This is a genomic window from Pluralibacter sp., from assembly GCF_019237635.1.
In the GTDB taxonomy this organism is placed as follows: domain Bacteria; phylum Pseudomonadota; class Gammaproteobacteria; order Enterobacterales; family Enterobacteriaceae; genus Enterobacter_B.
The window spans coordinates 1-56,969 of record NZ_JAFAGS010000020.1; the positions used below are offsets into that span (position 1 = coordinate 1).

Below are 56,969 nucleotides of genomic sequence, written 5' to 3' on the forward strand. Positions count from 1 at the left end.
GATGGTGGTAAAACAATGCGTTCGGTGACTTATGGTTCGAATACACAGGACCCAAATGGAGATACAAGGAACTACGACATGTTGGTCACAAATAATGGTTTCTATTTGATCGAATATTGGGATGGAAATAGAGTTTCTACCAATGGTTCTGTCGATAAATGGACATTCGATCCAGATGAAGAATCTACAAAATTAAATGGTTATCCAGGTGTTACTGGTCCTGAATACCAAAAGGAGTTTAACATGGATGTATCGCATGTAATGCAAGAAGAAATGCAGTGCAATCGTACATTGGGGCCAAGACAGTAATTGGAGATAATGATGAGTGAGGATAAAGTTTCACCAACTAGAAAGGTTGAGGTTTATTCAACCGATAATGGGCTTCCTTTTGCATACTCAACAACATCTCATAAAAATATAAAAATTAACGCTGAGGTTCAGCCACCTTTACAGTTACCAGGCCTTATTGTTTTTGTCCATGGAGTTAACTCTGAAGGTGAGTGGTATGATCATGCAGAAAATGCTTTGTGTGATGGGTTGAATAAAAGGCTGGGTTTAGAATTGATGAAGTTAGAGCCGAATAAATACTTTTCCCCGCACTGGAGTAAGGATAAAATCAAGGAATGGATAATACCTCCGAGGAAAATAAAAGACGAAGGTCGTTCCCCCGTGATCCGGTTCTATTGGGGGTACCGTGCACAAGATAACGAAACCGACAAATATGCCATCCCACTAAAAAATAAGCAGGGTGATAATTACTACGATCTTTCGCCAGATGAGCGCAAAAGCAAAGGGCCGTTCTTTTGGGGTGGTGGTCCCTTTCAAAATGGGTGTAATCAGTTAGTTAGCCTCTGGAGTGAAACAGGATTCGATAATTGGCCATCAATTCTCGGACTACCCATTCCCTTCAGCACACAGTTATTAAATGGGGAAAGAGACAGACTGTTAACTGCCGCCCCGCCAAGACATTATTACGCACATGCAGCAGGTCGTCTTGCAAAGTTGATAAAAAAAATTCGCGATAACCACCCTGAAGATACGGTGACTGTATTGTCACATAGCCAGGGAACGATGGTTGCATTGGCCGCTGCTGCGATAGAAGCGCCTGATGCTCTATTTGTGATGAATTCTCCCTATGCCTTAGAGAATGAATCAACGACGTATATTTCTTATCCCTTGAGTGAAATTATCAGTAAAGAGGCCAGAGAGGCGACATTTGTTGATATCGTAAAAAAAGTAGCAGAAAACAGAAAACGTCTTCAACAACAGGGATGTGATCGTTTGTTAGCTGGGGTCAGTAGCGACGGTGAAAGCTGGTCACCAGAAGGCAAGACACATAACGGATTACCAGAGCGAGATAATCACGGGACAACGTGGATCTACTGTAATCCACATGATCGAGTGATGGGGTCATCCCCGCTCCGAAGCATCGGTTGGCAGGGATTGCCAAATACTGAGACCAGCCACTTTACGGCATCACATCCCTTGTTTATGAAGGCAGGAGGTACGTTGTCTGTGCGCATGTTGGGGCGGAATACTCCATGTGGAGATGTTCCTGATACACAGACCCATTTCAGAGATCTTGGGGATGGAAAACCATTTTGGGATAGCACAACTACGGTTATGGAGAAGTTAACCTGGCCTAACCCCCCCGATGGACAAAAAATTACGATTAATGCTCCTGTTGTGCCAGAACCGCTGACTGCGGAGGAGTTAAAGGATTTCGATAAAGATTATCGTAGTAAAGAAATGCAGACGGGTAAGGTGGGATATGGTTATGGACAGGTTGATAAAGACACTATCCAAAATGGAGATATATATTCTGGTCGCCCAGTAGATTCCGACTATCGCTACTATATTTCTCTTTACGGGTATTTTGACAGGAAAATGGTACCCAAAAAACCGAGTGAGTATTACCAGCCTGGTCCAGGGGAAAAGCAAGACAGAATTGGTTATGAAAAACAATCTCGTGAAGAGATGCTAGAGGAAATAAGAACTTATGTTCAACGCCCAACAGACCATAGCACTTTGCCAATGGATCAACGTTTTATGAGTCGTGTCGTGGCCTATGATTTACCGATAGGTTATTGTTGGCATTCTTGGGACCGCGCCAGCCTTGCCGAGTTGAGGCGAGAGGCAGACTGGTTAGAAAGTGATGACTATTATTGGCATGGTAATCTTGATATTCCTGAGATGCCTTCAATTATAAAAGACGATGTTGAACCTGGTGCTGTAAAAAAACAGTCTGAAGCGCTAGCTCTCCTTAGCACTAAAAAGTAATAAAGTTTACTCCATGGGGGGGGTATAAATCATTGGGGGAGTGATATGTTAGGGCTTATCTACTAAGAAATATCCAAGTCTATTATTTAGTGAAATATATCTCATGAGTGATAGTGTATTCTCTATATACTCTGGTTTTCTTGTTGTTAGCTTGGATTTAAATAAGGATTTACTTTATCAGTATTGAACCTAAGGAGTGGTAAATGGGGAAATATGTGGTTGTTTTAGGGGACGCCACTTCACATGGAGGTAAAGTGTCATCCGCTTCATCCAGTCTTGAAATTGAAGGGAAAAAAGCGGCGCTGTTAAATGATACTGTCACTTGCCCTGAGCACGGAACAAATAAAATTGTCGAATGTGATGTATCCGCTTATGAAGAAAATGGGCGTGGCATCGTATTACATCTCAGCAAAACGCAGTGCGGCGCGGTTGTGCTTGCAAGTTTGCAGGATATGGAGATTGGCTGATGGGATGGTCATTACCGAATATACCGGTGAAAAATGAGACGCGAGCCTGGTCACCCTGGATTTGCTTATTGATAATTCTGACGGGTATTTTCTGTGGGTTGGTCCGGGTCGTTCTGCACTCGCCGGTCGGTGGATTACCCTCCTTGGCCAGCGGATATTGGCTTCCTTTGACCATGAAAACGCTGACGGGTATCGCGATCGCAATTACGGCCTATTCATTATGGTGGGAGACTCAGGCTGTAAGTGTCTGGAACTGGAATGAGTGGCGCCAGAATATGCATAATTTGTGGCGTGCAAGAGTTCATCAACACCTATTTGTCGTTCGACATGTCACTCTGTCATCCGATCCCCAACTGCTTCCCCGGCTTGTAGGGGTTGTACAGGAAAGCGATGATGATTCTCCTCCTTTGACGGTATTACCGGATGAGCAGCTAACACCGGGTATCTCCCGTTTTGAACAACTGTGTCGTGTCCTGAGTGATCGTACAAAGGGCGAGCTTCTTAAACGATATCCATCGGGTCATTTGACTGTACTGGTACAAACGTCCACCTCTGATAATGAACAGGAGCTACAGGTACTTCATCGGCTCTGGAACGATGAACAGTTTCCCTGGACCCCTGAGATACATATTTTGTCCAACGCATTGCCATATGGTGACTGGAATCAGACAGTATTATCTTCATGTGATCCCGTACTGGTTCTGGCATTGCATTATCGTCAACCGGGTGAGTCCTTGCCTGAGTTTGCCAGCGCGTTATTGTTTGTACCAGGTAGCTTGCTGGCGGCAGAGGAGCAAAAAACGGCGATCCGTTTATTTCGGGCAATGCCGCTCAACAGTAGCGCGCTGTTGCTTGAACTGAAAGCGCTACGCGACATGGGGCAGCAGAGCGCCAATAAAAAGCATCTGGTCTGGCACAGTGGGCTTCCCGACGCGCCCAGCCTGGGGGTTGGACGAATACTCAATGAGCTTTCATTACCCCTTTATAGTGATATCGGAACGGGTGGTGTCATTGATTTCGATGCACACTTTGGTGGGTATGGCGGGTTGTCCGGATGGTTAATGGTTGCTGTCGCGTCCGAAATGACTCGCTATGGTGTGAGTAGCCAGTGGTTACTTTGCGAGAATGAAAATGAATCCTGGGCGGTGACGCTGGGGAATTGTGCGCCGGTGATGGATATGGAGCCCGGTTCAGCCTCCCGCCCTCCTTTTCCTGCTGGTTCGGTGATGCTGGCTTTACTATTCAATGCTGCGGTGGTCGGCATTATACAACATATTCCGTCGCTGGCATTTTCATGGACAGGGATTGTTATCCTACTGTTTTCCTTGATTGTGACGTTACCAGGCATTGCGTTTTTGTTGCGCCACATTATTGCACGAGTACAACACTCACAATTTATTAAGGCTGCCCGACAGTCCGGAAAGGAATAACCGGCATGAAAAAATTATTACGATTTGGAGGGGCAGGGCTCCTTATTTTTGCTGTTTTGTTGCTTATTCTTTTTCTCTTTGCACAGACCCGCCAGTTACCACTGTTAGATAATGGTCAGTCATCCTGGTATTTTATCGTGGTCGCTGTTTTTCTGGCCTGTCTGCTATGCACACTTTTCTTTTTTGTTCTGGAAGTATACCGGGGAAATACGCCGGTTATCCCTGACGGTACTGATCAGAACAGGGAAACTTATGCGGCAAATACGGAGACGTATCTTCAACTTAAAAAGTATTTGCTCAGTCGTTATAACCTTTTCTGGCGTCACAAAGTTCGCCTTTTTCTGGTGACTGGAGAAATCACGGCTATTGAGCAGCTTGCGCCTGGTTTACAGTCGTTACACTGGCTCGAAGCCAACCGCACCGTCCTTCTCTACGGCGGCCCCCTTACCGCTGCCCCCGATAGCGACAAATTTACCGCGTTGCGCAAGCTGCGTTGGGGCCGCCCGCTGGATGGCATCATTCGTGTGATTGGTCAGAAGGAAACGCTGACGCCGCAGATGAGCGACAGCGACCTGCGCGGTCTGGAGAAAATCGGCGAACTGCTTCGCTACCAGCCGCCGGTATATCTGTGGCAGCTGTGCGGCAGCGACTGGCCGCAGGAGGGAAGAACGGAACAGGCGGTAGGGCTGATGCTTTCGGCGCGCGCCACGGCGCAAGAGGTACAGACGCAGTTTACCCGGTTGCTGCCACCCTTGCGGGAGCAAGGAATTGCCCAGATTGCGGAAAACCCGTCATACGATTTTCTCCTGCGCCTGGCGCAGCAGTTTGAACAAGGCGACGGCGAACGCTGGAAAAGGCATCTGGCGCCGTGGCTGTATACGGCACAGCAGCGGGTGCCTTTACGCGGTGTGACGTTCAGTCTCCCGCAACATCCGCAGGAACGGGAGGATAAATTCCCCGCCTTACACCATGCGCTAACCTTACCCGCCGTCTGGCAGGGGGTGATAGACGACTGTACCCGCATTCGTGGCCGTCGCGTCGGAATGGCCTGGGAACGCTCTCTGGCGCTGACGATCATGGCGTTAATGGGATTGTGGGGCGCAGGCATGCTGATCGCCTTTATGGTCAACCGCGCGCAAATGGTGTCGGTAGCGGAGAAAGTTCAGGCTCTGGTGCAGCAATCAGCCGTTTCAGATACCCAGCTAACCGCACTGCATGCGTTACGTAATGATGCCGGACGCTTGCAATACCGCATCCAGCAAGGCGCGCCCTGGTATCAGCGTTTTGGGCTCGATCATAACGCACAGCTCCTCAGCGCGATGCTGCCCTGGTACGGCGTGGCGAATAACCGCCTGATTCGCGACCCGGCAAACGTCGCGCTGATGCAAACGCTCAACGAGTTGGTCAACTCGCCGCCGAACAGCCCGCAGCGTACCGAACTGGCAAAATCGGGTTACGATCGTCTGAAAGCCTGGCTGATGATGGCTCACCCGGACAAAGTGGACGGGGCGTTCTATGCCAGCACAATGCAAACGGTACAACCGACGCGTCCAGGCGTCTCCACCGGGCTCTGGCAGAGCCTGTCTCCTGATCTCTGGTCTTTTTACATCAACGAGTTGCCGCATCAACCGCAGTGGAAAATCACTCCGGACGGTGCGCTGGTCGGCCAGAGCCGTCAGGTTTTACTCCAGCAAATTGGTCGTCGCAATGCGGAAAGCACCCTGTACGAAAATATGCTCAAATCGGTACGGCGTAATTTCGCGGATGTGACGCTGGAAGACATGACCAACGGTACCGATGCCCGCCGTCTGTTCACGACCAATGAAGTGGTGCCGGGGATGTTCACCCGTCAGGCGTGGGAAGGGGGAATTCAGCAGGCGATTGAGAAAGCCGTTAGCTCACGCCGCGATGAGATTGACTGGGTACTGAGCGACAGTCGCAAATCCGTCTCTGGCGATATTTCGCCACAAGCGCTGAAGGCGCGCCTCACCGAACGTTACTTTACCGATTTCGCCGGGAGCTGGCTCAGTTTCCTCAATAGCCTTCACTGGAATCCGGTGAACAACATCGCAGACGTCACCGACCAACTGACGCTGATGAGCGATGTGCGCCAGTCCCCGGTGATTGCGCTGATGAATACGCTGGCATGGCAGGGGCGGTCCGGTCAGCAAAGCGAAGGGATTTCGGATTCCATCCTCAAGTCCGCTAAAGATCTGATGGGCAACAAAGACAAACCGGCTATCGACCAGAGTGCCGCCGGGCCGCAGGGGCCGCTCGATGATACCTTCGGACCGCTGCTGACGCTGATGGGAAAGAACAAAGCCAACAACGTGATGTCTGCGGACAATTCCCTGAGCCTGCAAACATATCTGACCCGCATTACCCGTGTGCGCCTGCGTCTGCAACAGGTGGCAAGCAGTAACGATCCGCAGGAGATGATGCAAACGCTGGCGCAGACGGTGTTTCAGGGCAAAAGTGTCGATCTCACCGACACCCAGCAGTACGGCAGCCTGGTGGCGGCAAGCCTGGGCGAAGAGTGGAGCGGCTTTGGCCGCACGATGTTTGTCCAGCCGCTGACGCAGGCCTGGGAAACGGTGCTGCAGCCTTCCGCCGCCAGCCTGAACGACCGCTGGAGCCGGGCGGTGGTGGCCAACTGGCATACGGCGTTTGATAGTCGCTATCCGTTTGCGGCAAGCAAAAGCGATGCCTCGCTGCCGATGCTGGCGGAGTTTATCCGCAAAGACAGCGGGCGGATTGAGCGTTTCCTGACGACCGAGCTCAGTGGCGTGCTGCACAAAGAAGGTAGCCAGTGGGTGCCGGACAGCGCCCACAGCCAGGGGCTGACCTTTAATCCGGCGTTCCTGCGGGCAGTGAATCAACTGAGCCAGTTGTCGGATATTTTGTTCACCGATGGCAGTCAGGGGATCAGTTTTGAGCTTCAGGCGCGTGCGGTTCCTGAGGTTGTGGAGACCCAACTGACCATTGACGGACAAAAGCTGCATTACTTTAACCAGATGGCGGACTGGCAAACCTTCCGCTGGCCGGGAGAAACCTATAAACCCGGCACGACGCTGACCTGGACCTCCACCAGCGCTGGGGCGCGGCTGTTCGGCGATTACAGCGGCACATGGGGGTTCATCCGCTGGCTGGAGCAGAGCAAGCGTCAGCAGCTCGATCGCAGCCAGTGGATGATGACCTTTACCGCTTCTGACGGGCGCAAACTGCAATGGGTGTTGCGGTCGCAGTTGGGCAATGGTCCGCTGGCGCTGCTGGGTCTGCGCGGGTTTAGTCTGCCGGATAAAATCTTCAGCGTTGATGCGACGACAAGTGACGCACGGCTGAGTCATGACAGTGATATCACCGACACGGATGGAGCGGAATAATGGCAAGCCTGGAAAGTTTACTCCGTGCCTGCGCGGTGGATGAGAACGCGCTGCGACAACAGGCGCAAGGGCATGTCAGCGACTGGCGTCGGTGGCTTGAACCGCTAAGCGACGCGCTTCCCGCCGGGGACGATGCGGGATATGACGACGATTTTCAGCAGATCCGCGAAGAGGTTAACAAGCTCAGCGGCATTGATACCGATCTCATCTGTCAGCTTGCGGAAAAATTACTCACCACGGTGAGCAAGGATGTCAGAGTTATCACGTTCTATGCCTGGGCGAGATTACACCGTGACGGGGAAAGCGGGCTGGCGGAAGGGCTGGAGCTGCTGGCGGGGATGCTGCAACGTTTTGGCGCACAGCTCTGGCCGCAGCGCGACCGCAGCCGGAAATCGGCGCTGGAGTGGTTGTGCAGCAGTCGCGTTCTCGACAGTCTGTCGCTGTATCCTGAGGTTGACCTTGCGGTAATGCAGCGGATTGTCGGCGCGCTGATGCTGGCTGAGCGGGCGATAGCACCGCTCAATGATGAGGTTCGTCCACAGTTTTCCGCGCTGTATCAGGCGCTGGAAAACCGTCTGGTGCAAAGCGGCGGAGCAAACAGCCTGGTGCCGCAAACCAGCCGCGAAGAAAATCCCTCCACGACACCGTTAACACCGTCCGCGCCGATGATAAGCGCCGTCAGTTCCGGGCGGGATTTACTGGATCAGGCGAAGGTACTGGCGAAATATTTGCGCGATCGGGAGGGCGGCTGGCTCGCCGGGCACCATCTGATGAAAAGCGTGCGCTGGGATACGCTGACCGAACTGCCGCCGCTGGACGCCAGCGGACGAACCCGTCTCACACCGCCAAAGCCGGATCACCGGGCGCACCTTAAACGCTTGTATTTGCAGCAGAGCTGGTCTGAACTGCTTGAGCAGACGGATACATTGATGGCGCAAGGGGTGAATCATCTCTGGCTGGACGTGCAGTGGTACACCTGGCAGGCGTTGATGAAACTCGACAGTGACGGCGTGCGCGCAGAGATTATTTGTCGGGATCTCCAGGGGCTGCTGGCGCGTCTGCCTGGGCTTGAGGCGCTGGCGTTCAGCGACGGTACGCCGTTTGCCGATGAAGTGACCCAGAACTGGATTGCCGAGAAAGTGCAGGGAACGTTGGCAGGTTGGCAGCAGGAGCCCATTACGGCGCTGCCTGCGGCGGACGGTATCCTCACGCTTGAACCGGAAGTGCTGACGCTCGCCGACAGCGAGGGCTTTGAGGCGGCGCTGAACTGGTTACAGACGCGCCCAGGCCTGACGTCACCGCGCGACCAGTGGTTGATGCGGCTGCTGATGGCCCGTGTTGCCGAGCAATACGGCAGAAACGACATGGCGCTGCATCTGCTCGGCGAACTCGACAACCGCTCGCAAAACCTCACATTACAGCAGTGGACGCCGGAGCTGATGTTTGAGGTGAAGGCGCGTCGCCTGAAGCTGTTGCGTGCCAGAGCGGTGCGCAGCGAGGCGGACAAAACCCGTCTGCAGCCGGAGCTTGACGCGCTTCTTTCCGGCTTAATCTCCCTCGACCCGGCGCGCGCCGCGGTCCTGTGCAACTGACCCTTCAGAAGACTCAAACGAAAATACACGATTATGGATGACTTAACCCTGCGTTATTACGACGCTGAAATGCGCTACCTGCTTGAAGCCGGTGAAGAGTTTGCCCGCGCCCATCCGGACAGGGCGGCTATGCTGAACATCGATAAAGCCGGTGCGCGCGACCCGTACGTCGAACGCCTGTTTGAAGGCTTTGCTTTCCTGATGGGACGGCTGCGCCAAAAGCTTGACGATGACCTGCCGGAGCTCACCGAAGGGCTGGTCAGCCTGCTGTGGCCGCACTATTTGCGTACTATCCCTTCCATGTCGATTGTCGAGTTCACCCCGCAGTGGCGTGAACTGAAAGAACCGATGACTATTGCGAAGGGGTTTGAGGTGCTGTCGCGCCCGATGGGAGAGAAGGGGACGCGCTGCCGGTATACCACGACGCGCGATAGCCATCTGCAGCCGCTCGCGCTGGAGCAGGCGCGGCTCACCACGGACCCGGATGGCCGTTCGGTGGTGAATCTGCGCTTTAGCTGTAGCGATCTCGCCGACTGGCGCCGTCTGGATCTCAACCGCCTGCCATTTTATTTCAATGCCGATGCGCCGCTGGCCTGCGCCATGCACGAAGCCTTCACCTCTGACGTTGCCCGGATGTGGCTGCGCCTGCCCGGTGGAGGGGAGCGCCAGCCGCTGGAGGGCTGGTTTACCGCAGAAGGGTTTGGCGACGATGATGATCTGTGGCCGAAGGGGAGCAGCAGTTTTAGCGGCTATCAGCTCTTGCTCGAATACTTCACCTTTCGGGAAAAATTTATGTTCACCGCGCTGCGCGGCCTGGAAAACGTCAGTTTCCCGCCCGCGTTGCCGTGGTTTGAGATTGATGTGGTGTTGGCTAAGCGCTGGGAGCACGATTTCAGCTTCACGGAAAAGCACCTGCGCCTGAACTGCGTGCCGGTGATTAACTTGTTCCCACTGGAATCCGACCCACTGACCCTCGATTCGCTGCAAACGGAATATATGCTGCGGCCAATGCGTATTCAGGACGGTCACACCGAGATTTACGCTGTGGATTCGGTACTCTCTTCCAGCGGTCACACCTACATCCCATTTTCCAGCTTTCGCCATAAAGGCGGCATGCTGCGTCACGACGCTCCGGAATATTACTACCACACCCGCGTGCGCCGTGGGCCGTCCGGCTTGCATAACACGTGGCTCATTCTCGGCGGCGAGGCGTTTGATAACCATACCGTACCGGCAGATGAGAGCCTGTCGCTGACGCTGACCGGCACCAACGGGCAACTGCCGCGCCGGGCGCTGCAAAGTACGGTGCTCGACACGGTAATGAAAACGACATCGGTCAGCATCGGCGTGCGTAACCTCTGTGCGCCCACGTTGCCCTGTTACCCGCCGGACCGCGACCGCTTCCACTGGCGGGTGCTGAGCCATCTCGGCAGCGGCTTTTTATCGATGATGGATAACGCCGAAGTCCTGCGCGGCACTCTGGCGCTGTACGAGTGGACAAACGGTGAAATGAACCGTCGGCGGCTGGAGGCGATTATCGATGTGCGCCACAGCGAAATCGAACGTTTCGAACAGGGGTATCTGGTGCGCGGGGTGCAGATTGACGTCACGCTCGACAGCCATGGCTTCGCCGGGACCGGCGATATCAGCCTGTTTGGCGAAATGTTAAGTCGTTTCTTCGCCCTCTATACCGATATCTACCTGTTTAACCGTCTGATTATCACCCTGCAACCTACCGGAGAGCGCCTTGAATGGGAAGAGAAGCACAACCGCCGCATTCCCGGCTAAGTCCGCGTCTGGAATCAGAGCTGACGCGGATAAATTTCTACCGCTTTTGCCAGTTGCTTGAGAAGCGGCAGTCAGCTAAACCGCTGCTGGGGAGTACCAGCCATCCGGCTGACGAGCCGGTGCGTTTTTGTCCGCATCCCGGGATGGGTTTTCCCGCCAGCGAACTGAAAACCGTGGAGTACGACGAGGACGACGCCATCCCGCCAGTGGTTCGCACGACGTTTATGGGGATGTACGGCGTGGATTCGCCGCTACCGACGACCTATCTCGACGACATCGCCCAGCGCAGAGAGGGCCATGAGGCGCTACAGGGGTTCCTCGATATCTTCAGCCACCGCATCCTGACCCAGTTTTATCGCATCTGGCGGAAGTATTCGTACCCGGCCACGTTTGAAGCCGGGGGTGTTGATGCTATTTCCCAGTCGCTGCTCGGGCTGGTGGGGTTGGGGATCCCCGGTACGGCGAACCACATCGCCACCCCGGTATCACGTTTTCTGGCGCTGCTCGGCGTGCTGAGACAACCGGGGAAAACCCAGGAAGGGATGCGGGCGCTGGTACAGCTGCTGGCGCCACAGACGCAGGTTGCCGTAAGCCCGTACTGCCTGCGGCCGGTGGAGGTCAGTAAACCCGTGGGCTTTTATGGCAACGAAGATTTTCTGCTGGATGGTAATACGCCGCTTGGCGATGAGGCGATGGATGCCAACAGCCAGTTGCTGATTGCGCTGACGACCGATGATGCGCAGGAAGCGCAGGGCTGGAAGCCGGACGGTCAGCTGTATCAGGATTTTCTGGTCATGTTGCGGGTGTATCTCGGCTGGCGCTTTAAGGCAAAAATCACGCTGACCGTGGCAACGGAGATGCTCGGCGTTCCACCGCTTGGGGAGGCGCCGCTCTGGCTGGGAATGAACGGCGTGCTGGGCGTTGAGGGCGGCGCGATCTTGCCGGATATCCCACCGACGTTTACCACAGAACTGGGCTATTACCGCGGGCTGCCGCCTGCGAAACAGACAAAAGGAAATCGCCGTGTTACCTACCAATTTAGCTAAAACTGCAATCTGGACACTCCTGGCGCTCAGCCTGAGCGGTTGCGGCCTGACACAGAGCGTCAGCGATGGCACCAAATCGGCATTTAACGCGGTGTTTTATAAAAAAATAGAGGTGCTGCATCTCGATATTACCGCCCGTGAAGCGCTGAATACCGATGCACGGGAGAGCAACTCTCTCTCAGTGCCGATGGTGGTGCGGGTGTATCAACTTAAGGATCGCAAAGTGTTCGATAAAATCACCTATCAGCAGTTGTTAAATGAGGGCGATACCCTGCTGAAGGCGGATTTGCTCGCCAGCCGCGAGCGGGTCATCAAGCCCGGCGGCGATGTCTCTTTAGATATGCCAATGGAAGCGGAGGCTAAATTTGTCGCTGCCGTAGGGCTGTTCCGCTATCCCGACCTGACCCACGAGGGATGGAAACAGGTGCTCGAGCGAGAGGCGCTGGATCCTGACAAACCGCGCGTACTGGAAGCCGGGAGTAACCGGCTGGAGCTTATCCCGCTGGAGAGCAAATAATGTCGCGTCCTTCCCTGCATGAGATGCTGTACGACAATTTTACCGGGGGGCTGACACTCTCGCAGGTAAGTGAGGCAAATCAGCTTATTCTGTCAGTGCTGGACAATATGCAGCGTATTCTCAACAGCCGGGCGGGGAGCATCAAACATCTTCCCGATTACGGTTTGCCGGATATGACCCGCATTCTGCAAGGTATGCCGGGTACGGTGCACCAACTGATGACGACGTTTTCCTCAGTGCTGCTGAAATACGAACCGCGTCTTAAACGCGTCGGTGTTGTGATCCTCCCGCAAACGCAACCCGGAGAATTACGCTATGCCATCGACGCTGAGCTCTATGAAGCAGGCCTGGTGCGCTATGGCACGGAATTTATGCCTGAAGGGAAAATTTTGCTGCGCCACCTCAAACAGCAGCAGTTTATTGATACCCGCGCCCGGCTGTAACCCTCTTTTCTGACATTGATACTTTCCTATGACCTGGATAACTGAACGACACCTCCGTACCGGCGGCGATCCGCGCACGCTTGCCGATTACGCATTACTGCGTGATGAACTGAATAAACTGGCCCATCCGGCGCGTCCGGACGTTAACTGGCGACAGGCAGAAAAACTCTGCCTGTCGCTGTTTGAACAAAACGGCGTGGAGTTACAAACCGCCGCGTGGTACACGCTGGCGCGTACGCACCTGACGGGCCTGCACGGGATGAATGAAGGGTTGGCGCTGCTGGAGGCGCTGATATCCCGCCAGTGGGGTAATCTTTGGCCGCCGCAGACTCATGCGCGTATGGAGATCCTGAGCGCAGTAAGTAAGCGGTTGCAACAGGTGATGCGGACACTCACGCTGACATATGCCGATCTCAGCCAGCTGTATCAGGCGGAAAAAACGCTGACCCGGTTAGGGGACGTACTCCAGCGGCTGGAGTTGAAGCACCTGAGTCAGTTCGACACGTTGCGTACACAGATGCATACCTCGGCGGTCAGGCTGGAGAACAGCGAGGGCGCGCCGGAGAATACCCCGCAGCCGGTTGGCGCGCTCATCGCTGAGCCGGATGAAAGAGTAAAATGGGTATACATTGCTGAGCCTCAGCCGAATGTGGCGGTCATGACTGAACGGACGCAACCAGCAACGTCCTGGAAACCCTTCGTGGCTGGCGCGTTGTCAATGCTGGTGGTGGGCGGCGTGGCGCTATGGGGCTGGCAGGCGTTGAATCCGCCCGATCCGGCATTACGCCAGTTAGCCGCTTCGCTTGAGCCATTACCGACAACGTTGTCGACTGACCAGCTACAGCGCCTGCAACAGAAATCGCCGTCGCCGGAGGAGGGCATCAAAAAGACGCGACAGCAGTTGGAACGCCTGGCCCGTCTGTCGCCGGACTGGTCCATTCGTTACAGCAAACAGCTTATCCAGCAGGCGCTGACGCTGTGGCCTGAGCAGGCTTTACCTCTTGCCGCGCAATGGCGGCAGCAGCAAAATGCGGCCGTGCTGCCCGTTGAAAAACTCAACGGCTGGCATCAGGGAATGTCGCAGCTGCAACAGCTTACGCAGAGACTGAACGCGCTGGATGAAAAGCGCGGCAAATACATGACGGTGAGTGAGCTGAAATCTGAGGTGTTTACGATTATGCAGGCATTCAATAGCACGATTCCTGCGGAGGAGTATTTACGGCAACTGGCGCAGATGCCGCCAGAACAACCGCTGTCGACAGCGCAAATAACCCAGGCGGAGATGTCTCTGGAGACCTTGTTAAGTTTATATTCACAGATTGCTGACAGGAAATAAAAAGGAGGGGAATCAGTCGGATTAGGTGATTCCCCCCAAATAGAGGCGTTAAGCCTGACGGACTGCGTCGTTGCGCTAATCTCTAATTAATCGCTTAAACAATGCTTTATTGCTCCGGGCTTCCCTGGGGGGTGATATACAACCCGGTAATCGGTTCGATAAACACAAGGTGGTCCCGAATATCACGTGTTTCGGTTACCTCCTCGACCAGCGTAATAATCGCGGCGCGTAAATCTTCATCTAAAATCGTGCCGTAGATATCCACCACGCCATGGGTGACGGTAATACGAAGATTATTTTTGGGCGCCCAGCTCTCACGCTCCATGGCGTCGATTATTTTTTGCTTCATGGTTTCATCGTTAATTTTGTTTGCTACCGCATTTCCCGGGCTGCGGTTGTGAATCAATAGGGTGCGCAGCGCCTTCAGGATATCAACACGTGTAATAATGCCGACCAGCTGCGCATCATCCACAACCGGCATACGCTTAATCCCGTACGTTTCCATCAGGCTAATAACCTCATCCAGCGGCATTTCAGGCCCCACCGTCAGCGGAGAAGGGGTCATCACTTCCCCTGCGTAGCGGGCATGGCTCTGCACATAATCGCGGGCCAGTTTCCCCGGGCTTAAAAATAACTCCTTCCAGTGCGGGCGTTTGATCTCCGTCCCCAGTTCGCTACGGCGCAGCAGGTCGCCTTCCGTCACGATCCCCGTCATTTTTCCATTGCCGTCCAGCACAGGCAGGCCGCTTATCTGCAGGTTAAGGAGCAGGCTTACCACTTCGAGAATGGGGGTATCTTCATTTACCGTTACCGGCGCGGTGGTCATTACATCAGCAGCAATCATGATTATCTCCTGGCCTTAAGGCTTTTCAGTGCGGGACCGTTGGTGACGAATTCGGGGCTGGCAGGCAGCTGGCGCGCGCGTCCAGCCAGATAGCCCAGCCCTGCAAGGAGGATGGCAAGGGCGACGCAGCCGACAAGCGGTGGTGTCCAACTGCCCAGTCTGTCGTGGATCAGACCGACTGCCGTCGGGCCCGTGGCGGCCAGCAGGTAACCCACGCTTTGCGCCATCCCGGACAAGGCAGAGGCCTGGGCTGCATTGGATGAACGCAGGGTGATAAAGGCAAGCCCAAGAATGACGCCTGCGCCTGTGCTGATGCCGAGGAGGACGACCCAAAATGTCGCCAGTGAAGGCAGCATCATCAGCCCGACAAGGCCTACGGCTCCCGTGAGGGCGAACAGAACGCCCGGCGCGCGCTGGTCGCGAAGTCTGGCCAGTACGGGACCGATGAAAAAGCCAGGGATAGCCGTCGAGAGCTGAAGCACCCCATGAAGTGAACCGGCCTCAGAGATACTGAAACCAAGGCTCTGTAACATCGCCGGCAGCCAGGCGACGATGATGTAGTAAATAAACGAGTTCAGACCAAAGTAGAGAGAGACTTGCCAGGCAAGACCTGCGCCCCATACGCCTGCCGAAGGTTGAGCTTGCGGGCCGTCCTTACTTTGCGGCGCTCCGTGGCGCACCAGTTGCGGGAGCCATACCACAAGCGCGATCAGCGGAAATGCCAGCGTGATCATTAGCGCATTCTGCCATCCGGTGTGGAAATGGTTCGTCAGGGGAACGACCGTCGCAGACCCCAGTGCGGCCGCCAGCCCCATGGTCAGGGCATATAATCCTGTCAGGCTTGCTGCTTTGTGCGGGAGGTCTCGCTTTAATATTCCGGGGAGTAATACGTTACCGAGGGCAATCCCGAGCCCAATCAGCAGGGTTCCCGCGTATAATCCGACGAGGCCGGTAAAGGAGCGAAGGCATACCCCAGCGGCGATGATCGCCAGAGAACAGAAAAGCGTACGTTCCATACCCGCGCGGCGGGCGATGCCAGCGGCAAAGGGGGAGAAAACGGCAAACGCCAGCAGCGGTAAGGTTTGCAGTAAACCTGCCTGCGCAGCGGTCAGCGTAAACGTCTCTCTGACCAACTCCTGTAATGGTGCAAGGCTGGTGAACGGCGCCCGCAGGTTCGTGGCGATCAGCAGTATCCCAATGATTAATAATCCTGTTTTCTTTTGAACTATTGGTGTTTCACGCATTGTTTTGGCTCTGAATTAAATGTCGCAGGCACTATAGCGGTTTGCGTTTGTGTCTTAATATCGATATAAAGGCAATCAATCTCTAAATTTTGCCAAAATGCAGTCTGGCGGGACGTCTTGCGAGGGCGTTACGAAATGTCACTTTCTAAGTCATTGAAAAATTTTAATATTGACGATAACACCAATCCGGTGGTCGCCATGAAGGTGCAATCAGCGAAAAGCGATGAGGAACTGCCGTTCCACGTACACCGGAAAGGACAATTGATCCTGACGCTGCATGGAGGGGTCACTTGCCTGGCGCCTACGGCCTACTGGATGGTGCCGGCACACTGCGCCGCCTGGATACCCGCAGGCCAGCCGCACAGCAACAGAGTGACGCCGAACGCGCAAGTGCTGTTTTTGTATCTCGAACCGGATGCCACAGGTATGCCGCAGGAGTGCTGCACGTTGCAGATTAGCCCTCTGTTGCGCGAGATGATGAAGCACTTTGAGGAATTTGCGCAGGACTACGCGCCCGACAGCCATACGGCCAGATTTGCGCATGTGATGTTGCACGAGCTTTCACAGATGCCGGTTGAGCGACTGAGCCTGCCTGTCAGCGACAATATGCGGATCCGACAACTGGCCGATAGCCTGATGGAGAATCCTGGCGACAGAAGCTCACTGGACGTCTGGGCCAGCAGAATGGCCATGAGCAAACGCACGTTCGAGCGCTTTGTGCTGAAAGAGACCGGCATGACATTTGGGCGCTGGCGTCAGCAACTACAGGTACTGGTGGCGATACGACTGCTTGTGACCGGTGTGTCCGTGCAGAATACGGCGTATGAACTTGGCTATGACTCCGTTACGGCATTTATTACTATGTTCAAGAAGATGTTAGGAACAACGCCCGGTCGTTATCTCGACAATTAAGCGTACGTCCGAACCATGGTTATCCTGAATTGTCGTAATTTAGCGATAACCTGGCGCTGAAGAAAGATGATGTACCGCCATCCATATGTAAAATATATTCCGCTGAATAGCCGATTAATTTAAATGGTCCGTTTCAATTGCTATCCGGGGAATAATAAATGAACAGCGTCTTAAAGGAACAAAAACTTTTAACATTGTGGCGGTTACTGGAAAATGCCGTTAAGGAACCTTCACCTTATACCCTGATGCAACTGACAACCGTATCGCCTGCGCCCCCAACGGGCCCCAGAACCGTAGCGCTTTGCGGCGTAGACCGTAAGGCGGGCGTGCTGGCTTTTACCTCCAATTTTTGCCCGCAAAAAAACAGGGAAATCAATACTAATCCACAGGTTGCATTACTGGCGCTTGAGGGTGAAAAGGGAATGCGGCTGCGGATAGAGGGATGTGCAGAAATCATTACCGACCGCGCTATCTGTGACAACAGTTTTCCTCATCACCGAATGTCGATTGCGAACATGGAGCTGATTCATGTCAATATCGATAAAATAGACTGGATTGAGTCTGACGATATTCCGCAAATCCGCAATATTTATATTAACATTTCCGGTGAATGGGTTAGTTATTGCGTTATCCCATAATTAAAGACCGATTACCGCTAAAGCAGAAATAGGGGATACCTGTGTCCATTTATCATATTGGCACCATCAAGGCATTAGCCGACTGGATTGACGAGAATCTCGATCAACCCTTGACGATAGATGATATCGCTCTGAAATCGGGGTATACGAAGTGGCATATGCAACGGTTGTTCAAAAGCGTTACCGGGTATGCTGTTGCACACTATATTCGCGCCCGTAAGTTAACCAATGCAGCAATTGCAATACGATTAACCCGGGAAAGGCTTGATGATATTTCAGCCTATTTTTACTTTTGCTCACCGCAATCTTTTTCACGGGCATTCAACCGACAATTTGGGATGTCTCCGCTGGCTTACCGGAAAATGGGGGAGTGGTCATCCACGGGGTTTGTGATGCCATTTATGACAGAGACTATCTCTGTATCGCCAGTCGGAGCCAGCGCGTTTTCCCGGGAAAACCGTTGCGTCTGGCTCCTGAAAAACAATACTGTTAGCTGCGGCTATTTCAGAAGAGTCCCGTCCGACGAGATGCTGGCGGCGCAAATGAAAGCGCTGGTGTTCTCTGCCTGCATCGGTCAGCGGGCAGAATAACAAACGACGCGCGACGGATAGCCCGAAATCATCATGTGAAACGTATTGAGGGTAGTAAAAGGGAGATACACGGGGAAACAAGGGCACCAGATCACTTCGTTGTGAAATGGTGCGTCCGAGTGGACTCGAACCACCGACCCCCACCATGTCAAGGTGGTGCTCTAACCAACTGAGCTACGGACGCAGAATGGTGCGTTTAATTGGACTCGAACCAACGACCCCCACCATGTCAAGGTGGTGCTCTAACCAACTGAGCTATAAACGCAATGGTGCGTTCAATTGGACTCGAACCAACGACCCCCACCATGTCAAGGTGGTGCTCTAACCAACTGAGCTATGAACGCAATGTTGTGGTGACAACGGGGACGAATATTAGCGGCAGCCACGAGGCGTGGCAAGAGGGAAATGTCACTTTTCTTCCGTATTTCACGCGATTGGACGACTATTGTGCAAATTTTGATTAAATATTGTTATCCATCAATAGGTTGTCCTGTTGGAGCAAAGTGAAAAGTTAATATAAAATGTACCTGTGGGTTGCGCTGTACACCGGTCAGGTGAGGTCATGCCGCCGAAAATTTACCGTACAGGGGTTGTTGATGAAGAATAAAGAGCGAAAAGCGCGCGGCTTGCCCTACCATTACGATGATCCAGAGATCATTGATGAGCAAAAGGCCTACGTCGAGAGGCTGTATGATTTTAATGCCACTCGTCCCTGCGAACAGGAGAAGAGGCAGGCGCTGCTAAAGGCGATGTTTGCAGAAGTTGGGGAAGGCTGCCAGGTTGAACCGCCGGTGCGTTCAAACTGGGGCTGTCGTCACGTGCATCTGGGCAGCGGGGTGTTCTGCAATACCAATCTTACCTTTATCGATGATGCTGAGATAACTATCGGCGATAACACCATGATTGCGCCAAACGTGGTGATTACTACCGCAGGTCACCCCATACTGCCTGTGCTGCGCGAGAATAACTATGTTTACGCGTTTCCGGTACACATTGGCAAAAATGTCTGGATTGGTTCCGGAGTACAAATATTGCCGGGCGTCACCATTGGCGACAATTCGGTGATTGGGGCAGGGAGCGTCGTGACGAAAGATATTCCGGCAAACGTGGTGGCGCTGGGCGTTCCGTGCCGGGTTGTGCGGGAAATCGGCGAGCAGGACAAACAGTTTTTCTTTAAAGATAAGGCGCTGGATGTCTGGGAGTAAGACGGCGAGGCGTGAAAAAACCGCCGCAGGAAGCGGCGGTTTGCAGGTTAGCGGGCGGCGCGTTGCAGGATCTGTGTCGACGGCTGACGTTGCAGAAAGCGCATGCGCAGCATCATCAGGATAGCGGCCGACGTCAGACCGATAATAAAGCCCATCCAGAACCCGGCAGGACCCATCCGCGGTACGACGATATCGGTCAGCGCCAGGATATAGCCGGCAGGCAGGCCCAACACCCAGTAAGCGATGAAGGTAATAAAGAAAATAGAACGCGTATCTTTATACCCACGCAGAATACCGCTACCGATAACCTGGATGGAGTCGGAAATCTGGTAAATCGCCGCCAGCAGCATTAGCTGCGCGGCCAGGGTGATGACTTCCGGACTATCGTTGTACAGCAGAGCGATATGCTCGCGCAGCGTGACGGTGAAAATCGCCGTCATGACCGCCATACACACTCCCACGCCGAGCCCGGTCCACGCCGCGGTCTGCGCATCAAGCGTCGAACCCTGGCCGAGACGGTAGCCCACACGGATAGTCACGGCGGCGGCAAGCGACATCGGCACAACGAACATCAGCGAGCTGAAGTTAAGCGCGATCTGGTGACCGGCGACGTCGACAATCCCCAGCGGTGAGACGAGCAGCGCCACCACGGCGAACAGCGTAACCTCAAAAAACAGCGCCAGCGCGATCGGCAAACCAAGCTGGATCAGGCGTTTGAGCACCGTAAAATCGGGTTTGGCCGTCGGCGCGTCGCTGCGGATATCGCGCATCGAACGGGCGCGCTTCACGTACGACAGCATGGCGATAAACATCACCCAATAAACCGACGCTGTTGCCACGCCACACCCGACGCCGCCCAGTTCCGGCATGCCGAAATGGCCGTAAATAAAGATGTAGTTGACAGGAATGTTGACCAGCAGGCCGAGAAAGCCCATCACCATCCCCGGTTTGGTTTTTGCGAGCCCTTCACACTGGTTACGAACGACCTGAAAGCACAGGTACCCGGGCGCGCCCCACATCAGCGCGCGCAGATAGCCGACGGCTTTATCCGCAAGCTGCGGGTCAATATTGTTCATCGCGCGGATGATATGTCCTGCATTCCACAGCACGACCATAATCAGCACAGAAACTGCGCCAGCTAGCCAGAACCCCTGGCGTATCTGGTGGGCGATACGGTCGCGTCGCCCTGAACCATTCAGTTGCGCAACGACCGGCGTCAGCGCCAGCAGCAGCCCGTGGCCGAACAGAATGGCCGGAAGCCAGATGGAGGTGCCGATGGCGACTGCCGCCATATCGGTAGCGCTGTAGCCACCGGCCATGACGGTATCGACAAACCCCATTGCGGTTTGGGCGACCTGCGCAAAGATCACCGGAATTGCCAGTGCGAGCAACTGGCGCGCTTCAATGACGTACTTCTGCACGTGAACACCTACTGTATTGTTGTTATTGGAGAGACTACAAAAAGCCGCCGTTACTGGCAGCAAGAAGAAGAACAGGGGAAATTTCGAGTACATTGTAGCGAGGTTTTACTATTTAACCAGTCAAAAAAATAACCACGGACATCGGTTGGCTGGCAACCCACGGTGTCACCTGTTATTGTGCGGGGTATCTGAAGCGGTAATGCTATCGCGGTCGTAGCCTACAGGAGTTAAGTGTATGTTTACTGGAATCGTTCAGGGCGTGGCGAAAGTTGTGTCCATTGATGAGAAACCCAATTTCCGTACCCATGTTGTGGAATTGCCTGAGGACATGCTGGATGGAATCGAAACGGGGGCATCGGTGGCGCACAACGGCTGTTGCCTGACGGTGACGGAGATTAAGGGTAACCGCATCAGTTTTGATCTGATGAAGGAGACGCTGCGGATTACCAATCTTGGCGATCTGGCCGAGGGCGACGTCGTGAACGTTGAGCGCGCGGCGCGGTTCAGCGATGAAATTGGCGGTCATCTGATGTCCGGTCATATCATGACGACGGCGGAAGTGTCGAAAATCCTGACTTCGGAAAACAACCGCCAGATCTGGTTCAAAGTCCAGGACCCGACGCTGATGAAGTACATTCTCTATAAAGGTTTTATCGGTGTGGACGGTATCAGTCTGACCGTCGGCGAAGTGACGCCAACCCGCTTCTGCGTGCATCTTATCCCTGAGACCTTACAGCGCACCACGCTTGGCAAGAAAAAGCTGGGTGAAAAGGTGAACATCGAGATCGATCCACAGACCCAGGCCGTTGTCGATACGGTGGAACGCGTGCTGGCGGCAAAAGAAGCGGCAGCCGCACAGCGTAGTAACACCGACGACTCACCGCGCTAACATAAGAAGAGAAGAAACCCCGGCGAACCGGGGTTTTTTTATCGCGCGACGCGCAGGCCGCCGTCCGCGCCGCGGGAGAAGACCACCTGCCAGAGCTGAATGTCGCGAGCGCGGAACGCGCCAGCGCAGGCATTCAGGTAATAGGTGAACATACGCTTGAAGCGTTCGGAGTAGTTATCAGCTATCTCCGGCCAGCTCGCGAGGAAACGGGTGTGCCAGGCCATGAGCGTGGTATCGTAATCGGCGCCGAAGTTATGCCAGTCTTCCATCACAAAGTGCGGTTCGCTGGCATTGGCGATTTGCCGTACTGACGGCAGGCAGCCGTTCGGGAAAATGTACTTATCGATCCACGGGTCGACGTTGTTGTCGGTCTTTTTCGAGCCAATGGTGTGCAGCAGGAAAAGCCCGTCAGGCTTCAGATTACGGTCAACGACCTTGAAATAGGTGGCGTAATTTTTCGGTCCAACGTGCTCGAACATCCCGACGGATACCACGCGGTCAAACTGATCGTTCAGGTCGCGGTAATCCTGTAGCATAATGTTGACATCCAGACCTTCACAGCGCGCCTGCGCCAGCTTTTGTTGTTCGGCCGAAATGGTGACGCCGACAACGCTGACGTTGTAATTTTTCGCCATGTAATGCGCGAGGCCACCCCAACCACAGCCAATATCCAGCACGCGCATGCCGGGTTGAAGCTGCAGTTTCTGACAAATCAGGTCCAGTTTAGCCTCCTGTGCCTGCTCAAGGCTTGCGGCATCTTTCCAGTAGGCACAGGAATACTGCATGAACGGGTCGAGCATGCGGCTGAACAGATCGTTACCGAGATCGTAATGTTCTTTGCCGACAATCCAGGCGCGTTTTTTACTTTGCAGATTGATCAGTCGGGCGCTGGCGATACGCAGCGTGTCTTTGAAATGGCGGGGGAGTTGGTTTTCGAGCCCGGCGCGTAACACCTTATTAAAAAAGATGTCGAGCCGGTCGCATTCCCACCAGCCATCCATGTAGCTTTCGCCTAATCCCAGCGAACCTTCCTGCAGTACGCGTTTAAAAAATCCGGGATGAGTGACTTTGATATCAGAGGGCGCAGCCCCATTAATGCCGATCCCTGCACGGTTTAGCAGTTCGCTGGCAATGCGAAACCAATCATCATTTGGCACGCTTACTTCTTCTATACACGATGTGCTCATAGCTTCTCCATCACGGGGCTTGTGATCAGAACCTTAAAACAGCGTAGACGCTTTTTGGGTTATGTGAGAACTCTCACGGTAAGACCGTGAGATGACTATCCGACGTAGAACAGCGTAGAACAGAGGAAGGGAGATAACCCTTGCCGAAAGGCCTTCCGTGGTGAAACGGGAGCAATCCTTACTCCCGTAAATATCGAAAATTAAGCGTATTTATGTGATACGTGACTCAGTATAGGCTGCAAAAATCTGTGTTTCAATAAAAACATCTTAGCAAGCTAATGACTTGTCTATTACATAATCGCTGCGGGGATTATGCCTGATGCGATTTCGCCGCCCGCAGTCCCTCATGTTGCCCGGCAGAGTGCTGCATCCAGTATCCCCAGCCTGCCAGCAGTACTGTAGCCAGCATGACGCTCGTGGTGGTGAGCAACGGGGTCGCGATCAGCGCCGATACCACCAGGCTTGCCACGAAGCACAGGCCCAGCTGTAGCGTGTTCTGCAACGCCGCCGCGCGGCCGGTGGCCTGCGGGAAGGGACGCAGTGCCTGCGCCACCACAATCGGGTAAATCGCGCCGTTCGCCACCGCCATCAGGCAGAATGGGATAAGGATAGTCGTCAGCGAATGACCGTCCGCCAGACCGACGGCAAAGGTCGCTGCGACGCTGACCGCAAAGGCGCCCAGCAGCCACGGCAGCATCTGCTGTCCCTGCCATTTTTGCAACGCAGCGCGGCAGCCGTAACCGCCAATCAGAAACGCGATCGTCTGCGGCACATAGCTCAGGCCGATCACGGTTGGGCCATACCCCATTTCATTAAGAATAAACGGCGAGCCGGTCAGCCAGGCGAAGAAGCTGGCGGAGCAGGCGGCGTAGATCAGTACGTTGCCGCGATAATCACGCGAACGCAGTAGCGTCATGAACGTGAGGCGGGCTTCCGTTTTTTCCCGCTTGTTCACCGGCGGCTTCAGGCGTAACGCCGGGATCATCAGCAGCAAGGTGATGGCGAACAGCGTGGCGAAAATCGCCTGCCAGTCGAAGTGGCGCAGCAGCCAGCTGCCGAGCAGCGGCGCCAGCGCCGGTGACAATCCGACCAGCGGCATGATGGTGGCAAAAATACGATTGGTGCGATGTGCCGGGTAGTAGTCCGTGACCATCGCCTGCCAGGTCACCGCCGCCGCGCAGACGCCGACGGCCTGAATAAAGCGCAGCGCCAGCAGGGCGGCCGCGTTGTGTACCCACAGCATCCCCAGCGTACCCAGCGCGAAAATCCCCAGGCCAATCAGCACAATCGGCTTACGGCCATAGCGGTCAGATAGCGGCCCCCAGAACAATTGCGCAAAGGCAAACCCCGCCAGAAACAGGCTCAGGCTTGCGCTCACAGCGGCGGCAGATGTGTTCAGATCCGCCTGGATGGCGGCAAACGCCGGGAGATACATGTCAGTGGCTAAAAAACCCAGCACGCTTAAGCCTGCCAGCCAGCATAAAAATCCTTTACCAGGTTGCATCGTCATTTCTCATTCTCATTGCAGGTGTTCAGTTCAGAGTCGCAGAGTGTAGGGAGTGCATCCTGGCTTGTGAAACGGTAATATTTGTTGAATGGGTTCAAAAATTTTGCAGGCACAGTATGTGGTCAGAATATTCGCTTGAAGTGGTTGATGCCGTCGCTCGTAATGGCAGCTTCAGCGCCGCCGCCCAGGAGCTGCACCGGGTACCCTCCGCGGTGAGCTACACGGTGAGGCAACTGGAGGAGTGGCTGGCGGTGCCGTTGTTTGAACGTCGGCATCGTGACGTCGAACTGACGCCCGCAGGGGCATGGTTTTTAAAAGAAGGGCGCTCTGTTATCAAAAAAATGCAGATCACCCGTCAGCAATGCCAGCAGATAGCCAACGGCTGGCGCGGCCAGTTGGCTATCGCCGTCGATAATATTGTCCGCCCGGAGCGTACCCGGCAGATGATTGTCGATTTCTATCGCCATTTTAACGACGTTGAGCTTATCGTCTCCCAGGAGGTCTTTAACGGCGTCTGGGATGCGCTGTCGGATGGCCGCGTCGAGCTGGCGATTGGGGCGACAAAAGCCATTCCGGTCGGGGGGCGCTATGCGTTTCGCGATATGGGGATGCTGAGCTGGGACTGCGTGGTATCCAGCCATCATCCGCTGGCGGGCATGCCGGGGCTGCTTAGCGACGATGTGTTGCGCAACTGGCCGTCGCTGGTGCGGGAAGATACCTCCCGCTCGTTGCCCAAACGCATCACCTGGCTTCTTGATAACCAGAAACGCGTCGTGGTGCCGGATTGGGAATCTTCCGCCACCTGTATTTCCGCCGGGCTATGTGTCGGCATGGTGCCATCGCATTTCGCGCGGCCGTGGCTGGTGAGCGGCGAGTGGGTCGCGCTGGCGCTGGAAAACCCGTTCCCGGATGCGGCATGCTGCCTGACCTGGCAGCAAAACGACATGTCGCCGGCATTGACCTGGTTGCTGGATTATCTGGGCGATAGCGAAACGCTGAACAGAGAGTGGTTACGGGAGCCGGAATAACCGGCTCCTGGGGAGATTAACGGCGATAATCGCGGAATGGGCCGTCCGCCACCGAGCGGCGCTCGATAAGACGCGGATGTACCTCGATGGACTGCGACTCCTCACGTTTGTTGACGATTCTGTCGAGCAGCATATTAAACGCCGCTTCGCCCAGCGAGTCTTTCGGCTGGTGAATAGTGGTCAGCGCGGGAGTAAAGAAACGGGCGTTGCGCACGTTGTCGTAACCGATGACGGAAATATCCTGCGGTACGCGCAGACCCATTTCGTCAGCTGCGCAAAGCGCGCCCATCGCCATAATGTCGCCGCCGCAGAACACAGCGGTAGGGCGGTGCGCCTGGCCGATAATCTGCTGCATCGCACGGTAACCGGACTCCGGCTCGAAATCGCCCTGACCGATCCACTCTTCCGGCACCTTGATCTGCGCTTCTTCCATCGCTTTCATAAAGCCCGCAAGACGCCCGGCGCCGGTGTTGCGCTCCAGTGGACCTGGGATCACGCCGATTTCGCGATGGCCGCGTTCAATCAGGTAGCGACCTGCCAGATAGCCGCCCTGGAAGGCGTTATCAATTACGGAGTCAGTGAAATCTGCTTTCGCTTCGCCCCAGTCCATCACCACCATCGGAATATGGCGATACTCTTCGAGCATATCGAGCACCGGTTGTGGATACTCAGAGCACATGACCAGCAGGCCGTCGACGCGTTTTTGCGCCATCATGGACAGATAAGCGCGCTGCTTTTCCAGGTTGTTCCAGGCGTTGCCGAGGATCAGGGTATAACCTTTCTGGAAGCAGCTTTTCTCAACGGCTTCAATAATTTCAGCAAAGTAGGCCGCTTCGCTGCTGGTGGCCAGCAGACCAATAGATTTGGTGTGGTTAACCTTCAGACTACGCGCAACGGCGCTGGGGGAGTAGTGCAGCTCTTTGATTGCCGCCCATACCGCATTGCGAGTCTCTTCCGCCACAAAACGGGTTTTGTTAATTACATGTGAAACAGTTGTAGTGGAAACGTTTGCGCGTTTCGCGACATCTTTAATTGTTGCCATTCGATCTCACTCCAGACCCTTACCTTACGCCTGATCATCGACACGTAATCGTTTGCCTTTACACACCCTGCACACAACATTTTCAGGTTGCGGTACGCCGGGGAAACGACTCAGAACGACGGGAGGGGGTCAATGGCCGGTACGCTTTCAAATTAGCGTGGAATTTTGTCTGATTCTGAGACAAAGGGGAAGAGAAATATCGCTATCAGCTTAAATCCAGGAAGATTTTTGTGTGTAACTGTGCAAAAATGATCAGGCTCACTTTTGGTGTGGGGATTATAAGGAGAAAAATTGATGAGTACCGACCTGAAGTTCTCGCTGGTTACGACCATTATTGTTCTGGGGCTTATTGTTGCGACCGGTCTGACGGCGGCCCTGCATTGATTAACGGTGGGGGAGAGTCCTCTCCCTCATTATTTTGCTCATTTTTTCCTCTGCTTGCGCAACAAGAAATCTGACTCCTCAGTCAGTAAACTTCGTGAATCTGCCCGGCAGCAAGGCTACCGGGCACAGAAATTACGCCGCCAGGTTCTTCGCGACAAATTCCCAGTTTACCAGCGCCCAGAAGTGCTCAAGGTAGTTCGGACGGGCGTTACGGTAGTCAATGTAGTAAGCGTGTTCCCACACATCAACAGTCAGCAACGGTTTGGCATCGGTCGTCAGCGGAGTGCCCGCGTTAGACGTGGATACGATAGCCAGTTTGCCGTCAGCGCCTTTTACCAGCCAGGTCCAGCCGGAACCGAAGTTCTTGATAGCGGCGTCGGTAAATTTCGCTTTGAACTCAGCAAAGCTGCCGAACGCGGCGTTGATCGCGGCGGCAACTTCACCGGTCGGTTCGCCGCCTGCGTTTGGCGCCAGGCAGTGCCAGTAGAAGGTGTGGTTCCAGACCTGCGCGGCGTTGTTGAAGACGCCGCCCTCGGAAGTGCGAACGATCTCTTCCAGGGTTTTACCTTCAAACGCGGTGCCTTTTACCAGGTTGTTCAGGTTGGTGACGTAGGTCTGGTGATGCTTACCGTAATGATATTCCAGCGTTTCTGCGGAAATATGCGGTGCCAGTGCGTCTTTTGCATACGGTAATGCAGGTAATTCAAATGACATTGCTTCACTCCTTTTTATTGTTAATAACCTTAATGAGGTTGTATCAAAAACCTTGTATTAAGTAGTGTTAGGGTAACAAATTAAAAGGAGTGGCAAAAGAAGAAGTTACCCTGTCGTTAATACAACAGGGCAGGGATCAGCGGATCGTTTTAGGCGTCATCACGCGGCGGGCGCCGACATAGTGGCGAACCCAGTAATCTTCACTGAGGGAGGTTATCTGGATATCCTGGCCGGAGCGCGGCGACTGGATAAATTTGCCGTTACCGACATAGACGCCAACGTGGTCAGCTGTACCGCGCCCACGGGTGCGGAAGAAGACCAGGTCGCCGCTTTCCAGTTCGCTACGGTCGATGGAGCGCGCGTCGCGCAGGTGGTACATTTCGTTCGCCGTACGTGGGATACGAAACTTCACCAGATCCTTATAGGCGTAATAAACCAGCCCGCTGCAGTCAAAACCGGTACGCGGAGACGTGCCGCCCCAGTGATACGGTTTACCTATCTGGTCCATCAATTTGTTCATCGCGGTTTTCTGCGCTTTCTGCACGCGACCCTTATGGGCTTCCGCCAGCGTCAATGGTTTCACTTCCTCGGTCACGCACTTCTTATGACCTTTATGCACGGTGCATTTCTGCACCTTTTTTACGGCGGCGGTTTTCAGGGCGCTGCTGTGAGTGCGGGGAGACGCGGGCGTTTTGCTGGAGGAGGTTTTGAGCTTGCTGCTGCTGGCAGGGGCTTTTTGCTTCTGGGTGCTGGTTTTCTTTTTGGTGCTGGTTTTTGCGGTGGTTTTGGTTTTCTTTTTTCGGTCTGCGCTTTTGCCCTGGTGCGATTTTTGCGATGCAGACGAGCGCGCCTGCTCTGATGCATGCGACAATGGCGTAAAAGACAACGTTGTAAATAGTAAAGCACAGAGCGTGATCGAGATTTTATTTATCCGCGCCACTGAGCAGTCCTCTGTAAAATTCAGGCAATACATCATGCCTGGGTATGATTGACAAAAACGCCATCGATTCTAATGCATAAAAACCTCGAAAGTTAATAGCCTTTTTGTATCTAAAATAATGTTTCGTAATCGACTGCAAAAAAATGCATCAGAATTAGCACGAACAGGTTAAAAAATGCGCATGTTTTTGGCGCGGCGGTCGATAAAGACACATTTTTAAGGCAACTTATGGCGGTGAAGGATAGAATGCATTTGAGTGAACAAAATGTTATTTTCCGTCAGTCGCCAGAGGCGTTACAATCACTGACCACTGCCGTAAAAGAAGTTTAAGGAAGCAAGACAATGAGTACGACCCTTGAGAAAATTCAGCGCCAGATCGCTGAAAACCCCATCCTGCTGTACATGAAAGGTTCCCCGAAACTGCCGAGCTGCGGTTTTTCTGCTCAGGCGGTCCAGGCTCTGTCTGCCTGCGGCGAACGTTTTGCCTACGTTGATATTCTGCAAAATCCGGATATCCGCGCTGAACTGCCAAAATATGCGAACTGGCCGACCTTCCCACAGCTGTGGGTTGACGGCGAGCTGGTTGGCGGCTGCGACATCATTATTGAGATGTATCAGCGCGGCGAGCTGCAGCAGTTGATCAAAGAGACTGCGGCTAAGCATAAAGACGATGCACCGGCCGCTGAATAAGCGACCAAACCCAAAAAAGCGACCCTGCGGTCGCTTTTTTTATTCCTCTTCGTCGGCAATGACCGGTAATGGCCACCCGCCCATGCGTTTCCAGCGGTTAACAATCTCGCAAAACAGCTGCGCCGTTTGTTCGGTATCGTACAGCGCCGAATGGGCCTGATTGCCGTCAAAGGCCATTCCCGCGGCGATACAGGCTTTCGAAAGCACGGTTTGTCCCAGCGCCAGCCCGCTCAGGGCGGCAGTATCAAAGGTGACAAACGGGTGGAACGGATTACGCTTCAGCCCCGCGCGTTCGGCGGCGGCCATCACAAAGCTGTGATCGAACGTGGCATTGTGCGCCACCATGATCGCGCGATTGCAGTTTTGATCCTTAATCCCTTTACGCACCGCTTTAAAAATGGCGTGCAGGGCGTCGTATTCGCTCACCGCGCCGCGCAGAGGGTCGGACGGATCGATGCCGTTGAAGGCCAGCGCCTCCGGCACCAGATTGGCGCCTTCGAAGGGCTCGACGTGAAAATGCAGTGTGGTATCCGGCATCAGCCAGCCTTGCTCATCCATTTTTAATGTGATGGCGGCGACCTCAAGCAGGGCATCCGTTTTGGCGTTAAAGCCGGCGGTTTCGACATCAATGACTACAGGATAAAAACCACGGAAGCGGTCGCACAGAGCATTACGTTGAGCGTTGTCGGACATCTGAATCTCTTAGAACTTAAAAAAAGTAGCGCGCATTATGGCAAATTTTGCCTGATGTTGCAGTAAAAGGCGGGAGGCATAAAAACGGGTGCCTGAGCACCCGGGAAAATCAGTTGCCAAGACCTTTGCCAGCGTCTTTCTCTTCAATCAGCTCGATTTTGTAACCGTCCGGATCTTCTACAAAGGCGATAACGGTAGTACCGCCTTTCACCGGACCCGCTTCACGGGTGACGTTGCCGCCGTTCTTGCGGATACGCTCGCAGGCCTCTGCGGCGTTCTCAACGCTCAGGGCGATATGACCATACGCGCTGCCGAGGTCATAGCGATCAACGCCCCAGTTATAGGTCAGCTCAATGACGGCTTCTTCGCTTTCAGGGCCGTAGCCGACAAAGGCGAGGGAGTACTTATACTCCGGGTTTTCGCTGGTGCGTAGCAGGCTCATGCCCAGAACGTTGGTGTAAAAATTGATGGAGCGTTGCAGGTCGCCCACACGCAGCATGGTGTGAAGTAAACGCATTCTCTTCCCCTTAACGTGTTGTATGTCATGAAATCATGAAAGCTAAAGATGCTGAGTATAGCGGCGCAAGCCCGCCGCTATCAATGCAGGGATTAGAGCGTTGGGTAATCGGTATAGCCTTCTGCCCCGCCGCCATAGAAGCTTTCAGGGCGCTGAGGGTTCAGTTCCGCTTTGCGTTCCAGGCGGGCGACCAGATCCGGGTTAGCGATATAGGCGCGGCCAAAGGCCACCGCGTCAATCAGCCCTTTGCTGATAAGGTCTTCGGCTTTTTCCAGCGTATAGGCGCCTGCGCCAATGATAGTGCCGTGGAAACGCTCGCGAACCTGACGACGGAACGCGTCGGTGTACGGCTCGCCGCCAGCCCAGTCGGGTTCGGACATATGCAGGTAGGCGATGCCGCGCTTGCCGAGCTCCTCAATCAGATACAGCGCGTCGGCTTCTTCGTTCTGGCCGTTATCGGTATTCTGGAAAGAACCGATTGGCGAAACGCGAATACCGATACGGTCTGCTCGCCATGCGTCGCTGACGGCATCAACCACTTCCAGCACCAGGCGGGCGCGGTTTTCGATGCTGCCGCCGTACTGGTCGGTACGGTGGTTAGCACAAGGGGACAGGAACTGGTGCAGCAGGTAGCCATGAGCGGAGTGCAGTTCCGCCAGGTCGAAACCCGCTTCACGCGCGTTGATGACCGCCTGACGGAAGTCGTTCACGATACCCGGGATTTCATGGGTCTCCAGCGCGCGCGGGACCGACGTATCAACGCGGATCGCATGCCCCTTTTCATCACGCAGGGAGGTGCGGGTTCCGGCGCTCAGCGCGGACGGCGCGACGGGTGCCTGGCCGCCAGGCTGAATGCTGTGATGAGAAATTCGGCCGGTGTGCCACAGCTGAACGGCGATGTGGCCGTTTTCCGCGTGCACGCCGTCAGTGATTTTTTTCCAGGCCGCCATCTGTTCCGCACTGTGCAGACCAGGAGCGCCGGCATAGCCTTTCGCCTGTGCGGAAATTTGCGTCGCCTCCGTGATAATCAATCCGGCGCTGGCGCGCTGGCGGTAGTATTCGCCCATCAGCGGCGTTGGGATATCGCCGGGTTCAATGCTGCGCAGACGCGTCAATGGGGCCATCAATACGCGATTCGGCACAGTAATAGCGCCCATCTTAAGCGGGGTAAACAGTTTTTGTTGTGACATGATGTCTCCTGAGTAGACCGGTCGACTAGTTATGAATTAAATAAAAGCGCCAGTTAACGTACTGGCGCCGCAATGATGGTATTGGCGTGGGCAAGGGCGCTTTCCAGCGGCGTTGCGCTACGCGAAATCTTGGCCTGCAGGTTTGCGCCGAGCCACAGTGAGTAAAGCACCTGCGCCTGAGTATGGGCGTCGCCGTGAAACGTCAGGCTGCCTTCCTGAAACCCTTTCTCCAGCGCCTGCGCCAGCAGCACAATAATCTGGCTGGCGCCGTTGTTCATGGCTTCCCGCATAACCTCGGACAGGTCGCACACTTCGGCGGACAATTTGACCGTCAGGCAACCGCTGATAATTCCCTGCTGGCAAAACTGGTTCAGCGTCTGCTGATAATAGGCCATCAGGCGATCGCGATAGTTGCCCGCGCCGGTGGCGAAATGTTCCGCCAGTCGACGATGGTAGTCGGCATAGTGACGCTCCAGCATCGCGACGCCGAACGCTTCTTTTGAGCGGAAATAATGGTAAAAAGAGCCTTTTGGCACTTCCGCCGTTTTTAACAGTTCGCTAAGCCCCATTCCGGTGAAGCCGCGATGCATGCACAGCTTCTCGCCGGTGGCGAGGATATGTTCACGCGTGTCATGTTCAGTGTGTCTGTTCATGCGATTCACTGTAGTAGACCGATTGGTCTAATGCAAGTGGAAAATGATTCTGGCTTGCGGGACGCGCATTAACAGGCTTCAATAAAAGAACAAACAAAGGGGGAACGGTGGCGGAACAGCTTGAGTTTTTCCCGGTACAAAGCCCGTGCCGCGGAATTTGCCAGTCGGATGAGCGGGGCTATTGCCGCGGCTGTATGCGCAGCCGGGACGAACGTTTCTACTGGCAAAGTATGAGCGATGCGCAAAAGCAGGACGTGCTCCGCCTCTGCCGCCAGCGCCTGCTGCGCAAAATCCGCGCAAACAAAGCTATTCCTGCCGAAGATCCTGATCAACCCTCACTGTTTTGACCGCAGATTTGCGTATACTCGATGAAATTTTTCTGTTGAGGAAGTTTTATGGTTCAGCGTATTACACTCGCGCCTCAGGGCCCGGAATTTTCCCGTTTTGTAATGGGTTACTGGCGTCTGATGGACTGGAACATGTCCCCGCAACAGCTGGTCGGCTTTATTGAAGAGCATCTTGACCTGGGGGTGACCACCGTTGACCACGCTGATATTTATGGCGGTTATCAGTGTGAAGCCGCGTTTGGCGAGGCGATGAAGCTTGCGCCGCATCTGCGGACGAAAATGGAGATCGTCAGCAAATGCGGGATCGCCACCACCGCCCGGGCGGAAAACGCCATCGGCCATTACATTACTGACCGCAATCATATCGTCCTCAGCGCGGAGCAGTCGCTGAAGAATCTGGCGACGGACCATCTGGATCTACTGCTTATCCACCGTCCTGACCCGCTGATGGATGCCGATGAGGTGGCTGAAGCCTTCCAGACGCTGCATCAGAGCGGAAAAGTGCGCCATTTCGGCGTATCGAACTTTACCCCGGCGCAGTTCTCGTTGTTGCAGTCACGCCTGCCGTTTACGCTTGCCACCAACCAGCTGGAAATTTCCCCGGTGCACCAGCCGCTGCTGCTTGACGGTACCCTGGATCAGCTACAGCAGTTGCGTATTCGCCCGATGGCGTGGTCGTGCCTGGGCGGCGGTCGTCTGTTTAATGATGAGGCCTTCCAGCCGCTGCGCGATGAGCTGGCGACGGTGGCGCACGAAATGAACGCGGCGAGCATTGAGCAGGTGGTGTATGCGTGGGTGCTGCGTCTGCCGTCGAAGCCGCTACCGATTATCGGTTCCGGCAAAATTGAGCGCGTGCGTTCGGCTGTTGCCTCACAGGCGGTGCATATGACGCGTCAGCAGTGGTTCCGGATCCGTAAAGCGGCGCTGGGCTACGACGTGCCTTAAGCGGCGGTTCTTCTCCATCAACGGACGGCTCAGGCCGTCCGTTCCGTTATGGTTCCCTCAGTGGGCGCCTGCTCCAGTTGTGACAGCGAGCAGTGCAGCCGCCAGATAATCGACGCCAGTTCCCGCGCGGCAGGTTGATGGTGGTGCGAAAGCGCATCGCAAATACGCTGCAACTCGTTCAGCGCTGAGGCCAGCGGCCGTTGCTGAACCCCGCGCTCGCTCATGACGTCACGCAACAGACCGATACAGATGTCGCGTACCTGCACCAGCGGATCAGAGCGCGTTTGCCAGTCGCGAAGCTGCCACACGACGTGAGTGCAGTTCAACAACACGACGCCCCAGCGCAGCAGCCAGCGACGCGCCAGTGCATCCTGGCTGTTGCTGAGCTGGCTGATGCGGTGGTAAACCAGCGATTCAAATTCATGTTCGCTCTGCTGTGGATGACGGCTGAGTTGATCGACAAAGTGACGCCGTAACGCCCGGATGTGGCGACGGCTTTTCCGGGCGTCAGAACCGGGTTTCAGCACGGCAAAGGCCAGCCACGCCAGCCCCACGCCGAGGATTTTAGCCAGATTGTCGTTAAGGAATGAGTCGAAGTCGTAGGTCGGCGGATTGGTGACCGAAATGAACGAACCCATAAACACAATGAGTTGTCCCCACAAACCGGCAAGCTTCGGCATCTGCAATTTGAGTAGCTGCATGGTTGTCAGCAGCGGGAACAAAAACAGCAGGAACTGCCAGAGATCGCTGATTTGCACCATCAGGCCGAATTTCACGACAAAGCTGAACGCCGAGAGCAGCAGCAGCGTTCGCAGCAGCAGCGTCAGGGAATTAAACGGCGAAGGCGACGCGGAATAGAGCACACAGCAGATGGCGGCAAGCGTCAGCGCCGCTGGACCGGATGACCACTGGGCGCTGATGCTCCAGCCGCCGACGGTCACCAGCGCGCAGAAGGTGCGAATGCCGTTCCACAGCGCTTCCGCATGGTCGGTATTACGGGTTAATGCCGGCGCCTGCGGAACCGTGAACTCGGAAATAGCGGAAGCATTCTCCAGCCGATGCAACCACTGGCTTGAGCGTAAATAGAGGCGACAGAAGTAGCGCAGGCGCTGCCAGAATGCCTGGTGACGGTAATCCAGCGGATCGACCGGCGCCAGCGGGGCGATAATTTTGGCAATGGTGTAAACATCAATATCCGGTCGCGCCAGCGCTTTTAGCAGCGTTTCGATAATCTCACGGGTGTTTTCCGGTGGCGTCGGCCAGTTCAGGAGCATACGTCGCAGACTGGAGATCACGCTGGTTAAACGCAACTGCTGGTGGAGCAAGTAGTTGAGCAGCCGGTTCTGACGGCGAAAGCGATAATGGCTCCAGAATGCCTGAATACGCAGCAGGTTCATGGTCAGGATCTGGCCGATGACGCTTTCATGCGCGGTGCGAATCGCATCGGAGGTTTCAGGTTGCCAGAGCAGGCTGGCGTGTTCCAGGATGCGGGCATGCATATTTTTGAGCGCGGTCAGCAGCGCATTGCCGTCCGACGTGCTGGGCATGATCATCATCATCAGCGCCCCGCTCAACAACCCGACAAGCACTTCGCATACGCGGGCCTGGGCGATTTCCCAGAGTTGCGTGGCGTCAACGATGTTAATCACCGGAAAAGCGATGATCGCGCAGGTATACCCGGCAAGCTGGAACGCATAGGCGGCGTTGTTGGTAAACATCGCGCACGCCCAGGTGCAGAAGGCAAGCCACGCCGACATGCTGAACAGGAAGAACCACGGATCGGTCAGCGTGTGGCCGGCGATGACCAGCGCGGCGCAGGCGCCAAGCAGGCTACCGGCGATGCGGCCAATGCTTTTACTGATAACCCCGCCAACGGTCGGGAAGCTGACGACGGCGGCAGACGTCATGGCCCAGTAGGGTTCATCCAGATTGAGGTAATAGGCAAAGCTCAGCGCCAGGCACATCGCAATACCGTTGCGCAGCGCATAGCGCCACTGCGGCCTCGTCGCCCTTATCCAGGGAAGCGCGCGCCAGGACAGGCTCTGAAGCGCCATTATTTACCGCCGATGGAGACGGTGCAGGTGGTCCCGGAGACCAGCGTCAGAGAGTCGGGTGAGGTGTCGAACTCAATGCGTACCGGCACGCGCTGTGCCAGCCGTACCCACGGAATTGTCGGCTTAATATCCGCAACCAGCTGACTATCGCTGGCAACGCTCTGGTCGTTAATCGCACGACCGATGCTGGATACGTGACCCTGTAACGTTTGGCTGTTACTATAGAGCACAATTGTCGCCTTATCGCCGGGTTTGATATGCCGCAGCTTGGTCTCTTCAAAGTAGCCGACCACGTAAAACGAATGGCTGTCGACGAGCGCGAAAACCGGATGTCCGACGGCGGCGTAGTCGCCCGGGCGGGTCGACAGATTGGTGACCCAGCCGTCGACCGGCGCCTTAACCACCGTTTGTCCTAATTGCCAGCGGGCGTGTTCCAGTGCCGCATTTGCGGCTTCAACATTGGCTTTTGCCGCCTGTAGCGCAATAGTGACCGTGTCGAGATCTTCTGCGGAGATAAAGTTTTTTGGTAGTCCCTGACGGCGATCGGCTTCATGTCGGGCTTTCGCCTGTTCCGTTTGCGCTTTAGCCAGCTGCGCCTGGGCGGTCATCACCGCAATGCGGTAGGGCGTGTCGTCGAGACGAAACAGCACGTCGCCCGCGTTGACTCGCTGGTTATCACGGACGTTAAGCTCGATAATGCTGCCGGAAACCTGCGGCGTGACGCTCACTTGCTCAGCCCGAACTTTACCATCGCGAGTCCATGGCGATTGCATATAATAATTCCAGACCAGCCAGACGGCGATAATGGCGAGTGCCGCGACCAGTAACGTCGAGAAATATTTTAGTTTTTTCATCTTATAATCTTACCACTCGACAATCAGAACCAGAGACAGGCAAACGGACAGCGCGAACAGGGACAAATCCATCAGCATGGGGTGCCAGATATCACCTGCGTACATCCAGTCACGCAGCGTACGGTGAACGATAAGCCAGAGGAGAAAACCCAGCATCACCGCTTTAAACAAGGGGGGAAAATAAATGGACGCACCGACGATCAGATCCTGAAGGGGTAATCCCGAGGTAGTTAGCATCAGCTTCACGAGCAAAAATCCTTTGCAAAAGCAGAATTATGGGTTGAAAGATGTGATGGGCTTAAATATTTATAGGTGTAAATCATGGTGATGACCAACTGAGATGAGGCATTCCATTTGTTTTGGTAATTCAAATGCTGCACACTATTCTAAAATCAGTATAATAACTTAGCAAGCTAATTATAAGGAGATGAAATTGGAATCGCCATTAGGTTCTGATCTGGCACGGTTAGTGCGCATCTGGCGTGCTCTGATTGACCATCGCCTGAAACCTCTGGAGTTAACGCAGACGCACTGGGTCACGCTGCATAATATTCATCAGCTGCCGCCCGAACAGTCGCAAATTCAACTGGCTAAAGCGATCGGCATCGAGCAGCCGTCACTGGTACGTACGCTTGATCAGTTGGAAGAAAAGGGGCTGATTTCTCGTCAGACCTGTGCCAATGACCGCCGCGCCAAACGCATTAAGCTGACCGAAAAAGCAGAACCGCTCATTGATGAGATGGAGCTGGTTATTCGAAAAACCCGGGGGGAAATTTTGTCCGGGATTTCTGTGCAGGAACTGGAGGTGTTGCTCGGTTTAATCCGTAAACTGGAGCAAAACATTATCGAGCTGCAGTCCAAAGACTGATGGATAGTGGAATAGAGTGGAATAACGAAGGCCTTGTGGTTACAAGGCCTTTTTCTTTTTGGTATTGCGCTCATGCGCGGGTGTTAAATAAGCCGGTCAGCCTTGCGGCGGTGTCCCTTCAGCATTCGATAACACTACCTCTATTTGTACTAATGCCCCGGCAGGCAGCGCCGCGACGCCGACGGTACGGCGCGCCGGTATCCCCCGCGGGAAAAAGGCGGCATACACCTGGTCGACAGCGGCAGCATCGTCGATATTCTTCAAAAACAGGTTCACTTTCACGACGTCATCCAGGCGGTGGCCAATACTCTCAACAATGGTTCTGATATTTTTCAGACACTGTTCGGCCTGCGCCGGGACGCCGCCTGCGATAATGTTGCCCGTCTCCGCCACGAGGGGAAGCTGCGCCGACAGGTGGTTGTAGTGCGAAAACGCCACTGTCTGTGTGGACAGCGCGCAGCGCGGGGCGTCAGGGGTGTTGTGGGGCTTAACGATAATGCCATGGCGGTCCTCAACGCGCTGCGGCGGGGTACCGTCGCCGTGGGAAACCACGGCTTCAATTTGCACCCTGGCGCCAAGCGGCAGCGCGCTGGCGCAGACGAACGTTCTGGCCGGAAAGTAGGCGGCGGCTCTGGCGATGGCCGAATCCGGGAAGAAGGTGGTGTAGATCTCGTCAACGGCAGGGCTATCGGCAAGATCCGCGAGGAAAATCGTCATTTTCACAATATCGTCGAAGGGAACATCAATGCTTTCCAGGACAGCATTAATATTTTTCAGGCACTGCGCCGTCTGCGCTTTGATGCCGCCGTTCACCAGACTGCCGGTTTTCGGGTCGACGGGTAACTGCGCGGAGAGATTGTTGTAATGAGAGAACGCCACGGTCTGCGACGAGTGTAAACTTTCGGGCGCGTGAGGCGTATTTCTTGCCAGTTTTATCAGATCGCCTGCCTGCGGCGCCTGAGGAATGGTGCCTTCGCCGTTGGCGACCAGCGCCTCAATTTGCACTAAGGCGTCCATTGGCAATGCAGCCACTGCGACTGCCGTCAGCGCGGGGACGTAGTGCGGGAAAAAGGTGCGGTACACGTCGGTGACCGCATCAAGATCGGTGATGTTTTTAACAAACACGGTCACTTTGACAATATCGTTCATTATATGATCGATACTGGCTAAAATGGCGCTGATGTTGATAAGGCACTGCCTGGTTTGCTCCTGTATTCCACCGTCGACGCGTTTCCCGCTGACAGGATCAACCGGCAGCTGCGCGGAGATATGGTTGTAGTGCGAAAAGGCCACGGTCTGAGAATAGCGGCCTGAAGCGTCCGGCGCATTGCGGGTATTGCGGGCTAACACTGCGTTGTAACCACTCATGATCGTATTTACCTGTTGGGTTGACTAAATTATTAGCGTGTAAAAAACGGTGCAAAGGGTGTGTTAAACCTGCTCCGAGTCAGTAACTGAAGCGCGCAAAAGTTCCTCTTGTCGGTAGTCCTGCGGCAGCAGAATACTCATGATGATGGCGGTTAATCCGCCCGCGCAGATAGGGTTTTCCACCAGGACATACAGCGACGGCGGCAACACCTGAAATATCTCTGGCGAGTAGGAGACGCCCAGGCCAAGCCCAAGCGATGTCGCCACAATGAGTGTTTCACGACGGCGAAATCCGTTCGAGATGATGATGCGGATCCCCGCAATGGCGATCATTGAGAACATCAGCGTCATCGCGCCCCCCAGTACCGGAGACGGGATGGTGGTAAAAAAGCGTCCGATTGCCGGGAATAAACCCAGAATCACCAGAATCACGGCGATAACCCGCCCTACGTAGCGTGAAGCGACGCCGGTCATCTGAATGACGCCATTGTTTTGAGCAAAGTTGGTAAGGGGGAGTGAGCCAAGCGCCGAGGCGATGACTGACACGATACCGTCCGCCAGTACACCGCCTTTCAGCCGCGACTGGTATTCCTCGCCCTCGATGGGCCGGTTCGACACCATCGCGGTCGCGGTGATGTTGCCGACGGACTCCAGCACGCTCAGAAGATAGATGGTTCCAACAACTAAAAAGTTGTGAAAGCTGAAGGAAAAACCGTATTTAAACGGAGACGGAATCGTTACCAGCGGGACGTTTTGCAGTTTGCTGAAATCCACCATGCCAAGAAATAGCGCGGTGATATAACCGACCATTAACCCGATGGCGATGCCGCCCATGCGCAAAAGCGGATTTCGACAGCAGTTAAAGCCAATAACGACGATCAGCACTAATAACCCTAAACCGATATTTTCGTAATTGCCGAATGTACCGCTGTTCTTGGCGGCCATGCCGCCGCCAAAATCAATGATGCCGACCTTAATTAAACTCAGGCCTATCATCAGCACGACCACGCCGGTGACCGTTGGCGTCACGATTCGTCGCAGGTAGGGTAAAATAAACGAGGAACCCACCACTAAAAATGCGCCGACAAATGAAACACCTAACAACGATGACAATATAAGACTTTCATCAAGGCCATCCTGTTTCATACTGCTGCCGATAGCTATCATAACGGTAACAAAAGAGAAGTTTACCGACTGAATGGACAGCAAACCAGAGCCAACGCAGCCATAGCGGTTTACCTGTAACCAGGTACCTACACCTGAGGCGATCATGACCATGGAGACAAGGTAAGTTATTGTTTCTGTTGATAGTTGTAGTGAGGCGCCGACGATTAATGCGGGGGTGATCATCGGTACAAAAATAGCCAGTAAGTGGGTGATCGCCGCAACGATCGCGTGGTGAAAGGGCGGCTTGTCTTCTAATTCGAAAATAAGGTCGCTATTTGTGTTTTTTAAATCGGACATCCAATTACTCCCTCTGCTATGGCGGAGAACACAAAACGGTTAATAATAAATTTTCACGTATCTTAAATACGGTATTTAACGATGACAAACATCAGCAAAAAAGATGCCATGGCCTGATGGCACCTCTTTTAATGCTAATTATTTGCGTGGCTTGTCACATAAATGTGCTATCAGAGTGATGAGAGCGGAGACGGTATTTACGGCAGAGATAACGCAGAGGGGAAATCGGGAAATCAATTTGATAGTGGAAAATTACCACGTCTCATCATGAGAATAGTCTTATGAGAACATAACGTCCAGGATGCCCCTGAATAGACTTATTTCAGGGGCAGGTGTCATACGGATGGACTGCTAGCGCGCAGGTTGCCAGAGAACAACCTGGTTGCGCCCATTTTCTTTCGCCTGATACATCGCTTCGTCGGCGCGCTGGACGCTGGCCTCGACACCGTGTTCCGTGTGGGTGGCGGTGAACACACCCATACTGATGGTAATTTTCTCCGGGAAGCTACCGTTGCTGCTTTGCGAATCGTGTTCGCTAATGATAAGCCGAATCCTCTCGGCGACGCGATACGCATCTTCTGAAGGGGTATTCACCAGCAGTAACGCAAATTCCTCACCGCCGATACGGGCGGCAAGATCGTTTTCGCGGACCGACGTTTGCAGGACGCTGGCGACAAACTGGATAACCTTATCCCCTTGCAGGTGGCCGTAGTTGTCGTTAATTCGCTTGAAGTGGTCCAGATCGCAAACAATCACGGAGACAGGTTGCAGCGGCGTTACCCTGGCGATGTTCTGGGTCAGTGTGTCATAGAAGTAGCTGCGGTTATAGAGCCGGGTCATCGGGTCGCGAATCGAGTTCTGATAAGAGCTCTGGTACTTGCTGTTGGAGTCTTTATAAAGCGTAAAAACATCGCCCAGCAGCACGAAAATCAGGAACAGGGTGGCGATGGTTTCAAATAGCCGCGCCTGATACCAGTTGTAGCCATCACCGACCGACGATGAAAAAAGTAGCGTTAGCGTCACAATATAAAAAACGCAGAAAAAACAACCGCTGAACCAGAATATATTACGTAGCTGAGTTATTACCAGCATGGTGACAAGCGTCAAGGACCAGATGGCAATAAGCAACCAACCCACTTCATGTTGCCACAGAAGTGTGAAATTTCGGGTAATATTGTCAATAAATGTAACGTTAATATGATCATAATGGCTGGAGTAGAACCAGGATAACGCCAGCATCAGAACAGTAAAGCCCATCATTAAAGATACGATAATGATATGGTTTTTTACCGTGTGCATATTATATTTGCGATATTTGAATAACAACACGGCAACTAAAAATAACACTGCCATCATAATGTTGCGGAAAAAGTAATAAATTAGCGCATCATTATAGTTAATGCGTGCAGCGGAGGTGCAGAGAAACCAGTCGGGATAGCTACTCAGGGTGCCCAGCATCAGCAGGGCAGAGCCAGCAAAACCACAGGCGATCGCGATATGGTACAACCGGCTCTTGTCACACAAATACTTCATCACCATGAATACGGCAATCGTAATATGGAAAATCATTAAAAAGCCGGTCATGACCGGGAATAAAATTGATGATGTCAAAGGAATATGGTGAATAACACGGTGTGACAGCACGTATAGCACAAAGCTAGACATGGCGCAGATGCCCAGAAAAACAAGCAGCCGACGAAGCGGAATTACAACATGTGTGCGCATAAGCATATCCTGATGATAATACGTCAACTTCATGGACGATACGGAAGAAAAAAGAATCGGCCTGAGCGTAGTATATAAAAGTGACTTTACGTGAGTGTTGCGCAGGAACAAGATTATAGCAGTGTTGTTGATGGCTATATATTCATATCATGAATACGAAATGGGTTTTGTTACGCTTAATCGCTTTAATATATTCTTGTTAAAAATAAGAGTGTGGCCGCAAGGACCACACAATAGCGTCATTAGCGAGGAGAAACAGTCACCTGGCTGCCGTTGCTGGCCATCACGACGCGTTGTCCCACGGCGAATTGAGTATCGCCCTGTTTCTGCACAACCATAATGGTGTTGCCGTCATCTTTACGAATTTCCAGCTCAACACCCTGTGTTTTGTTCATCGCGCTCTGTACGCCCTGACCGGCGACACCGCCTGCGACCGCGCCCGCTGCCGTCGCTAAATCACGACCTGTACCGCCGCCGACGGTGTTACCCAGGAAGCCGCCAAGAACAGCGCCGCCGATCGCGCCGACGACGTTAGAATTGTCGCCACCCTGGATCTGTACCGGACGGACATGGACGATTGTCCCGTAGGCGACATTCTGAACCTGTTTCGCTTCAGAGGCGGAATACACATCGCCGGATAAGCCGCTGCTGCTGACACAACCGCCGAGGCTTAAACCAATCATTGAGACGGCCAATACACGTAACATCATTTATGAATCTCCTGTTCACCAAGAAACGCCCTTGAGGGCATCCTTCGCGGCAATTATAGGGTATTTGTCTGTCGCAGGTCATTTGTTCTGCGTGCCCTGACGTAACATTCTAATCGCTCACCGCTTAACCAAGGATAAACGGCAGCGGCATGCCGGACGTTTGCACCTGCCGTTGCGGAGTATTTCCGCTGCATTGTTAAAATTTATTATTGGATCATGGCATTAGATACCACTTTATGATTCATTGTTACCCTTATGTCAAAGAACTAAGGAAGGCGTATGAAGTCGGGTCGTTATATTGGCGTCATGTCAGGCACCAGCCTTGATGGGGTGGATGTCGTTCTCGCGGCGATCGATGACACGATGGTGGCGCAGCAGGCCAGCCTGTCATTTCCTATTCCGATTACCCTGAAAGAAGCGATCCTCGCGATTTGCCAGGGCCAGCAATTGACCTTATCGCAGTTGGGGCAGCTCGATACCCGACTGGGGCGACTGTTTGCTGATGCCGTACTGGCGCTGATGGCGCAAGAGCGACTTTCAGCCGGGGAGGTGATCGCCGTGGGGTGTCATGGACAAACCGTCTGGCATGAACCCACCGGCGAGGCGCCGCATACGATGCAGATCGGCGACAATAACATCATTGCGGCCCGGACCGGTATTACGGTCGTCGGCGATTTTCGCCGTCGAGATATTGCGCTGGGCGGCCAGGGCGCGCCTTTAGTTCCCGCTTTCCACCACGCGCTGCTTGCGCATCCGACGGAGCGTCGGGTGGTGCTGAATATTGGCGGTATCGCCAACCTGTCGCTGCTGTACCCCGGGCAGCCGGTGCGGGGGCACGATACCGGTCCCGGGAATATGCTGATGGACGCCTGGATCTGGCGCCAGTGCGGTAAACCGTACGACAAAGATGCGCAATGGGGCAGTTCCGGCAAGGTGATTCTGCCGCTGTTGCAGTCAATGCTCAGTGACCCGTGGTTCTCGTTGCCCGCGCCCAAAAGCACGGGGCGCGAATATTTCAATTATGGCTGGCTGGAGCGACATCTGGCGCACTATCCAGGGCTGGCGCCGCAGGATGTTATGGCGACGCTGGTGGAATTAACTGCAGTGACCATCAGCGAACAGGTGATGCTGAGCGGTGGGTGTGAACGGCTGTTGGTCTGCGGCGGAGGGAGTCGCAATCCGCTGCTGATGGCGCGTCTGGCGGGACAACTCGCCGGGACCGAAGTCGCTACGACGGATGCCTGGGGCGTCAGCGGCGATGATATGGAAGCGCTGGCGTTTGCCTGGCTTGCCTGGCGGACGCTCGCCGGGTTGCCGGGAAATCTCCCCTCGGTGACCGGCGCCAGTGGCGCGACGGTGCTTGGCGCTATTTTTCCCGCCAACGGGCAAAGACCAGGAATTAACTGACAGAGTCAGACAATCGCAGCCGTTACAATGGAATTATACCCTGAGGGCGCTTGCGCCCTCTGTGATCAGGAAAGTTGTAAGGCATGCTAATGAAAAAAATACTTATCGCTGTTGTCCCCTTTATGCTCGCCGGGTGTAGCTACTACAACCAGTTTGTCGAGCGGATGCAAACCGAAAAGCTGGAGTACCAGTGCGATGAGAAACCGCTGACCGTTAATCTCAACAACACACGCCAGCAGGTGAGTTTTATCTACGACAACAAGCAATTGAACCTGACTCAGGGGATCTCCGCCTCAGGAGCGCGTTACACCGACGGCATTTATGTATTCTGGTCGAAAGGCGAAGAGGCGACGGTGTACAAACGTGACCGTATCGTCCTGAATAACTGTCAGTTGCAAACCCCGAAGCGTTGAGATTTTCAGCCTAGCGGCGCACAATAGCGTCACCGAATGATTCATATCCTGAACGCTATGTCTGATAACGACGATCTGCAGCAAATCGCGCATCTGCGCCGTGAATATACCCGTGGAGGCCTTCGCCGTCGCGATCTTCCCGCTGAACCTCTGGCGCTGTTCGAGCGTTGGCTGGGCCAGGCCTGTGAGGCTAAACTTGCCGACCCGACGGCAATGGTCGTGGCGACCGTTGATGAAAACGGGCAGCCTTATCAGCGTATCGTGTTGCTCAAACACTATGATGAAAAAGGGCTGGTGTTTTATACCAACCTCGGTAGCCGCAAGGCGCATCAGATTGAGCAAAACCCCCGTGTTAGTTTGCTTTTCCCCTGGCATATGCTGGAGCGGCAGGTGATGGTGATCGGCAAAGCCGAACGTCTGTCTACCCTTGAAGTGGTGAAATATTTCCATAGCCGCCCGCGCGACAGCCAGATCGGCGCCTGGGTCTCTAAGCAATCAAGCCGTATCTCCGCGCGTGGGATCCTCGAAAGCAAATTTCTGGAGCTGAAACAGAAATTCCAGCAGGGCGAAATCCCGCTACCGAGTTTTTGGGGCGGTTTTCGCATCAATATCGAGCAGATGGAGTTCTGGCAGGGGGGCGAACACCGCCTGCACGATCGATTTTTATACCAGCGCGACAACGGCGCGTGGAAAATCGACCGGCTCGCGCCTTAATTGCGTAATTTGTTGTTTTAAGCGTTGGCACAACCGTGGCTGGCGCTTTATGCTATGAACCCTTCGCATCTGGCGAAACGTCGTGTACCGGCAAAGGTGCAGCCTGTTTTATACATGGAGATTTTGATGGCAAGCAGTAACTTGATTAAACAATTGCAAGAGCGGGGCCTGGTGGCTCAGGTGACGGACGAGGAAGCGTTAGCAGAGCGACTGGCGCAAGGCCCGATCGCGCTCTATTGCGGCTTCGATCCCACCGCTGACAGCTTGCATTTGGGGCATCTTGTTCCCTTGTTATGCCTCAAACGCTTCCAGCAGGCAGGCCACAAGCCTGTAGCGCTGGTGGGCGGCGCGACCGGTCTGATTGGCGACCCGAGCTTTAAAGCCGCTGAGCGTAAATTGAATACCGAAGACACCGTCCAGGAATGGGTGGACAAAATTCGCAAACAGGTGGCGCCGTTCCTCGACTTTGACTGCGGCGACAACTCCGCGATTGCGGCGAACAACTACGACTGGTTTGGCGGCATGAACGTGCTGACCTTCCTGCGCGATATCGGTAAACACTTTTCCGTTAACCAGATGATCAACAAAGAAGCGGTGAAGCAGCGTCTGAACCGCGACGATCAGGGCATCTCGTTTACCGAATTTTCCTACAACCTGCTGCAGGGCTATGATTTCGCCTGCCTGAATAAGCTGCATGGCGTGGCGCTGCAGATTGGCGGTTCCGATCAGTGGGGTAACATCACCTCCGGTATCGACCTGACTCGCCGCCTGCATCAGAACCAGGTCTTCGGCCTGACCGTTCCTCTTATCACCAAAGCGGACGGCACCAAATTCGGCAAGACCGAAGGCGGCGCGGTATGGCTGGATCCGAAGAAAACCAGTCCGTACAAATTCTACCAGTTCTGGATCAACACCGCGGATGCCGATGTATACCGCTTCCTGAAGTTCTTCACCTTCATGGAGATTGCAGAAATCAATGCGCTGGAAGAAGAAGATAAAAACTCCGGTAAAGCGCCGCGTGCGCAGTACGTCCTGGCTGAGCAGGTTACCCGACTGGTTCACGGCGAAGAAGGCCTGGCAGCGGCTAAACGTATTACCGAAAGCCTGTTTAACGGCACCCTGAGCTCGCTCAGCGAAGCTGACTTTGAGCAGCTGGCGCAGGACGGCGTACCGATGGTTGAAATGGAGAAGGGCGCCGATCTGATGCAGGCGCTGGTGGATTCCGAACTGCAGCCGTCCCGCGGCCAGGCGCGGAAGACCATTGCGTCCAACGCCATCACCATCAACGGTGAAAAGCAGTCCGACCCGGAATACACCTTCGTTGACGGCGATCGCCTGTATGGCCGTTATACGCTGCTGCGTCGCGGTAAGAAAAACTACTGCCTCATCTGCTGGAAGTAACCTTTCAGAAATAACAGGGCGTGGGAAACCACGCCCTTTCTTTTTTGCTGTGGATAATAAAATGAAGAACATCCTCGCTATCCAGTCTCACGTGGTGTTTGGTCATGCCGGCAACAGCGTGGCGGAGTTTCCGATGCGCCGTCTGGGCGCTAACGTCTGGCCGCTGAACACCGTTCAGTTTTCCAACCACACGCAGTATGGCAAATGGACCGGCTGTGTGATGCCGCCAGCGCATCTGACCGAGATTGTTCAGGGGATCGCCGATATCGATAAGCTGAAAAGCTGCGATGCTGTACTGAGCGGCTATCTGGGATCCGCTGAGCAGGGCGAACATATTCTTGGCATCGTCCGTCAGGTGAAAGCGGCCAACCCGCAAGCGAAATATTTCTGCGACCCGGTGATGGGGCATCCTGAGAAAGGCTGCATCGTGGCGCCGGGCGTCGCGGAGTTCCACGTCCGTCATGCGCTGCCGGCGAGCGATATTATCGCGCCGAACCTGATTGAACTTGAGATCCTCTGCGGCCACGCGGTGAACAGCGTGGAAGAGGCGGTGACGGCGGCCCGCGAACTTATCTCCCAGGGGCCGGAAATCGTGCTAGTGAAGCATCTGGCGCGAGCCGGACGTCGCGCCGACGGCTTTGAAATGCTGCTGGTGACTGCCAGCGAAGCGTGGCATATCAGCCGTCCTCTGGTTGATTTTGGCACGCGTCAGCCGGTCGGCGTGGGGGATGTGACCAGCGGACTGCTGTTGGTTAAGCTGTTGCAGGGCGCAACGCTGCGTGATGCGCTGGAGCACGTCACTGCGGCAGTGTACGAGATCATGGAGGCGACGCACCGGATGGGGGAATACGAACTTCAGGTGGTCGCCGCGCAGGACAGAATTGCGCAACCGGAGTATGCCTTCAGCGCAACGGCGTTATAATGTCGGCAAGCCCGGAGCGTACTCCGGGCTTATTTCAGGATTAGTTCAGACCTTCCGCGGCGAGCGCCGCGACCACGGCCGGACGCGCCGCAACGCGCGCCATGTAGGCTTCAATATTTTTCAGCCCGCTCATATCCAGCTTCACGGCGCGGGCCCAGCGCAGCACGGTAAAAAGATAGGCGTCAGCGATAGTAAAACGCGGGCCGCTTACCCATTCCACGTTTTGCAGCGAATCATTCACGTACTGTAGTTTCTTCTCCAGCTGTGCCCTTGCGGTGGGTTTGTAGTCTTCCGGGGTGTCCGGACGGAACAGCGGGGTGAAGCCTTTATGAAGCTCCGTCGCCACGTAGTTCAGCCACTCCAGCGTTCTGTAACGCGCAATGCTGCCCGTCGGCGCCAGTAGCTGACGGTCTGATTTGATGTCAGCAATATACTGCATGATGGCGACGCCTTCGGTCAGCAGCGTATTGTCGTCCAGCAGCAGGGTGGGAACCTGCCCTTTGGGGTTGATTTTCAGGAAATCGTCGCCGTTTTCCAGCTGCTTTTTGGCAAGATCAACACCGGTAAGTGAGAAGTCGAGCCCACTCTCGCGCAGGGTGATATGGGAAGCAAGAGAGCACGCGCCGGGTTTGTAGAACAATTTCATGACTCATTCCTTCTGACAGAGATGTCTCTCTATCCTGCGGCGCAGTCCAATAAAAAACAAGATTCTTTCGTGGGGGAAGCGCTAAAAAAAACCGCTGATATATTCTCAGCGGTTTGAAAGAAAATCGTTTCCCGAAAAGCGTTACGCGGTGGCGGTTTCGCTCGATTTCGCGGAAGAACTGTCGTCCTGCGTCATGCGGTTCAGCTTCGGCGCAGTCAGCAGCATCAGGACGGCGATGACGGCGGTCGCGATACCGATCTGCATGAAGACGCGACCATACACGTCCAGAGACACCAGTGGGTCGGTAACGTTTTCCGGTACCGCCATCAGGTTGGCAATCTTACCCGCGATAATCGCCGCACCTGCGGTGGTGAGGAACCAACTGCCCATGATGAAGCCCATCAGACGCTGCGGCACCAGCTGTGCCACCATCGCCAGGCCCAGGCCGGAGATCATCAGTTCACCGATGGACTGCAGCGCGTAGCTCATGATCAGCCAGTTAACGGAGACGATACCGGCGTCGCTGGCGAATTTAGCGCCCAGCGGCAGCACGAGGAACGCGCCGGAGCACAGTACCATACCGATAGCGAATTTGTGCGGCATCGGCAGACGGTCGCCCATCTTGTTGTAGATAGCGGCCAGAATCGGGCTACCAATCATGATCCAGAACGGGTTCAGCGCCTGGTACTGCTCCGGCTCGAACGCGATACCCAGAATGGAATGCTCAACGTTACGAATCGCGAAGAAGTTCAGCGAGGTCGGCATCTGGCTGTACAGAACGAAGAAGACGACGGCTTCCAGCATCAGGATGAAGGCAACGATCATCTTACGGCGTGCGGCACCCTGCATTGCGAACGCTTCTTTCGCAAACAGAATAACGATACACAGTGCGATAACGCCCAGCGCCATACGCGCGATGCCCTGGTTGTGCAGCAGCCAGGTAGCGATAGCAACCAGAATCACCACGCCGACGATGGTCGCCAGCAGTTTGCCGATGTGTACCGGTTCGAAGTCCGGTTTGGAACCGTACTGTTTAACCCATTTTTTGCAGAAGGCAAAGTTCACGACGGTGATCAGCATACCGACCACGCTCAGCGAAAACGCGACGCTCCAGCCAAATTTGGCGGCGAGCCATGGCGTTGCCAGCATAGAGAAGAAAGAACCGATGTTCACGGACATGTAGTACATGGTGAATGCACCGTCCAGACGCGGGTCATCTTTGGCATAGCAGGTAGAGAGCAGGGAGGACGGGTTGGCTTTGAACAAACCGTTACCCACGGCGATCGTCGCCATACCCATATAGACGATAGCGGCGTCATGGCCTGACCATGCGACCAGCGCATAGCCGATAGCCAGCACGACGGCGCCCAGCATAATAACGCGTTTGGTACCGAGAACTTTGTCACCCAGCCAGCCGCCGATAGCAACCAGACCGTATACCAGAGCACTAAAGGACGAAAACAGCGTGATAGAATCCGCTTCAGACATACCCAGTTGTTTAACCAGGTAAACGGCCATGATCCCTTGCAGGCCGTAATAGCCGAAACGTTCCCAAAGTTCGATAGAGAAAATGAGATAGAACGCTTTTGGCTGTTTGAAAGCGTTCAGACTCACGCTTTCTGTTGGTTTATTGTTTGCAGTAGACACATATACCTCTTTTTTTACATCCCATTTAAACGGGGGGGTCTGGGCGTGATGCTCATATGAACATCCACCTTATAGTTATTCTTGGAGGGGGAAACGGCAGGTAATGTTCACTATCCTGCCTGTTCAGGCAAGAGGTTTGTAATATTCCGTTACACATATCAGGCGCGTTATAATCTTCCGGACATATAAATGTTATTCAGCGTTAAATCTCTCCGTTTCATTTCTTCTGGTTTTTTTCACTACTACAGAGGGGAGGTGCAGGGGTGAAGGCGATATGTTCTGCTATTTTGTCATTATGGCAGTCATATGGTCTATTATTCGGAATAATACTGGTGTAATGTCTGGTTAAAAAATGGTTAACCCTTGTCCCGGCAATGCATTACGACACTTTGGATAACATGTTTGTAACGTTGTGTTATCGAGGTGATCTGTATCACATTTATATAGAATTTTTTTCTAATAAAAAAACGATTAACCTGCAATAGCGGTTAAGAGACAGAGGATAACATGTCAGCGCGGTGAAAAGCTGGTCAGATAGCGGGTGAGACCGCCGCCGGGGAGGGCGGCGATCGAATGTGCTGCGATCAGAGCTCGACCTTCTCTTTGAATTCGCAGAGATCTTCAATCAGGCATGAGCCGCAGCGCGGTTTCCGGGCGATGCAGGTATAGCGGCCATGCAGAATCAGCCAGTGGTGGCAGTCGACTTTAAATTCCGCCGGAACGACGTTGAGCAGTTTCTCCTCCACCTGTTCGACGTTCTTGCCAGGGGCGAAGTTGGTACGGTTGCAGACGCGAAAGATGTGGGTGTCGACGGCGATGGTCGGCCAACCAAATGCAGTATTCAGTACCACGTTAGCAGTCTTACGCCCAACGCCTGGCAGCGCTTCCAGCGCCGCGCGGTCTTCAGGCACAGTCCCGCCATGCTGTTCCAGCAGGATGCGGCAGGTTTTGATCACGTTTTCGGCTTTACTGTTAAATAAGCCGATGGTCTTAATATATTCCTTTACGCCGTCAACCCCCAGCTCGAGTATCGCCTGCGGCGTATTCGCCACCGGATAAAGCTTCGCCGTGGCTTTGTTGACGCTGACGTCTGTTGCCTGCGCGGACAGCAGCACCGCGATCAGCAGCTCGAAAGGGCTGGTGAAGTTCAGTTCTGTCGTTGGATGCGGGTTGTTATCGCGTAACCGGGTCAGAATTTCGAGCCGCTTCTCTTTATTCATGAGGCCTTCCCTGGGGTGGTGTTTACGGTAACGTCGACGCTTTGTGGGCGTGCGCTGGCGTGACGCTTCGCGCGTTCGTCTATCAGGTATTTTACGGCGAGCAGCATGCCAAGGCCAATAAAGGCGCCAGGCGGTAGCATTGCCAGCAGGAACGGCGTGTCGGTGTGGAATACCTCAATACGTAGCACCTTCGCCCAGCTTCCTAACAGGCTGTCCGCGCCGTCGAAAAGGGTACCGTTGCCGATGATTTCGCGCAGCGACCCGAGGACAAACATCGCACAGGTGGCGCCCATCCCGATGGAAAACCCATCAAGAGCCGAGAGCGCGGGGCCTTTTTTCGCCGCGAATGCTTCCGCACGGCCGACGACGATGCAGTTGGTCACAATCAGTGGAATAAAGATGCCCAGTGACTGGTACAGGCCGAAGGCGTAGGCGTTGATCAGCATTTGCACCACGCTCACCACCGAGGCGATGATCATGACGTAAATGGGGATACGGATTTCTGAGGGCGTCCAGCGCCGCAGCAGGGAAATCGTCAGGTTGGTTAACGTCAGCACCAGCGTCGTGGCAAGCCCAAGCCCAAGGGCGTTGGTCGCCGTTGAGGTCACCGCCAACAGTGGGCACATTCCCAGCAACTGCACCAGCGACGAGTTATTTTTCCACAACCCCTGGACGATGATGTCTTTAATTTCGCTCATGATTTACTCTTCACAGGGGGACAGGGTATTGAGTTGAGACGGTAGCGTTTCGGCGAACAGTCCCGCACGTTTAACCGCATTGACCACCGCCCGTGGCGTAATGGTCGCGCCGGTAAACTGGTCGAAATCACCGCCGTCTTTCTTCACTGCCCAGTGGCGGTCACTCGCGCCGCCAATCACTTTATCGGCAAAATGGGTGATCCAGTCAGAATGGCGCAGTTCAATTTTATCGCCAAGTCCTGGCGTCTCATGATGCTCCGTCACCCTGGACCCCAGTACCGTGCCTTTAAAATCCGCGCCGACCAGCAACTGAATATTGCCAGAATAGCCGTCCGGGGCGGTTGCTTCCATCACTGCGGCAACCGGCGTGCTATCCATTATGGCGATATACACCTTGTGGCTGCCTTTGCCTAAGGCCGGTGCGTTGAGCACATAGCAGCTTTTCAACAAATTATTATTATACCGATCCTGCGGCAGCACCTGAGAAAACAGCGTCATCTGCTGTTTTTCCGCCTGGACGTCGATGGTGCTCTTCGTTAACTGGTTGATGGCGGCGGTCAGCCCGGTGGCGCCAGCGGCAAACAGCGCCAGCGTGACGCCGTGTTTACGTATGGTTTTCAGCATGATGTTCCTCAGCGATGGCCGTATACGCGTGGGCGGGTGTAGTAATCAATCAGCGGCACGGTGATATTGGCCAGCAGGGTGGCGAATGCAACACCATCCGGATAGCCGCCGAAGCTGCGAATCAGCCAGACCAGCAGGCCCGCCAGCGCGCCGAACATCAGGCGTCCCCGGTTGGTCGTCGAGGCGGTAACGGGGTCCGTCAGAATAAAGAACGCGCCGATCATGGTGGCGCCGGACAACAGATGAATCTGCGGGGACGCCATGCTTTCAGGGGACGCTATCCAGCCGAGCGTACTGCATATTGCCAGGCTCAGCAGAAAACTGGTCGGGATATGCCAGCGAATGGCGCCTTTCCACATCAGGAAGAGTCCGCCGACAAGCCAGGCAATATTAACCCACTGCCAGCCCACGCCCGCCAGGGCGCCGCGGTAAATGGAAAACTGGAGAATGTCGTTAACGCGATGGCCCGCATGTAGCGAGGTTTTGAAGGTATCCAGCGGTGTGGCCTGGCTAATACCGTCAATGCCCATTTGCAGCGAGTTGATATCTGCGCCCGCAGAGGTATGACCAAAAAGGATAATTTGCGCGCTATCCCACAGGCCGGGCGTAGCGGCGGCAATGTCATGCGGCGGCAGCCAGGAGGTCATTTGCACCGGGAACGAAATCAGCAGCACCACGTAGCCGATCATGGCCGGGTTGAAGGGATTATGGCCCAGACCGCCATACAGCTGTTTGGCGATAATGACGGCAAAGGCGGTGCCGAGCACGATCATCCACCACGGCGCCGACGGCGGAATACTGACCGCCAGCAGCAGGCCGGTCAACAGGGCGGAATTATCACTCAGGGTCTGACCGATGCGCTGTTTACGCAGACGGAGCACCAGGGCTTCAGCCGCCCAGGCAGTGGCCGCTGCAAGGATAAGCTGCAGCAGAGTACCCCAACCGAAAAACCAGGTTTGCACGGCAATACCCGGCACGGTGGCCAGGATAACCAACATCATAATACGCGATGTCTGACGATGGTTATGGGTGTATGGGGAGCTTGCGATTTTAAAAACCATTTATTCCTCGTTGACGGCCTTTTGCGCGGCCTTCTTTGCCTGGACGCGGGCTATCGCCGCAGCGACTGCGGCTTTGCGCGGATCGTCATTGACGGCAGCCGCTTCTTGTTGTTGTTCTGCTTTGCGTGCCTTCGCGCGGGCAATCGCGGCCTCAATGGCCGCTTTACGCGGATCGGCTGGCGTAACTTCAGTCGCCGGAGCGGGCTCCTGCGCGGCTTTACGCGCTTTGGCTCGCGCAATGGCGGCTTCGACGGCCGCTTTGCGCGGGTCTGCGTGTTGTGCTGCAGGTTCTGCCGCTTCGACCGTTCCAGCAGGCTGGGTTTTGCTTTCCTGATTCGCTCGCGCCAGCGCTTTGCGCGCCTCGCGGGCGGCGATAACCGCGCTGTTATCCGGCTTTTCCCCGGCCAGAACAACAATAGGCTGCGCCGCGTGCTGTTTTTTCTCTCGGATGCGGGTAAGCGCCGCGTTAATGGCGTCCTGATCCTGCGCTGCGGGCTGTACGGCCGCTTGCTTATGGCGCTCAAGACGGGCGGCTTTCTCGCGTTCAAGTCTTGCCTGGCGGGCTTCGAAGCGCGCTTTGGCTTCTGCGGCGCGCTGCTCTTCCTGACGGATAGCGGCAATTTCGGCCTTTTCCTGACGAAAGTACTGCACCAGCGGGATATTGCTTGGGCAAACCCAGGCGCAGGCGCCGCACTCAATGCAATCTGACAGGTTATGCGTCTGCGCTTTATCGTGCTGTTGGCCTTTACTGAACCAGTAAAGCTGTTGCGGCAGTAAGTCTGCCGGGCAGGCATCCGCGCAGGCGCTACAGCGGATACAGCCTTTTTCTTCCTGCTGCTTGCCCATTTCCGACGGCGACGGCGCCAGCAGGCAGTTGGTTATTTTCACCACCGGTACGTCCAGCCAGGGCAGGGTAAAGCCCATGAGCGGCCCCCCCATAATGACCAGTTGTTCTGCCGACGGGCAAAATCCGGCGTCGGCGAGCAGATGTTGCACCGGCGTCCCCAGCCGTGCCCAGACGTTGCCTGGACGTCCGACCGATTCACCGGTCAGGGTGACCACACGCTCCGTCAGCGGCTCGCCGTCGATGATCGCGCGTTTTACGGCAAACGCCGTACCGACGTTTTGCATCAGTACGCCAATATCGGAAGAGCGTCCACCGTGCGGTACCTGCTTGCCGGTGAGAATTTGTGTCAGTTGCTTTGCACCGCCGGAGGGATATTTGGTGGGGATTACCCTGAGGTTGATGCCATGGGCATCGGCCAGTACAGCGCGCATCATGGAGATGGCCTGCGGCTTATTATCTTCAATGCCGATCAGCACCTGCTTAGGCTGCAGAATGTGCGCAAGGATGCGGACCCCTTCCACGATCTGCGCCGCGCAGTCCTGCATCAGGCGATCGTCGGCGGTGATATAGGGTTCGCACTCGGCGGCATTAATAATGAGGGTTTCTATCTTATTGCCGCCGCCCCGCAGCTTGGCGCCAGTCGGAAAGCCTGCGCCGCCGAGACCGGCCACGCCGAACTGATGAATTCGCTCGATAAGCGCATCGCGCGTTTTATTCTGCCAGTCGCTCCAGCCGTCGCGCTCAAACCACGTGTCGTGACCATCGGCTTCAATAATGACGCTGAGCTCTTCCAGCGCGGACGGATGCGCGGTGGAGTGGGGAGCAATAGCGATGACGACGCCAGAGGTCGGCGCGTGAACCGGCAGCATACGCCCCCAGCCGCGGGTCAGCGGCTGACCGCGCAGAACGCTGTCGCCAACGCTGACGCACAGCTCACCTTCAGCGCCACTGTGTTGCTTTAACGGAATGACGTAGCGCTGCGCCAGCGGGACCTGGCGTAACGGCGTGCCATTTGACTGGGTTTTCATTTCAGGTGGATGGATCCCGCCATCAAAGTCCCAGATTTTGTCCTTTTTAAACGCAGAAAATAACTTAAGCATGATGTTCCACAGGAATAATACGGACCGGAATGGTTTGCAGGTCCCATTTCCAGGTCTCCGTTGTGGTCTTGACCGGTTGCAGAGTGATGCACTGTGTGGGACATGGCGCAACGCAAAGATTGCAGCCGGTACACAGATCGCTGATGACGGTATGCATCGCGCGCGTCGCGCCGACGATGGCATCGACCGGGCAGGCCTGGATGCACTTTGTGCAGCCAATACAGTTAGGCTCGTCGATAACCGCCAGTACGCGCACAGGTTCCTGACTTGCCTCATCGCCGTCGGCGGGTTGAGGATCGACGTTCAGCAGTTCCGCAATTTTCAGCATCACCGCCTCGCCGCCGGGGGCGCAGCGATTAATCTTCTCGCCCTGGCAGCCAACGGCTTCCGCGTACGGACGGCAGCCCGGGTATCCGCACTGCCCACATTGGCTTTGCGGCAACAACTCATCAATTTTTTCGACGACCGGATCGTCCTCGACGGCAAATCGGCGCGAGGCATACCCGAGAATGCCGCCAAACAGCAGGCCGAGAAGGCTAAGGGCGATAATCGCTATCCACACTGCGTTCATTACAATTTCACCAGACCGCTAAAGCCCATAAAGGCCAGAGACATCAGACCGGCGGTAATCAGCGCAATCGCATTACCGCGAAACGGCGCAGGAACATCGGCGACAACCAGGCGTTCGCGAATGGCGGCAAACAGCACCATCACCAGGGAGAAACCGACTGCCGCCGAGAAACCATACAGGGCCGATTGCATGAAATTGTGGCCAAGGTTGATGTTCAGCAGGGCAACGCCAAGTACCGCACAGTTGGTGGTGATAAGCGGCAGGAAAATACCCAACAGGCGATACAGCGCCGGGCTGGTTTTACGCACCACCATTTCAGTAAATTGCACCACGACGGCAATCACCAGAATAAAGGCCATTGTGCGCAGATAGACAAGGTTGAGCGGGATCAGGATCCAGGTGTCAATCAGCCAGGCGCAGATAGACGCCAGCGTCATCACAAAGGTGGTGGCCAGTCCCATTCCCATGGCAGTTTCCAGCTTTTTGGAAACACCCATAAACGGGCACAGTCCAAGAAACTTCACTAATACGAAGTTATTGACCAGGACAGTACCGATAAAGAGCAGTAAGTAATCAGTCATTATTCGACCTGAAACCAAAAAAAAGCCGCCTATTATCGGTCAAACCACAAAAGGCGACAACAGATTATCTGTGGGGTTATTTACGGGTTAACGAAGGTGCGCTTTACGCGCGCCGAGCGTCTAAAATAGGGTGCCAGCAAGGCGGCAGCCAGCAGAGGAAACAGCAACTGGCGCAGCGCAAGTGCGTCGGAAACCGGAGAAAACGCAAAAGC

The 56,969-nt window shown here is 54.7% G+C and carries 55 protein-coding genes, 3 tRNA genes and 1 pseudogene (1 of these 59 running past the window's edge); 27 read left to right on the top strand and 32 right to left on the bottom strand.

The genetic code is table 11. The features are described 5' to 3' along the window. The 11 genes and pseudogenes from JO226_RS02635 to JO226_RS02685 all read left to right on the top strand — a co-directional run. Positions 1-309, top strand: a pseudogene (locus JO226_RS02635) (hypothetical protein); the annotation flags it as partial. 12 nt (positions 310-321) lie between these two features. Next, a complete protein-coding gene (locus tag JO226_RS02640; protein WP_293489803.1) occupies positions 322-2,280 on the top strand; it encodes a hypothetical protein in 1,959 nt (652 codons plus the stop codon). Positions 2,281-2,483: 203 nt separating this feature from the next. Next, a complete protein-coding gene (locus JO226_RS02645) occupies positions 2,484-2,747 on the top strand; it encodes a PAAR domain-containing protein (protein ID WP_293489805.1) in 264 nt (87 codons plus the stop codon). Next, positions 2,747-4,177: a hypothetical protein gene (locus JO226_RS02650; RefSeq protein ID WP_293489807.1), complete on the top strand. Its 1,431-nt coding sequence runs from the start codon at positions 2,747-2,749 to the stop codon at positions 4,175-4,177. Before JO226_RS02645 ends, JO226_RS02650 begins: the two co-directional genes overlap by 1 nt. A 5-nt stretch (positions 4,178-4,182) precedes the next feature. Then, positions 4,183-7,560, top strand: a complete 3,378-nt coding sequence (locus JO226_RS02655) for an ImcF-related family protein (RefSeq protein ID WP_293489809.1) — start codon at positions 4,183-4,185, stop codon at positions 7,558-7,560. Then, a complete protein-coding gene (gene tssA, locus JO226_RS02660; RefSeq protein ID WP_293489811.1) occupies positions 7,560-9,152 on the top strand; it encodes a type VI secretion system protein TssA in 1,593 nt (530 codons plus the stop codon). Before JO226_RS02655 ends, tssA begins: the two co-directional genes overlap by 1 nt. Before the next feature lie 33 nt (positions 9,153-9,185). Next, entirely contained in the window at positions 9,186-10,940 is a 1,755-nt protein-coding gene (gene tssF / locus JO226_RS02665) for a type VI secretion system baseplate subunit TssF (RefSeq protein ID WP_293489813.1), read from the top strand. After that, positions 10,904-11,986: a type VI secretion system baseplate subunit TssG gene (tssG, locus tag JO226_RS02670; protein ID WP_293489815.1), complete on the top strand. Its 1,083-nt coding sequence runs from the start codon at positions 10,904-10,906 to the stop codon at positions 11,984-11,986. Before tssF ends, tssG begins: the two co-directional genes overlap by 37 nt. Further along, the gene (gene tssJ / locus JO226_RS02675) at positions 11,964-12,503 is read left to right on the top strand and encodes a type VI secretion system lipoprotein TssJ (protein WP_293489817.1); all 540 of its coding nucleotides are present in this window, start codon (positions 11,964-11,966) and stop codon (positions 12,501-12,503) included. The genes tssG and tssJ overlap by 23 nt, the downstream gene beginning before the upstream one ends. Next, the gene (tssE, locus tag JO226_RS02680) at positions 12,503-12,946 is read left to right on the top strand and encodes a type VI secretion system baseplate subunit TssE (protein WP_293489819.1); all 444 of its coding nucleotides are present in this window, start codon (positions 12,503-12,505) and stop codon (positions 12,944-12,946) included. The genes tssJ and tssE overlap by 1 nt, the downstream gene beginning before the upstream one ends. A 28-nt stretch (positions 12,947-12,974) precedes the next feature. Next, positions 12,975-14,282, top strand: coding sequence for a VasL domain-containing protein (locus JO226_RS02685; protein WP_293489821.1), 1,308 nt, complete (start codon positions 12,975-12,977; stop codon positions 14,280-14,282). 106 nt (positions 14,283-14,388) lie between these two features. On the opposite strand, the gene JO226_RS02690 is transcribed toward JO226_RS02685, so the two are convergent. Further along, positions 14,389-15,126: a CBS domain-containing protein gene (locus tag JO226_RS02690; protein WP_293489822.1), complete on the bottom strand. Its 738-nt coding sequence runs from the start codon at positions 15,124-15,126 to the stop codon at positions 14,389-14,391. 2 nt (positions 15,127-15,128) lie between these two features. Continuing rightward, positions 15,129-16,370, bottom strand: coding sequence for a CynX/NimT family MFS transporter (locus JO226_RS02695; RefSeq protein ID WP_293489824.1), 1,242 nt, complete (start codon positions 16,368-16,370; stop codon positions 15,129-15,131). Between the two features lie 135 nt (positions 16,371-16,505). On the opposite strand from JO226_RS02695, the gene JO226_RS02700 reads away from it, so the two are divergent. The 3 genes from JO226_RS02700 (at position 16,506) to JO226_RS02710 (ending at position 18,510) form a co-directional block, all read left to right on the top strand. Further along, positions 16,506-17,282 (top strand): helix-turn-helix domain-containing protein, encoded by a 777-nt coding sequence (locus JO226_RS02700; protein WP_293489825.1) that lies wholly within the window; start codon positions 16,506-16,508, stop codon positions 17,280-17,282. Between the two features lie 158 nt (positions 17,283-17,440). Further along, a complete protein-coding gene (locus JO226_RS02705; protein ID WP_293489826.1) occupies positions 17,441-17,920 on the top strand; it encodes a pyridoxamine 5'-phosphate oxidase family protein in 480 nt (159 codons plus the stop codon). Between the two features lie 41 nt (positions 17,921-17,961). Beyond that, positions 17,962-18,510 (top strand): helix-turn-helix domain-containing protein, encoded by a 549-nt coding sequence (locus JO226_RS02710; protein ID WP_293489828.1) that lies wholly within the window; start codon positions 17,962-17,964, stop codon positions 18,508-18,510. A gap of 107 nt (positions 18,511-18,617) precedes the next feature. Here JO226_RS02710 and JO226_RS02715 read toward each other — a convergent pair. The 3 genes from JO226_RS02715 to JO226_RS02725 form a co-directional block, all read right to left on the bottom strand. Continuing rightward, positions 18,618-18,694: transfer RNA gene (locus tag JO226_RS02715), tRNA-Val, on the bottom strand. Positions 18,695-18,698: 4 nt separating this feature from the next. Then, positions 18,699-18,775 (bottom strand) — tRNA-Val (locus tag JO226_RS02720). A 2-nt stretch (positions 18,776-18,777) separates the two neighbouring features. Continuing rightward, positions 18,778-18,854, bottom strand: a tRNA-Val gene (locus JO226_RS02725). Positions 18,855-19,106: 252 nt separating this feature from the next. Here JO226_RS02725 and JO226_RS02730 point away from each other — a divergent pair. Then, positions 19,107-19,715: a sugar O-acetyltransferase gene (locus tag JO226_RS02730; protein WP_293489830.1), complete on the top strand. Its 609-nt coding sequence runs from the start codon at positions 19,107-19,109 to the stop codon at positions 19,713-19,715. Positions 19,716-19,762: 47 nt separating this feature from the next. On the opposite strand, the gene mdtK is transcribed toward JO226_RS02730, so the two are convergent. Beyond that, positions 19,763-21,136 (bottom strand): MdtK family multidrug efflux MATE transporter, encoded by a 1,374-nt coding sequence (gene mdtK / locus JO226_RS02735; RefSeq protein ID WP_293489832.1) that lies wholly within the window; start codon positions 21,134-21,136, stop codon positions 19,763-19,765. Positions 21,137-21,371: 235 nt separating this feature from the next. Here mdtK and JO226_RS02740 point away from each other — a divergent pair, with 235 nt between their 5' ends. Continuing rightward, positions 21,372-22,025, top strand: coding sequence for a riboflavin synthase subunit alpha (locus tag JO226_RS02740; RefSeq protein WP_293489834.1), 654 nt, complete (start codon positions 21,372-21,374; stop codon positions 22,023-22,025). Positions 22,026-22,063: 38 nt separating this feature from the next. Here JO226_RS02740 and cfa read toward each other — a convergent pair whose 3' ends face one another. Further along, positions 22,064-23,212, bottom strand: a complete 1,149-nt coding sequence (cfa, locus tag JO226_RS02745; RefSeq protein ID WP_293489836.1) for a cyclopropane fatty acyl phospholipid synthase — start codon at positions 23,210-23,212, stop codon at positions 22,064-22,066. A gap of 310 nt (positions 23,213-23,522) precedes the next feature. Then, positions 23,523-24,716: a purine nucleoside transporter PunC gene (punC, locus tag JO226_RS02750; RefSeq protein ID WP_293489916.1), complete on the bottom strand. Its 1,194-nt coding sequence runs from the start codon at positions 24,714-24,716 to the stop codon at positions 23,523-23,525. 119 nt (positions 24,717-24,835) lie between these two features. On the opposite strand from punC, the gene punR reads away from it, so the two are divergent. Then, a complete protein-coding gene (punR, locus tag JO226_RS02755) occupies positions 24,836-25,747 on the top strand; it encodes a DNA-binding transcriptional activator PunR (RefSeq protein WP_293489837.1) in 912 nt (303 codons plus the stop codon). Positions 25,748-25,763: 16 nt separating this feature from the next. Here punR and purR read toward each other — a convergent pair whose 3' ends face one another. After that, complete coding sequence (purR, locus tag JO226_RS02760; RefSeq protein ID WP_293489839.1) at positions 25,764-26,789, bottom strand: HTH-type transcriptional repressor PurR; 1,026 nt, start codon at positions 26,787-26,789, stop codon at positions 25,764-25,766. A gap of 294 nt (positions 26,790-27,083) precedes the next feature. Here purR and cydH point away from each other — a divergent pair, with 294 nt between their 5' ends. Continuing rightward, a complete protein-coding gene (gene cydH, locus JO226_RS02765; RefSeq protein WP_125451972.1) occupies positions 27,084-27,173 on the top strand; it encodes a cytochrome bd-I accessory subunit CydH in 90 nt (29 codons plus the stop codon). A gap of 132 nt (positions 27,174-27,305) precedes the next feature. Here cydH and sodB read toward each other — a convergent pair whose 3' ends face one another. Together sodB and JO226_RS02775 are read right to left on the bottom strand one after the other, a co-directional pair. Continuing rightward, complete coding sequence (gene sodB / locus JO226_RS02770; protein WP_293489842.1) at positions 27,306-27,887, bottom strand: superoxide dismutase [Fe]; 582 nt, start codon at positions 27,885-27,887, stop codon at positions 27,306-27,308. A 136-nt stretch (positions 27,888-28,023) separates the two neighbouring features. Continuing rightward, on the bottom strand, positions 28,024-28,827 hold the full coding sequence (locus JO226_RS02775) for a C40 family peptidase (RefSeq protein ID WP_293489844.1): 804 nt from the start codon (positions 28,825-28,827) through the stop codon (positions 28,024-28,026). 342 nt (positions 28,828-29,169) lie between these two features. Here JO226_RS02775 and JO226_RS02780 point away from each other — a divergent pair, with 342 nt between their 5' ends. Next, positions 29,170-29,517, top strand: coding sequence for a Grx4 family monothiol glutaredoxin (locus JO226_RS02780; protein ID WP_293489845.1), 348 nt, complete (start codon positions 29,170-29,172; stop codon positions 29,515-29,517). A 39-nt stretch (positions 29,518-29,556) separates the two neighbouring features. Here JO226_RS02780 and rnt read toward each other — a convergent pair whose 3' ends face one another. The 4 genes from rnt to JO226_RS02800 all read right to left on the bottom strand — a co-directional run bounded on the left by rnt (position 29,557) and on the right by JO226_RS02800 (position 32,570). Continuing rightward, a complete protein-coding gene (rnt, locus tag JO226_RS02785) occupies positions 29,557-30,210 on the bottom strand; it encodes a ribonuclease T (protein ID WP_293489847.1) in 654 nt (217 codons plus the stop codon). 109 nt (positions 30,211-30,319) lie between these two features. Further along, positions 30,320-30,727 carry a lactoylglutathione lyase gene (gene gloA, locus JO226_RS02790; RefSeq protein WP_293489849.1) on the bottom strand — a complete coding sequence of 136 codons (408 nt, stop codon included), beginning with the start codon at positions 30,725-30,727 and terminating at the stop codon, positions 30,320-30,322. Between the two features lie 92 nt (positions 30,728-30,819). After that, entirely contained in the window at positions 30,820-31,917 is a 1,098-nt protein-coding gene (locus JO226_RS02795; RefSeq protein ID WP_293489851.1) for an alkene reductase, read from the bottom strand. A 53-nt stretch (positions 31,918-31,970) separates the two neighbouring features. Beyond that, positions 31,971-32,570, bottom strand: a complete 600-nt coding sequence (locus JO226_RS02800; RefSeq protein ID WP_293489853.1) for a TetR/AcrR family transcriptional regulator — start codon at positions 32,568-32,570, stop codon at positions 31,971-31,973. A 107-nt stretch (positions 32,571-32,677) separates the two neighbouring features. Between JO226_RS02800 and JO226_RS02805 the strand changes: the two genes are divergently transcribed. Together JO226_RS02805 and JO226_RS02810 are read left to right on the top strand one after the other, a co-directional pair. After that, a complete protein-coding gene (locus JO226_RS02805) occupies positions 32,678-32,917 on the top strand; it encodes a DUF1289 domain-containing protein (RefSeq protein WP_293489855.1) in 240 nt (79 codons plus the stop codon). A gap of 48 nt (positions 32,918-32,965) precedes the next feature. Next, positions 32,966-33,862, top strand: coding sequence for an aldo/keto reductase family oxidoreductase (locus tag JO226_RS02810; RefSeq protein WP_293489857.1), 897 nt, complete (start codon positions 32,966-32,968; stop codon positions 33,860-33,862). Between the two features lie 29 nt (positions 33,863-33,891). On the opposite strand, the gene JO226_RS02815 is transcribed toward JO226_RS02810, so the two are convergent. Genes JO226_RS02815 through JO226_RS02825 form a run of 3 tightly spaced genes read right to left on the bottom strand, consistent with a single transcriptional unit; the run spans position 33,892 to position 37,016 of the window. After that, complete coding sequence (locus tag JO226_RS02815; RefSeq protein WP_293489858.1) at positions 33,892-35,916, bottom strand: FUSC family protein; 2,025 nt, start codon at positions 35,914-35,916, stop codon at positions 33,892-33,894. Beyond that, entirely contained in the window at positions 35,916-36,770 is an 855-nt protein-coding gene (locus JO226_RS02820; RefSeq protein ID WP_293489859.1) for an HlyD family secretion protein, read from the bottom strand. The genes JO226_RS02815 and JO226_RS02820 overlap by 1 nt, the downstream gene beginning before the upstream one ends. A 9-nt stretch (positions 36,771-36,779) precedes the next feature. Next, a complete protein-coding gene (locus tag JO226_RS02825) occupies positions 36,780-37,016 on the bottom strand; it encodes a DUF1656 domain-containing protein (protein ID WP_293489860.1) in 237 nt (78 codons plus the stop codon). A gap of 181 nt (positions 37,017-37,197) precedes the next feature. On the opposite strand from JO226_RS02825, the gene slyA reads away from it, so the two are divergent. Further along, positions 37,198-37,638, top strand: coding sequence for a transcriptional regulator SlyA (gene slyA / locus JO226_RS02830; RefSeq protein ID WP_293489861.1), 441 nt, complete (start codon positions 37,198-37,200; stop codon positions 37,636-37,638). A 96-nt stretch (positions 37,639-37,734) separates the two neighbouring features. On the opposite strand, the gene JO226_RS02835 is transcribed toward slyA, so the two are convergent. The 4 genes from JO226_RS02835 to slyB form a co-directional block, all read right to left on the bottom strand. Next, positions 37,735-39,006, bottom strand: a complete 1,272-nt coding sequence (locus JO226_RS02835) for a Rid family hydrolase (RefSeq protein ID WP_293489863.1) — start codon at positions 39,004-39,006, stop codon at positions 37,735-37,737. A gap of 63 nt (positions 39,007-39,069) precedes the next feature. Beyond that, a complete protein-coding gene (locus JO226_RS02840) occupies positions 39,070-40,470 on the bottom strand; it encodes a nucleobase:cation symporter-2 family protein (protein WP_293489865.1) in 1,401 nt (466 codons plus the stop codon). Positions 40,471-40,821: 351 nt separating this feature from the next. Further along, positions 40,822-42,195 (bottom strand): GGDEF domain-containing protein, encoded by a 1,374-nt coding sequence (locus JO226_RS02845; protein ID WP_293489867.1) that lies wholly within the window; start codon positions 42,193-42,195, stop codon positions 40,822-40,824. Between the two features lie 242 nt (positions 42,196-42,437). Beyond that, a complete protein-coding gene (slyB, locus tag JO226_RS02850) occupies positions 42,438-42,905 on the bottom strand; it encodes an outer membrane lipoprotein SlyB (protein ID WP_293489869.1) in 468 nt (155 codons plus the stop codon). Positions 42,906-43,184: 279 nt separating this feature from the next. On the opposite strand from slyB, the gene anmK reads away from it, so the two are divergent. The 5 genes from anmK (at position 43,185) to pdxY (ending at position 47,762) form a co-directional block, all read left to right on the top strand. Continuing rightward, the gene (anmK, locus tag JO226_RS02855; RefSeq protein ID WP_293489871.1) at positions 43,185-44,312 is read left to right on the top strand and encodes an anhydro-N-acetylmuramic acid kinase; all 1,128 of its coding nucleotides are present in this window, start codon (positions 43,185-43,187) and stop codon (positions 44,310-44,312) included. A gap of 83 nt (positions 44,313-44,395) precedes the next feature. After that, positions 44,396-44,725, top strand: a complete 330-nt coding sequence (gene mliC, locus JO226_RS02860; protein WP_293489873.1) for a C-type lysozyme inhibitor — start codon at positions 44,396-44,398, stop codon at positions 44,723-44,725. Positions 44,726-44,782: 57 nt separating this feature from the next. Then, a complete protein-coding gene (pdxH, locus tag JO226_RS02865) occupies positions 44,783-45,439 on the top strand; it encodes a pyridoxamine 5'-phosphate oxidase (protein ID WP_293489875.1) in 657 nt (218 codons plus the stop codon). Positions 45,440-45,565: 126 nt separating this feature from the next. Further along, positions 45,566-46,840 (top strand): tyrosine--tRNA ligase, encoded by a 1,275-nt coding sequence (gene tyrS, locus JO226_RS02870; protein ID WP_293489877.1) that lies wholly within the window; start codon positions 45,566-45,568, stop codon positions 46,838-46,840. Between the two features lie 61 nt (positions 46,841-46,901). After that, positions 46,902-47,762 carry a pyridoxal kinase PdxY gene (gene pdxY, locus JO226_RS02875; protein ID WP_293489879.1) on the top strand — a complete coding sequence of 287 codons (861 nt, stop codon included), beginning with the start codon at positions 46,902-46,904 and terminating at the stop codon, positions 47,760-47,762. A gap of 40 nt (positions 47,763-47,802) precedes the next feature. Here the strand turns inward: pdxY and gstA are convergent, their stop codons facing one another. The 10 genes from gstA to JO226_RS02925 form a co-directional block, all read right to left on the bottom strand. Then, positions 47,803-48,408: a glutathione transferase GstA gene (gene gstA / locus JO226_RS02880; protein ID WP_293489881.1), complete on the bottom strand. Its 606-nt coding sequence runs from the start codon at positions 48,406-48,408 to the stop codon at positions 47,803-47,805. Positions 48,409-48,549: 141 nt separating this feature from the next. After that, on the bottom strand, positions 48,550-50,055 hold the full coding sequence (dtpA, locus tag JO226_RS02885) for a dipeptide/tripeptide permease DtpA (protein WP_293489883.1): 1,506 nt from the start codon (positions 50,053-50,055) through the stop codon (positions 48,550-48,552). Positions 50,056-50,639: 584 nt separating this feature from the next. Then, complete coding sequence (gene nth / locus JO226_RS02890) at positions 50,640-51,275, bottom strand: endonuclease III (RefSeq protein ID WP_293489885.1); 636 nt, start codon at positions 51,273-51,275, stop codon at positions 50,640-50,642. Then, positions 51,272-51,973 (bottom strand): electron transport complex subunit E, encoded by a 702-nt coding sequence (locus tag JO226_RS02895; RefSeq protein ID WP_293489887.1) that lies wholly within the window; start codon positions 51,971-51,973, stop codon positions 51,272-51,274. Before JO226_RS02895 ends, nth begins: the two co-directional genes overlap by 4 nt. A 3-nt stretch (positions 51,974-51,976) precedes the next feature. After that, positions 51,977-52,597, bottom strand: a complete 621-nt coding sequence (gene rsxG / locus JO226_RS02900; RefSeq protein ID WP_293489889.1) for an electron transport complex subunit RsxG — start codon at positions 52,595-52,597, stop codon at positions 51,977-51,979. 8 nt (positions 52,598-52,605) lie between these two features. Further along, positions 52,606-53,658 (bottom strand): electron transport complex subunit RsxD, encoded by a 1,053-nt coding sequence (gene rsxD, locus JO226_RS02905; protein WP_293489890.1) that lies wholly within the window; start codon positions 53,656-53,658, stop codon positions 52,606-52,608. Continuing rightward, positions 53,659-55,605: an electron transport complex subunit RsxC gene (rsxC, locus tag JO226_RS02910; protein ID WP_293489891.1), complete on the bottom strand. Its 1,947-nt coding sequence runs from the start codon at positions 55,603-55,605 to the stop codon at positions 53,659-53,661. It lies immediately after the preceding gene. Then, entirely contained in the window at positions 55,598-56,176 is a 579-nt protein-coding gene (rsxB, locus tag JO226_RS02915; protein WP_293489893.1) for an electron transport complex subunit RsxB, read from the bottom strand. The genes rsxC and rsxB overlap by 8 nt, the downstream gene beginning before the upstream one ends. Further along, positions 56,176-56,757: an electron transport complex subunit RsxA gene (rsxA, locus tag JO226_RS02920; protein WP_013366193.1), complete on the bottom strand. Its 582-nt coding sequence runs from the start codon at positions 56,755-56,757 to the stop codon at positions 56,176-56,178. Before rsxA ends, rsxB begins: the two co-directional genes overlap by 1 nt. A gap of 80 nt (positions 56,758-56,837) precedes the next feature. Further along, a protein-coding gene (locus JO226_RS02925; protein ID WP_293489898.1) for a DUF2569 domain-containing protein crosses the window boundary here: on the bottom strand, positions 56,838-56,969 show its end. Its footprint extends 309 nt past the window's final position; 132 of the gene's 441 nt are visible here — the last part of the coding sequence; its start codon lies beyond the right edge, outside the window; it ends in the stop codon at positions 56,838-56,840.

Coding starts and splice junctions, on each gene's coding strand:
- pdxY (WP_293489879.1), top strand. CDS start 46,902: ATGAAGAACATCCTCGCTATCCAGTCTCACGTGGTGTTTGGTCATGCC.
- anmK (WP_293489871.1), top strand. CDS start 43,185: ATGAAGTCGGGTCGTTATATTGGCGTCATGTCAGGCACCAGCCTTGAT.
- JO226_RS02640 (WP_293489803.1), top strand. CDS start 322: ATGAGTGAGGATAAAGTTTCACCAACTAGAAAGGTTGAGGTTTATTCA.
- nth (WP_293489885.1), bottom strand. CDS start 51,275: ATGAATAAAGAGAAGCGGCTCGAAATTCTGACCCGGTTACGCGATAAC.
- tssA (WP_293489811.1), top strand. CDS start 7,560: ATGGCAAGCCTGGAAAGTTTACTCCGTGCCTGCGCGGTGGATGAGAAC.
- JO226_RS02815 (WP_293489858.1), bottom strand. CDS start 35,916: ATGGCGCTTCAGAGCCTGTCCTGGCGCGCGCTTCCCTGGATAAGGGCG.
- JO226_RS02800 (WP_293489853.1), bottom strand. CDS start 32,570: ATGAACAGACACACTGAACATGACACGCGTGAACATATCCTCGCCACC.
- punR (WP_293489837.1), top strand. CDS start 24,836: ATGTGGTCAGAATATTCGCTTGAAGTGGTTGATGCCGTCGCTCGTAAT.
- gloA (WP_293489849.1), bottom strand. CDS start 30,727: ATGCGTTTACTTCACACCATGCTGCGTGTGGGCGACCTGCAACGCTCC.
- JO226_RS02645 (WP_293489805.1), top strand. CDS start 2,484: ATGGGGAAATATGTGGTTGTTTTAGGGGACGCCACTTCACATGGAGGT.
- tssG (WP_293489815.1), top strand. CDS start 10,904: ATGGGAAGAGAAGCACAACCGCCGCATTCCCGGCTAAGTCCGCGTCTG.
- slyB (WP_293489869.1), bottom strand. CDS start 42,905: ATGATGTTACGTGTATTGGCCGTCTCAATGATTGGTTTAAGCCTCGGC.
- JO226_RS02655 (WP_293489809.1), top strand. CDS start 4,183: ATGAAAAAATTATTACGATTTGGAGGGGCAGGGCTCCTTATTTTTGCT.
- JO226_RS02780 (WP_293489845.1), top strand. CDS start 29,170: ATGAGTACGACCCTTGAGAAAATTCAGCGCCAGATCGCTGAAAACCCC.
- sodB (WP_293489842.1), bottom strand. CDS start 27,887: ATGTCATTTGAATTACCTGCATTACCGTATGCAAAAGACGCACTGGCA.
- JO226_RS02690 (WP_293489822.1), bottom strand. CDS start 15,126: ATGATTGCTGCTGATGTAATGACCACCGCGCCGGTAACGGTAAATGAA.
- JO226_RS02795 (WP_293489851.1), bottom strand. CDS start 31,917: ATGTCACAACAAAAACTGTTTACCCCGCTTAAGATGGGCGCTATTACT.
- slyA (WP_293489861.1), top strand. CDS start 37,198: ATGAAATTGGAATCGCCATTAGGTTCTGATCTGGCACGGTTAGTGCGC.
- pdxH (WP_293489875.1), top strand. CDS start 44,783: ATGTCTGATAACGACGATCTGCAGCAAATCGCGCATCTGCGCCGTGAA.
- rsxC (WP_293489891.1), bottom strand. CDS start 55,605: ATGCTTAAGTTATTTTCTGCGTTTAAAAAGGACAAAATCTGGGACTTT.
- rsxD (WP_293489890.1), bottom strand. CDS start 53,658: ATGGTTTTTAAAATCGCAAGCTCCCCATACACCCATAACCATCGTCAG.
- JO226_RS02845 (WP_293489867.1), bottom strand. CDS start 42,195: ATGCGCACACATGTTGTAATTCCGCTTCGTCGGCTGCTTGTTTTTCTG.
- JO226_RS02695 (WP_293489824.1), bottom strand. CDS start 16,370: ATGCGTGAAACACCAATAGTTCAAAAGAAAACAGGATTATTAATCATT.
- rsxG (WP_293489889.1), bottom strand. CDS start 52,597: ATGCTGAAAACCATACGTAAACACGGCGTCACGCTGGCGCTGTTTGCC.
- rsxA (WP_013366193.1), bottom strand. CDS start 56,757: ATGACTGATTACTTACTGCTCTTTATCGGTACTGTCCTGGTCAATAAC.
- gstA (WP_293489881.1), bottom strand. CDS start 48,408: ATGAAATTGTTCTACAAACCCGGCGCGTGCTCTCTTGCTTCCCATATC.
- tyrS (WP_293489877.1), top strand. CDS start 45,566: ATGGCAAGCAGTAACTTGATTAAACAATTGCAAGAGCGGGGCCTGGTG.
- cydH (WP_125451972.1), top strand. CDS start 27,084: ATGAGTACCGACCTGAAGTTCTCGCTGGTTACGACCATTATTGTTCTG.
- JO226_RS02835 (WP_293489863.1), bottom strand. CDS start 39,006: ATGAGTGGTTACAACGCAGTGTTAGCCCGCAATACCCGCAATGCGCCG.
- mliC (WP_293489873.1), top strand. CDS start 44,396: ATGCTAATGAAAAAAATACTTATCGCTGTTGTCCCCTTTATGCTCGCC.
- tssF (WP_293489813.1), top strand. CDS start 9,186: ATGGATGACTTAACCCTGCGTTATTACGACGCTGAAATGCGCTACCTG.
- tssE (WP_293489819.1), top strand. CDS start 12,503: ATGTCGCGTCCTTCCCTGCATGAGATGCTGTACGACAATTTTACCGGG.
- cfa (WP_293489836.1), bottom strand. CDS start 23,212: ATGAGCACATCGTGTATAGAAGAAGTAAGCGTGCCAAATGATGATTGG.
- punC (WP_293489916.1), bottom strand. CDS start 24,716: ATGCAACCTGGTAAAGGATTTTTATGCTGGCTGGCAGGCTTAAGCGTG.
- JO226_RS02820 (WP_293489859.1), bottom strand. CDS start 36,770: ATGAAAAAACTAAAATATTTCTCGACGTTACTGGTCGCGGCACTCGCC.
- rnt (WP_293489847.1), bottom strand. CDS start 30,210: ATGTCCGACAACGCTCAACGTAATGCTCTGTGCGACCGCTTCCGTGGT.
- JO226_RS02685 (WP_293489821.1), top strand. CDS start 12,975: ATGACCTGGATAACTGAACGACACCTCCGTACCGGCGGCGATCCGCGC.
- JO226_RS02705 (WP_293489826.1), top strand. CDS start 17,441: ATGAACAGCGTCTTAAAGGAACAAAAACTTTTAACATTGTGGCGGTTA.
- JO226_RS02730 (WP_293489830.1), top strand. CDS start 19,107: ATGAAGAATAAAGAGCGAAAAGCGCGCGGCTTGCCCTACCATTACGAT.
- JO226_RS02700 (WP_293489825.1), top strand. CDS start 16,506: ATGTCACTTTCTAAGTCATTGAAAAATTTTAATATTGACGATAACACC.
- JO226_RS02840 (WP_293489865.1), bottom strand. CDS start 40,470: ATGTCCGATTTAAAAAACACAAATAGCGACCTTATTTTCGAATTAGAA.
- rsxB (WP_293489893.1), bottom strand. CDS start 56,176: ATGAACGCAGTGTGGATAGCGATTATCGCCCTTAGCCTTCTCGGCCTG.
- JO226_RS02740 (WP_293489834.1), top strand. CDS start 21,372: ATGTTTACTGGAATCGTTCAGGGCGTGGCGAAAGTTGTGTCCATTGAT.
- JO226_RS02650 (WP_293489807.1), top strand. CDS start 2,747: ATGGGATGGTCATTACCGAATATACCGGTGAAAAATGAGACGCGAGCC.
- purR (WP_293489839.1), bottom strand. CDS start 26,789: ATGGCAACAATTAAAGATGTCGCGAAACGCGCAAACGTTTCCACTACA.
- JO226_RS02810 (WP_293489857.1), top strand. CDS start 32,966: ATGGTTCAGCGTATTACACTCGCGCCTCAGGGCCCGGAATTTTCCCGT.
- JO226_RS02895 (WP_293489887.1), bottom strand. CDS start 51,973: ATGAGCGAAATTAAAGACATCATCGTCCAGGGGTTGTGGAAAAATAAC.